Source organism: Methanomethylovorans hollandica DSM 15978 (genome assembly GCF_000328665.1).
Taxonomy (GTDB): Archaea; Halobacteriota; Methanosarcinia; order Methanosarcinales; family Methanosarcinaceae; genus Methanomethylovorans; species Methanomethylovorans hollandica.
On the sequence record NC_019977.1, the window covers coordinates 863,615 to 918,034 of the forward strand.

71 protein-coding genes (2 of these 71 only partly in view) are annotated in these 54,420 nt (G+C 42.6%); 41 read left to right on the plus strand and 30 right to left on the minus strand.

The window, feature by feature from the left end:
• From METHO_RS04125 to ftsY, 9 genes are all read left to right on the plus strand, one after another.
• Positions 1-332 carry the 3' portion of a 30S ribosomal protein S19e gene (locus METHO_RS04125; RefSeq protein WP_015324263.1) on the plus strand. It extends 118 nt beyond the left edge of the window, so 332 of the gene's 450 nt are visible here — the last part of the coding sequence; its start codon lies beyond the left edge, outside the window; the stop codon is at positions 330-332.
• Positions 333-398: 66 nt separating this feature from the next.
• Entirely contained in the window at positions 399-749 is a 351-nt protein-coding gene (locus tag METHO_RS04130; protein WP_015324264.1) for a DNA-binding protein, read from the plus strand.
• Between the two features lie 9 nt (positions 750-758).
• A complete protein-coding gene (locus METHO_RS04135) occupies positions 759-1,355 on the plus strand; it encodes an alpha hydrolase (RefSeq protein ID WP_015324265.1) in 597 nt (198 codons plus the stop codon).
• Positions 1,356-1,494: 139 nt separating this feature from the next.
• Positions 1,495-1,650 (plus strand): 50S ribosomal protein L39e, encoded by a 156-nt coding sequence (locus METHO_RS13260; RefSeq protein WP_015324266.1) that lies wholly within the window; start codon positions 1,495-1,497, stop codon positions 1,648-1,650.
• 15 nt (positions 1,651-1,665) lie between these two features.
• A complete protein-coding gene (locus tag METHO_RS04140) occupies positions 1,666-1,932 on the plus strand; it encodes a 50S ribosomal protein L31e (protein WP_015324267.1) in 267 nt (88 codons plus the stop codon).
• A 42-nt stretch (positions 1,933-1,974) separates the two neighbouring features.
• Positions 1,975-2,640, plus strand: coding sequence for a translation initiation factor IF-6 (locus tag METHO_RS04145; RefSeq protein WP_015324268.1), 666 nt, complete (start codon positions 1,975-1,977; stop codon positions 2,638-2,640).
• Between the two features lie 31 nt (positions 2,641-2,671).
• A complete protein-coding gene (gene rpl18a / locus METHO_RS04150; RefSeq protein WP_015324269.1) occupies positions 2,672-2,848 on the plus strand; it encodes a 50S ribosomal protein L18Ae in 177 nt (58 codons plus the stop codon).
• A 3-nt stretch (positions 2,849-2,851) separates the two neighbouring features.
• Positions 2,852-3,286 carry a prefoldin subunit alpha gene (gene pfdA, locus METHO_RS04155; RefSeq protein ID WP_015324270.1) on the plus strand — a complete coding sequence of 145 codons (435 nt, stop codon included), beginning with the start codon at positions 2,852-2,854 and terminating at the stop codon, positions 3,284-3,286.
• A 33-nt stretch (positions 3,287-3,319) separates the two neighbouring features.
• Positions 3,320-4,483: a signal recognition particle-docking protein FtsY gene (gene ftsY / locus METHO_RS04160; protein ID WP_015324271.1), complete on the plus strand. Its 1,164-nt coding sequence runs from the start codon at positions 3,320-3,322 to the stop codon at positions 4,481-4,483.
• Between the two features lie 43 nt (positions 4,484-4,526).
• On the opposite strand, the gene trpA is transcribed toward ftsY, so the two are convergent.
• From trpA to METHO_RS04180, 4 genes are all read right to left on the minus strand, one after another.
• Positions 4,527-5,306, minus strand: a complete 780-nt coding sequence (trpA, locus tag METHO_RS04165; protein ID WP_015324272.1) for a tryptophan synthase subunit alpha — start codon at positions 5,304-5,306, stop codon at positions 4,527-4,529.
• The gene (trpB, locus tag METHO_RS04170; protein WP_015324273.1) at positions 5,303-6,502 is read right to left on the minus strand and encodes a tryptophan synthase subunit beta; all 1,200 of its coding nucleotides are present in this window, start codon (positions 6,500-6,502) and stop codon (positions 5,303-5,305) included. The genes trpA and trpB overlap by 4 nt, the downstream gene beginning before the upstream one ends.
• 69 nt (positions 6,503-6,571) lie before the next feature.
• Entirely contained in the window at positions 6,572-6,757 is a 186-nt protein-coding gene (locus METHO_RS04175; protein ID WP_015324274.1) for a PspC domain-containing protein, read from the minus strand.
• Positions 6,726-7,550: an indole-3-glycerol-phosphate synthase gene (locus tag METHO_RS04180; RefSeq protein WP_015324275.1), complete on the minus strand. Its 825-nt coding sequence runs from the start codon at positions 7,548-7,550 to the stop codon at positions 6,726-6,728. The genes METHO_RS04175 and METHO_RS04180 overlap by 32 nt, the downstream gene beginning before the upstream one ends.
• A gap of 285 nt (positions 7,551-7,835) precedes the next feature.
• Between METHO_RS04180 and METHO_RS04185 the strand changes: the two genes are divergently transcribed.
• Together METHO_RS04185 and METHO_RS04190 are read left to right on the plus strand one after the other, a co-directional pair.
• Positions 7,836-8,642 (plus strand): archaellin/type IV pilin N-terminal domain-containing protein, encoded by an 807-nt coding sequence (locus METHO_RS04185; RefSeq protein ID WP_015324276.1) that lies wholly within the window; start codon positions 7,836-7,838, stop codon positions 8,640-8,642.
• A gap of 31 nt (positions 8,643-8,673) precedes the next feature.
• Positions 8,674-9,459, plus strand: coding sequence for an archaellin/type IV pilin N-terminal domain-containing protein (locus METHO_RS04190; RefSeq protein WP_015324277.1), 786 nt, complete (start codon positions 8,674-8,676; stop codon positions 9,457-9,459).
• Positions 9,460-9,926: 467 nt separating this feature from the next.
• Here the strand turns inward: METHO_RS04190 and METHO_RS04195 are convergent, their stop codons facing one another.
• On the minus strand, positions 9,927-10,289 hold the full coding sequence (locus METHO_RS04195; RefSeq protein ID WP_015324278.1) for a hypothetical protein: 363 nt from the start codon (positions 10,287-10,289) through the stop codon (positions 9,927-9,929).
• A complete protein-coding gene (locus METHO_RS04200) occupies positions 10,279-11,076 on the minus strand; it encodes a hypothetical protein (RefSeq protein WP_015324279.1) in 798 nt (265 codons plus the stop codon). Before METHO_RS04200 ends, METHO_RS04195 begins: the two co-directional genes overlap by 11 nt.
• Positions 11,077-11,220: 144 nt before the next feature.
• On the opposite strand from METHO_RS04200, the gene METHO_RS04205 reads away from it, so the two are divergent.
• From METHO_RS04205 to METHO_RS04265, 14 genes are all read left to right on the plus strand, one after another.
• Positions 11,221-12,033, plus strand: a complete 813-nt coding sequence (locus tag METHO_RS04205) for an archaellin/type IV pilin N-terminal domain-containing protein (protein WP_015324280.1) — start codon at positions 11,221-11,223, stop codon at positions 12,031-12,033.
• Positions 12,034-12,062: 29 nt separating this feature from the next.
• A complete protein-coding gene (locus tag METHO_RS04210) occupies positions 12,063-12,845 on the plus strand; it encodes an archaellin/type IV pilin N-terminal domain-containing protein (protein WP_015324281.1) in 783 nt (260 codons plus the stop codon).
• A 35-nt stretch (positions 12,846-12,880) separates the two neighbouring features.
• The gene (locus METHO_RS04215; protein ID WP_015324282.1) at positions 12,881-13,588 is read left to right on the plus strand and encodes a hypothetical protein; all 708 of its coding nucleotides are present in this window, start codon (positions 12,881-12,883) and stop codon (positions 13,586-13,588) included.
• 33 nt (positions 13,589-13,621) lie between these two features.
• Positions 13,622-14,569, plus strand: coding sequence for a hypothetical protein (locus METHO_RS04220; RefSeq protein WP_156811029.1), 948 nt, complete (start codon positions 13,622-13,624; stop codon positions 14,567-14,569).
• 21 nt (positions 14,570-14,590) lie between these two features.
• Positions 14,591-16,501: a histone deacetylase family protein gene (locus tag METHO_RS04225; RefSeq protein ID WP_015324284.1), complete on the plus strand. Its 1,911-nt coding sequence runs from the start codon at positions 14,591-14,593 to the stop codon at positions 16,499-16,501.
• Between the two features lie 9 nt (positions 16,502-16,510).
• Positions 16,511-16,642, plus strand: a complete 132-nt coding sequence (locus METHO_RS14230; protein ID WP_015324285.1) for a hypothetical protein — start codon at positions 16,511-16,513, stop codon at positions 16,640-16,642.
• 56 nt (positions 16,643-16,698) lie between these two features.
• On the plus strand, positions 16,699-17,616 hold the full coding sequence (locus tag METHO_RS04230) for a GNAT family N-acetyltransferase (protein ID WP_156811030.1): 918 nt from the start codon (positions 16,699-16,701) through the stop codon (positions 17,614-17,616).
• 139 nt (positions 17,617-17,755) lie between these two features.
• Positions 17,756-18,343, plus strand: coding sequence for a hypothetical protein (locus tag METHO_RS04235; RefSeq protein ID WP_015324287.1), 588 nt, complete (start codon positions 17,756-17,758; stop codon positions 18,341-18,343).
• A 43-nt stretch (positions 18,344-18,386) separates the two neighbouring features.
• Positions 18,387-19,370, plus strand: a complete 984-nt coding sequence (locus tag METHO_RS04240) for a hypothetical protein (RefSeq protein WP_015324288.1) — start codon at positions 18,387-18,389, stop codon at positions 19,368-19,370.
• 9 nt (positions 19,371-19,379) lie between these two features.
• Positions 19,380-19,721 carry a hypothetical protein gene (locus METHO_RS04245; protein ID WP_015324289.1) on the plus strand — a complete coding sequence of 114 codons (342 nt, stop codon included), beginning with the start codon at positions 19,380-19,382 and terminating at the stop codon, positions 19,719-19,721.
• On the plus strand, positions 19,718-20,797 hold the full coding sequence (locus tag METHO_RS04250) for an RAD55 family ATPase (RefSeq protein ID WP_015324290.1): 1,080 nt from the start codon (positions 19,718-19,720) through the stop codon (positions 20,795-20,797). The genes METHO_RS04245 and METHO_RS04250 overlap by 4 nt, the downstream gene beginning before the upstream one ends.
• 20 nt (positions 20,798-20,817) lie before the next feature.
• On the plus strand, positions 20,818-21,588 hold the full coding sequence (locus METHO_RS04255; protein WP_015324291.1) for a hypothetical protein: 771 nt from the start codon (positions 20,818-20,820) through the stop codon (positions 21,586-21,588).
• A gap of 17 nt (positions 21,589-21,605) precedes the next feature.
• Positions 21,606-23,030 carry a hypothetical protein gene (locus METHO_RS04260; protein WP_015324292.1) on the plus strand — a complete coding sequence of 475 codons (1,425 nt, stop codon included), beginning with the start codon at positions 21,606-21,608 and terminating at the stop codon, positions 23,028-23,030.
• Between the two features lie 16 nt (positions 23,031-23,046).
• Positions 23,047-23,913 carry a GNAT family N-acetyltransferase gene (locus tag METHO_RS04265; RefSeq protein WP_015324293.1) on the plus strand — a complete coding sequence of 289 codons (867 nt, stop codon included), beginning with the start codon at positions 23,047-23,049 and terminating at the stop codon, positions 23,911-23,913.
• 10 nt (positions 23,914-23,923) lie between these two features.
• On the opposite strand, the gene METHO_RS14235 is transcribed toward METHO_RS04265, so the two are convergent.
• Positions 23,924-24,055, minus strand: coding sequence for a hypothetical protein (locus METHO_RS14235; protein WP_281162791.1), 132 nt, complete (start codon positions 24,053-24,055; stop codon positions 23,924-23,926).
• A 265-nt stretch (positions 24,056-24,320) separates the two neighbouring features.
• Here METHO_RS14235 and METHO_RS13870 point away from each other — a divergent pair, with 265 nt between their 5' ends.
• Together METHO_RS13870 and METHO_RS13570 are read left to right on the plus strand one after the other, a co-directional pair.
• Positions 24,321-24,464 (plus strand): hypothetical protein, encoded by a 144-nt coding sequence (locus METHO_RS13870; protein ID WP_015324294.1) that lies wholly within the window; start codon positions 24,321-24,323, stop codon positions 24,462-24,464.
• 34 nt (positions 24,465-24,498) lie between these two features.
• Positions 24,499-24,687, plus strand: a complete 189-nt coding sequence (locus tag METHO_RS13570) for a hypothetical protein (RefSeq protein ID WP_156811031.1) — start codon at positions 24,499-24,501, stop codon at positions 24,685-24,687.
• Positions 24,688-24,953: 266 nt separating this feature from the next.
• On the opposite strand, the gene METHO_RS04270 is transcribed toward METHO_RS13570, so the two are convergent.
• From METHO_RS04270 to METHO_RS04295, 6 genes are all read right to left on the minus strand, one after another.
• A complete protein-coding gene (locus tag METHO_RS04270; protein ID WP_015324296.1) occupies positions 24,954-26,126 on the minus strand; it encodes a homocitrate synthase family protein in 1,173 nt (390 codons plus the stop codon).
• Positions 26,127-26,258: 132 nt separating this feature from the next.
• Positions 26,259-27,089 carry an NAD(+)/NADH kinase gene (locus tag METHO_RS04275; RefSeq protein WP_015324297.1) on the minus strand — a complete coding sequence of 277 codons (831 nt, stop codon included), beginning with the start codon at positions 27,087-27,089 and terminating at the stop codon, positions 26,259-26,261.
• A 4-nt stretch (positions 27,090-27,093) separates the two neighbouring features.
• The gene (locus METHO_RS04280) at positions 27,094-27,894 is read right to left on the minus strand and encodes a bifunctional fructose-bisphosphatase/inositol-phosphate phosphatase (RefSeq protein WP_015324298.1); all 801 of its coding nucleotides are present in this window, start codon (positions 27,892-27,894) and stop codon (positions 27,094-27,096) included.
• A gap of 13 nt (positions 27,895-27,907) precedes the next feature.
• On the minus strand, positions 27,908-28,915 hold the full coding sequence (locus METHO_RS04285) for a type II glyceraldehyde-3-phosphate dehydrogenase (RefSeq protein ID WP_015324299.1): 1,008 nt from the start codon (positions 28,913-28,915) through the stop codon (positions 27,908-27,910).
• 158 nt (positions 28,916-29,073) lie between these two features.
• A complete protein-coding gene (locus tag METHO_RS04290) occupies positions 29,074-29,262 on the minus strand; it encodes a CooT family nickel-binding protein (protein WP_015324300.1) in 189 nt (62 codons plus the stop codon).
• Positions 29,263-29,278: 16 nt separating this feature from the next.
• The gene (locus METHO_RS04295; protein ID WP_015324301.1) at positions 29,279-30,154 is read right to left on the minus strand and encodes a damage-control phosphatase ARMT1 family protein; all 876 of its coding nucleotides are present in this window, start codon (positions 30,152-30,154) and stop codon (positions 29,279-29,281) included.
• A 154-nt stretch (positions 30,155-30,308) separates the two neighbouring features.
• Here METHO_RS04295 and METHO_RS04300 point away from each other — a divergent pair, with 154 nt between their 5' ends.
• The 4 genes from METHO_RS04300 (at position 30,309) to METHO_RS04315 (ending at position 33,044) form a co-directional block, all read left to right on the plus strand.
• Positions 30,309-30,836, plus strand: a complete 528-nt coding sequence (locus METHO_RS04300; protein ID WP_015324302.1) for a VIT1/CCC1 transporter family protein — start codon at positions 30,309-30,311, stop codon at positions 30,834-30,836.
• A 76-nt stretch (positions 30,837-30,912) separates the two neighbouring features.
• Entirely contained in the window at positions 30,913-31,866 is a 954-nt protein-coding gene (locus METHO_RS04305) for a calcium/sodium antiporter (protein ID WP_245546331.1), read from the plus strand.
• A gap of 71 nt (positions 31,867-31,937) precedes the next feature.
• Positions 31,938-32,375 carry an MORN repeat protein gene (locus METHO_RS04310; protein WP_015324304.1) on the plus strand — a complete coding sequence of 146 codons (438 nt, stop codon included), beginning with the start codon at positions 31,938-31,940 and terminating at the stop codon, positions 32,373-32,375.
• 372 nt (positions 32,376-32,747) lie between these two features.
• Entirely contained in the window at positions 32,748-33,044 is a 297-nt protein-coding gene (locus METHO_RS04315) for a hypothetical protein (protein WP_048831048.1), read from the plus strand.
• Positions 33,045-33,074: 30 nt separating this feature from the next.
• Here METHO_RS04315 and METHO_RS04320 read toward each other — a convergent pair whose 3' ends face one another.
• The 5 genes from METHO_RS04320 to arsB form a co-directional block, all read right to left on the minus strand.
• Entirely contained in the window at positions 33,075-33,785 is a 711-nt protein-coding gene (locus tag METHO_RS04320) for an aromatic aminobenezylarsenical efflux permease ArsG family transporter (RefSeq protein ID WP_015324305.1), read from the minus strand.
• A 19-nt stretch (positions 33,786-33,804) separates the two neighbouring features.
• Positions 33,805-34,326, minus strand: coding sequence for a permease (locus METHO_RS04325; protein WP_172635183.1), 522 nt, complete (start codon positions 34,324-34,326; stop codon positions 33,805-33,807).
• Positions 34,323-34,808: a permease gene (locus tag METHO_RS04330; RefSeq protein WP_015324307.1), complete on the minus strand. Its 486-nt coding sequence runs from the start codon at positions 34,806-34,808 to the stop codon at positions 34,323-34,325. Before METHO_RS04330 ends, METHO_RS04325 begins: the two co-directional genes overlap by 4 nt.
• Complete coding sequence (locus METHO_RS04335; RefSeq protein WP_015324308.1) at positions 34,805-35,257, minus strand: nitrophenyl compound nitroreductase subunit ArsF family protein; 453 nt, start codon at positions 35,255-35,257, stop codon at positions 34,805-34,807. Before METHO_RS04335 ends, METHO_RS04330 begins: the two co-directional genes overlap by 4 nt.
• Positions 35,258-35,321: 64 nt before the next feature.
• Positions 35,322-36,506 (minus strand): ACR3 family arsenite efflux transporter, encoded by a 1,185-nt coding sequence (gene arsB / locus METHO_RS04340; protein ID WP_015324309.1) that lies wholly within the window; start codon positions 36,504-36,506, stop codon positions 35,322-35,324.
• Positions 36,507-36,873: 367 nt separating this feature from the next.
• Between arsB and METHO_RS04345 the strand changes: the two genes are divergently transcribed.
• Positions 36,874-37,155, plus strand: a complete 282-nt coding sequence (locus METHO_RS04345; protein WP_015324310.1) for an ArsR/SmtB family transcription factor — start codon at positions 36,874-36,876, stop codon at positions 37,153-37,155.
• A gap of 36 nt (positions 37,156-37,191) precedes the next feature.
• Here the strand turns inward: METHO_RS04345 and METHO_RS04350 are convergent, their stop codons facing one another.
• The 3 genes from METHO_RS04350 to corA form a co-directional block, all read right to left on the minus strand.
• Positions 37,192-38,169, minus strand: coding sequence for an arsenic resistance protein (locus METHO_RS04350; protein WP_015324311.1), 978 nt, complete (start codon positions 38,167-38,169; stop codon positions 37,192-37,194).
• A gap of 64 nt (positions 38,170-38,233) precedes the next feature.
• Entirely contained in the window at positions 38,234-38,962 is a 729-nt protein-coding gene (locus tag METHO_RS04355; RefSeq protein WP_015324312.1) for a sulfite exporter TauE/SafE family protein, read from the minus strand.
• A 258-nt stretch (positions 38,963-39,220) separates the two neighbouring features.
• Positions 39,221-40,306 (minus strand): magnesium/cobalt transporter CorA, encoded by a 1,086-nt coding sequence (gene corA, locus METHO_RS04360; RefSeq protein ID WP_015324313.1) that lies wholly within the window; start codon positions 40,304-40,306, stop codon positions 39,221-39,223.
• A 403-nt stretch (positions 40,307-40,709) separates the two neighbouring features.
• Here corA and METHO_RS04365 point away from each other — a divergent pair, with 403 nt between their 5' ends.
• The 3 genes from METHO_RS04365 to METHO_RS04375 all read left to right on the plus strand — a co-directional run bounded on the left by METHO_RS04365 (position 40,710) and on the right by METHO_RS04375 (position 42,652).
• Positions 40,710-41,051 (plus strand): hypothetical protein, encoded by a 342-nt coding sequence (locus tag METHO_RS04365; protein ID WP_048831049.1) that lies wholly within the window; start codon positions 40,710-40,712, stop codon positions 41,049-41,051.
• 254 nt (positions 41,052-41,305) lie between these two features.
• Positions 41,306-41,695, plus strand: a complete 390-nt coding sequence (locus METHO_RS04370; RefSeq protein WP_015324316.1) for an ArsR/SmtB family transcription factor — start codon at positions 41,306-41,308, stop codon at positions 41,693-41,695.
• A gap of 48 nt (positions 41,696-41,743) precedes the next feature.
• Complete coding sequence (locus tag METHO_RS04375; RefSeq protein ID WP_245546332.1) at positions 41,744-42,652, plus strand: permease; 909 nt, start codon at positions 41,744-41,746, stop codon at positions 42,650-42,652.
• A gap of 54 nt (positions 42,653-42,706) precedes the next feature.
• Here the strand turns inward: METHO_RS04375 and METHO_RS04380 are convergent, their stop codons facing one another.
• The 8 genes from METHO_RS04380 to METHO_RS04415 form a co-directional block, all read right to left on the minus strand.
• Complete coding sequence (locus tag METHO_RS04380; RefSeq protein ID WP_015324318.1) at positions 42,707-42,991, minus strand: hypothetical protein; 285 nt, start codon at positions 42,989-42,991, stop codon at positions 42,707-42,709.
• 106 nt (positions 42,992-43,097) lie between these two features.
• A complete protein-coding gene (locus METHO_RS04385; protein ID WP_015324319.1) occupies positions 43,098-43,568 on the minus strand; it encodes a DUF5788 family protein in 471 nt (156 codons plus the stop codon).
• Positions 43,569-43,899: 331 nt separating this feature from the next.
• The gene (locus METHO_RS04390) at positions 43,900-44,487 is read right to left on the minus strand and encodes a hypothetical protein (protein WP_048831228.1); all 588 of its coding nucleotides are present in this window, start codon (positions 44,485-44,487) and stop codon (positions 43,900-43,902) included.
• Between the two features lie 240 nt (positions 44,488-44,727).
• On the minus strand, positions 44,728-45,306 hold the full coding sequence (locus METHO_RS04395) for a tetrahydromethanopterin S-methyltransferase subunit A (protein WP_015324321.1): 579 nt from the start codon (positions 45,304-45,306) through the stop codon (positions 44,728-44,730).
• 37 nt (positions 45,307-45,343) lie between these two features.
• Entirely contained in the window at positions 45,344-45,742 is a 399-nt protein-coding gene (locus tag METHO_RS04400; protein WP_015324322.1) for a putative zinc-binding protein, read from the minus strand.
• A 13-nt stretch (positions 45,743-45,755) separates the two neighbouring features.
• Complete coding sequence (locus tag METHO_RS04405) at positions 45,756-45,989, minus strand: thioredoxin family protein (RefSeq protein ID WP_015324323.1); 234 nt, start codon at positions 45,987-45,989, stop codon at positions 45,756-45,758.
• Between the two features lie 53 nt (positions 45,990-46,042).
• Positions 46,043-46,732: a metallophosphoesterase family protein gene (locus tag METHO_RS04410; protein ID WP_015324324.1), complete on the minus strand. Its 690-nt coding sequence runs from the start codon at positions 46,730-46,732 to the stop codon at positions 46,043-46,045.
• A 20-nt stretch (positions 46,733-46,752) separates the two neighbouring features.
• A complete protein-coding gene (locus METHO_RS04415) occupies positions 46,753-47,793 on the minus strand; it encodes a permease (protein ID WP_015324325.1) in 1,041 nt (346 codons plus the stop codon).
• Between the two features lie 122 nt (positions 47,794-47,915).
• Here METHO_RS04415 and METHO_RS04420 point away from each other — a divergent pair, with 122 nt between their 5' ends.
• Positions 47,916-48,230, plus strand: a complete 315-nt coding sequence (locus METHO_RS04420; protein WP_015324326.1) for a DUF6951 family protein — start codon at positions 47,916-47,918, stop codon at positions 48,228-48,230.
• A 54-nt stretch (positions 48,231-48,284) separates the two neighbouring features.
• Here the strand turns inward: METHO_RS04420 and METHO_RS04425 are convergent, their stop codons facing one another.
• The gene (locus METHO_RS04425; protein ID WP_015324327.1) at positions 48,285-50,255 is read right to left on the minus strand and encodes a hydantoinase/oxoprolinase family protein; all 1,971 of its coding nucleotides are present in this window, start codon (positions 50,253-50,255) and stop codon (positions 48,285-48,287) included.
• A gap of 336 nt (positions 50,256-50,591) precedes the next feature.
• Between METHO_RS04425 and METHO_RS04430 the strand changes: the two genes are divergently transcribed.
• From METHO_RS04430 to METHO_RS04450, 5 genes are all read left to right on the plus strand, one after another.
• Positions 50,592-51,152: a CBS domain-containing protein gene (locus METHO_RS04430; protein WP_015324328.1), complete on the plus strand. Its 561-nt coding sequence runs from the start codon at positions 50,592-50,594 to the stop codon at positions 51,150-51,152.
• Positions 51,153-51,265: 113 nt separating this feature from the next.
• A complete protein-coding gene (locus tag METHO_RS04435; RefSeq protein ID WP_048831231.1) occupies positions 51,266-52,417 on the plus strand; it encodes a pyridoxal-phosphate-dependent aminotransferase family protein in 1,152 nt (383 codons plus the stop codon).
• 12 nt (positions 52,418-52,429) lie between these two features.
• Entirely contained in the window at positions 52,430-52,900 is a 471-nt protein-coding gene (ribC, locus tag METHO_RS04440; RefSeq protein WP_015324330.1) for a riboflavin synthase, read from the plus strand.
• A gap of 54 nt (positions 52,901-52,954) precedes the next feature.
• The gene (gene ribH / locus METHO_RS04445; protein WP_015324331.1) at positions 52,955-53,359 is read left to right on the plus strand and encodes a 6,7-dimethyl-8-ribityllumazine synthase; all 405 of its coding nucleotides are present in this window, start codon (positions 52,955-52,957) and stop codon (positions 53,357-53,359) included.
• 25 nt (positions 53,360-53,384) lie between these two features.
• Positions 53,385-54,420: the 5' portion of a pyridoxal phosphate-dependent aminotransferase gene (locus METHO_RS04450; RefSeq protein ID WP_015324332.1), read on the plus strand. 107 nt of this gene lie beyond the right edge of the window; the window shows 1,036 of its 1,143 coding nt (coding positions 1-1,036); the start codon lies at positions 53,385-53,387; its stop codon lies beyond the right edge, outside the window.

Here is a 54,420-nt window from a genome sequence, read left to right on the forward strand (position 1 = left end):
ACAAGGAGCTTGCCCCTATGAATAATAACTGGTGGTACATTCGTTGTGCCGCTGTGTTAAGAACTATTTATACTGATGGTCCCATCGGCGTAGAAAGACTACGGTCTGTCTACGGAGGTAAAAAAGATATGGGTTCACAACCCCACAGAAAGGCCAAAGGAAGCGGTTCCATTGCTAGAGAGGCTGCACAGCAGCTCGAAGCAGCGGGTTTCGTTCGATCATTGAAGAGCGGACGTGTTGTGTCTCCTGCTGGTCAATCCATGCTGGACAATACCGCATACGAGGTCAAGCAGGCACTCTTAGAGAAGATACCGGGACTTGCAAAATACTAAATTTGCATTTAACCGCAGATAAACTTCCATATTCCTGTAAGTCAACAGTATATCACAGGTGATTCCATGGCAGGTGAACTTGAGGATATCCGCAGAAAGAGGCTTGAACAATTACAGCACCAACAGGCTGCTCAAATGCATCCTGATATTCAGGCTGCTTATCAGCAGGAACAGATGCAGGCTGAAATGGAAGCCAAAAAGCAATCCATTCTTCGGCAGATTCTTACTCCTGAAGCAAGAGAGCGCATGACAACGCTGAAAATGTCCAGGCCCGAGTTGGTAGATCAGCTGGAATCCCAGCTGATAATGCTTGCACAGAATGGGCGCCTGCAGTCACAAATAACAGACGAGAAATTAAAGGCGCTGTTGGCTCAGATGCAACCCAAGAAGCGCAAGACTAGTATAACAAGGGTATGATCAAGGGTCATGAAGGCATCAGTTCTTTTCAGTGGTGGAAAGGACAGTTCTCTGTCGGCTATATTGCTTGAGCCGTTCTTTGAGATCGAATTGGTGACATGCACTTTCGGTGTGTTACAGGTGGGCGAAGTTGCCAGCCAGGCAGCTGAAAAACTTGGCTTTCCTCATCGGATCCTTGAACTTGACAGGCAGGTGCTGGAAGACGCCTATGGTCTTCTCATAAAGGATGGTTTCCCTCGAAGCTCCATTAACCATATCCATTATGCTGCTGTGGAACAGCTTGCTTCCGAAAAGGGTGTTTCAGCAGTTGTCGATGGAGTACGCCGGGATGACCGTGTTCCTGTATTGACCATTGGCCAGTCCCGCAGCATAGAGGACAGGTTAGGTATAAAATACATATGTCCGCTAAAGGGATATGGCAGATCTGCTGTTGATTATCTGGTAAATAAATATCTGATAATAGACGAAGGACAAAGTTCAGAGATGATCAAGGCAGATTATGAAACAGAATTGCGTGAGATCACACGTCAAAGACAAGATGAAAACATTATGAGGAAGCTTTTTCCTTCGCATGTTCAGTCCCATGTCATTGGCCGTAAGAAATAATATATGTAATAAATAATATGTTACAATAAATGGTATGTAGATATCCTTAATTGACATTGATAAAAAGCAATATGCTCAATAGAGCCAAACCTTGATATACATCTTATTCAATTTATGATTCCATAGATAGGTGAGACAAGTGAGCCAGAATACTAAAGGACAAAAACTTAGGCTTGCAAAAGCACACAGGCAGAATCACAGGGTTCCAACTTGGGTGATAATCAAGACCTCCAGAAAGGTTGTAGGTCACCCCAAGAGAAGAAGCTGGAGAAGAAGCGATCTGGATGCGAAGTAAGTAGGTGTGATGATAATGGCAGAAGATGCAGTTAAAGAGCAGATATATACGATCCCCCTGCGTTCAATAAAAGAACTACCCAGGTATAGAAGGGCGGATAAGGCTATGACGCTCATAAGGAATTACCTTACAAAACATATGAAGGTAGAATCTAAACAGGTAAAGTTGCACACGACCATAAATGAGAAGGTATGGGAAAGGGGTATGCAGAAGCCTCCATCCTTTATAAGGGTACGTGCTGCGAAGTTTGAAGATGGAGTAGTAGAGGCAGAACTTGCCTGAGGATACTACCCTCTCCTATTTCAGAAAGCGAAGTATGTTGAAATGACAATTCCTACTCTGGATATAATGGATACTCCTATCATAGGAGTTTTCGCTACTTGTACAGAAGACTTTGCTTTGGTGCCTTGTGGTACAAAGGCAAGTGCTAAGGACATCATAGCTGACAATTTGCATGTCCAGGTAATAGAGGTCATAATGAGTCAGAACAGTGTCATTGGCTCTATGATCAGGGGTAACTCCGCTGGCTTTATTGTTCCCAGAGGCAGCTCTCTTGAGAGCTTGCAGGTTACCGGCCTTCCGATCTCTAGTCTTCCAGATAAGTTAAATGCGCTTGGAAATATTGTCCTTGCTAACGATTCGGCTGCTCTGGTCCACCCAGAGTTGTCTGACCGCTCTATTGAAGTCATTTCACAGACTTTGAAAGTGGACGTCTACAGGGGTACTATCGCAGGTCTGAAAACAGTAGGTATGGCTGGGGCAGCAACAAATAGAGGATTGCTTGTGCATCCCAGGACCACTACACAGGAACTGGCATTCCTTGAAGAGATATTTGAACTGCCTGTGGATGTAGGAACTACCAATTTCGGTACTCCCATGGTAGGTTCAGGTCTGCTCGCAAATTCCAAAGGTTATGTGGCAGGTTCCAAGACCACTGGCTATGAGCTGGGCAGGATAGAGGGCGCTCTGGGCTTTATTGCGAAAGAGTAAGAATATTTTAATTTATATATGGGTGATCAATATGAAGGACTTTGTTGTTAAAGGGAAGTTCAAAGCCGGATGTGAATGGGAAAAATTCACCAAGCAAGTTGTTAGCCAGAATGAAAAGAATGCAGAAGACAAGGTATATTCTATTTTTGGCAGCAAGCATGGCATTAAAAGAATGTTCATAAAAATAGAAAGCATCGCTGAGGCATGATCCATGGCAGAGATGAACGACACGGATCCACGCAGCCTCTTGATGCAACACCGTGAGTATCAGCGCAGAGCAGAGTCTTTACAGCAGCAGCTAAATATGGTGAGCCTGTCTGCACAGGACTGCCAGCGGGCCATCACTACTATTGAGGAGCTGGAAAAAGAAAAAGAAGGCGCCCATACCATGGTCCCAATTGGATCCGGTTCATTCGTCTATGCTAAGCTCGATATGATCGATAAAGTAGTGGTAAATGTTGGAGCTGGCATCAGTATCGAGAAATCCGTTCCTGAAGCAAAGGAAATCCTTCAGAGACGTAAGAGCGAGCTTGATAAGATATTGGAAAAGATGAATACTACCCTGGGGCAATTGGCTCAGGGCATGCAGGCCATCGAAACTCATGTAGCTGCACTGCAGCAGGGTGCTCAGTCAGGCACCCAGTAATTTTTTTTCTGTCATTTCCGCAGAGTTGATCGTATGTTCAATAAACTGAAAGAAAAGCTCAGCGGCTTTACAAAAAGTCTCGGCAAGCAGATCGATGAAAAGGCCATTCCTGTGGAGCCTGCTCAGGAAGAAGAATCTGAAATCGATTTCATTTCTCCCTCCACACCAGAAACAGAGGAGCAGCTTCTGTCTGGTGTTGCAACCGAAATTGTGAACGATGAGGTAGAACCTCAGAAGACTATTGTATCCGATCAGACTACAGATACAAAAGATATAGACGCTAAAGCTTCCAAATCCCCTGAGCAGAAGAAGACAGGTCTTGTAAGCAAGGCAAAGGCCCTGGTCTTTGAGCGTGAGTTCATTCTCGATGAGAAGGATCTTGAAGAACCTCTATGGGATCTCCAGATCGCCTTGCTTGAGAGCGATATTGCTCTTACTGTTGCAGAAGCCATTACAGAAGAAGTGAAATCCGAGCTTGTAGGTTCCCGCAGGAAGATAGGTAAGGATACTACTGATATTGTTGAACAGGCTTTGCGTAATGCTTTGTACAATGTGATGAGCGCAAACATTTTTGACCTGGATGATTATGTCAGAAATGCCCGTAAACCCGTACACATGGTCTTTGTTGGCATCAATGGCACTGGAAAGACCACCAGTATCGCCAAGACAGCGAAACGTTTCAAGGACATGGGATATTCCGTAGTCCTTGCAGCTGGTGACACTTTCAGGGCAGGAGCCATAGATCAGTTGCAGATACACGGCGACAGGGTCGGTGTAAAGGTTATCCGACATCAGGAAGGTGGTGACCCAGCAGCGGTTGTTTACGATGCGATACAATATGCTAAGGCTCATAGGGCAGACATAGTGCTTTCAGATACTGCAGGCCGTATGCACACCAACCTCAATCTCATGGAGCAGCTAAAGAAAGTTTGTAGAGTAAGTACTCCAGATCTTATTATTTTCGTGGACGAGGCCGTAGCAGGCAACGATGCCGTAGAGAGGGCTGCCCAGTTCAATGAAGCGGTGCCCATTAATGGCTCCATTTTAACCAAAACAGACGCAGACGCCAAAGGAGGCGCTGCTATATCCATTGCGTATATCACGGGCAAACCCATTCTGTTCCTGGGCATGGGCCAGGGGTACGACGACCTGCAAAAGTTCGATCCCAAGTGGTTCGTGGATCAGATATTTGAGTAAAAAATTTTATTTTTTATGGTCTTGTAAACGTATGCATTCGCCTTTATTGGCCACTGCATCCGGCCTTCAGTTCCCGGGCCAATTGTTCTAATCTTTCTTCCACGTTGTTCTTAGAAGCGATTATATTCACGAAGGCCGATCCCACTATTACGGCATCGGCACCGGCTGCTATGACCTCTGCAGCCTGCTTGCCATCGGAGATGCCAAAGCCTACTGCTCTGGGAAGTTTTGTGCTCACTTTCTCCAGGATCTCTTTTGTGGACTTTGCCACATCAACACGGGTTCCTGTGACTCCCAGACGGGATACTATATAAATGAATCCCGAACCTTTGCTGAATATCTTTTGCATCCTGTCCTTGTCCGTTACAGGGGTTACCATGAATATCATGTCAACGTCATATGTTTTACAGGCTTTGAGGATGTCATCGGCTTCCTCTATGGGCAGGTCAGGCACTATTATGCCGGTGATGCCTGATGCAGCACAGTCCTTCACGAATTTTTCCACCCCTCTTCTGAAGATGAGGTTATAGTATGTCATACATACTAGTGGAATGTGTTCTTTAATAGATGCTGCAAGAGAGAAATACACATCTGTGTTCATACCGGCTTCCAGGGCCCTGTCAGATGCTGCCTGTATAGTCGGTCCGTCTGCCACAGGGTCCGAGAAAGGCAAGCCCAGTTCCACTATGTCAGCTCCACCCTTTACAAGTGCATGCACATATTCTCTCGTGGCATCTGTACTTGGGTCACCTGCACATAAGTAAGCAATGAGGGCTTTCTCATTCTTTGCTTTCAGTTCCCGGAACTTATCTGCTATCCTCATAATTTCTCATCACCTGCAGTTGCTTTTACCTTTAATACAGTTTCAAGGTCTTTATCCCCTCTTCCTGAAAGGCTCACTACCACCAGGTCCCCAAGTTCACCTGTGTCTGCCATTTTCTTTATGTATGCCAGTGCATGAGATGATTCCAGCGCCGGGATTATACCTTCAAGCCTGCAAAGTTCATGGAATGCATCCAGAGCTTCCTGATCATTCACACTGCCTGGCTGAATTCTGCCTGTCTCTGCCAGGTGCGCAAGTTCAGGTCCCACTCCTGAATAATCCAGTCCGGCAGACACAGATGTAGATTCAAGGATCTGTCCGTACTTGTCCTGCAGGATAAGCGTTCTTGCACCCTGCAAGATCCCCTCCTCACCCGCTCCAAGGGAAGCAGAATGCATTGCAGTCTTCCCCTGCACCTGCATACCGCAACCTCCCGCCTCCACCGGTAAGAGCTTCACATCAGTATCTTCTACAAAGGGGTGGAATATACCCATGGCATTGCTTCCCCCACCTGCGCAGGCAACAATGGAGTCAGGAAGCCTTCCCTCTTTTTCCATGATCTGCTGTTTGACTTCCGTGCCAATCACACTCTGGAAGTCCCTCACGATCATAGGATAAGGATGCGGTCCCACTACAGAGCCTATAAGATAGTGTGTATTTTCCACATTGGTTACCCAATCTCTCAGAGCCTCATTTATCGCATCTTTCAGGGTCATTGATCCGGACCTCACAGGATGCACCTTTGTACCCATAAGTTCCATGCGATACACATTCATTCTCTGCCTTTCCACATCCTTGGCACCCATATATACAACAGTCTCAAATCCCATGTTAGCTCCGGCCATAGCGGTTGCAGTGCCATGCTGCCCGGCTCCCGTCTCAGCAATAAGTCTTTTCTTACCCATGTATTTTGCAAGCAATGCCTGTCCTATCGTATTGTTAAGTTTGTGAGCACCACCGTGTACCAGATCCTCACGTTTGAGATATATCTTTGTACCATATTTTTTACTTAGGTTCCTTGCATGGTACAGAGGTGTGCTTCGACCGGCGAACTCTGTGAGATAGTAGTTAAGCTCCCTGAGAAACTCGGGAGCCTCCTTATATCGCTCGTATTCCTCTTCCAGTTCATTTAATGCCGGCATCAGCACTTCGGGCACGAACTGGCCACCGAACCTCCCATAAGTAGGCTTTTGCATAGTTTACACTCCAGTTATCTGTATTGATCCTAATTTAGTAATAGGCCGTTTTTAATTATCTTGATCGCTTTAATATTCTTCAGGAATTATCAGCCAGGCTATAAAATACGCTGGAATCCCTCCGCCACCCAGGAATATCAGAAATATCCACAGGAGCCTTACCAGAGTCGGGTCGATATTCAGATATGCTCCGATTCCTCCACATACTCCTGCAATGATTCTTTCACTTTTGGACCTGGAAAGTTTTTTGTACATTTTTTGTCTCCACTAGCTCCTTTGTCTTATGGTATATATCATCGCTTTTAATTATAGCGGTCCCTATGAGGAGAGCATCGGCACCAGCCTCTGTTACCGTTCTCACATCTGCGCCTGAATGTATTCCACTTTCGCTGATGATAATGTGGTCAGTGCCATGGTCAATATCGTATTTCCTTACAAGCGGAGCCAGTGCTATGGTGTTGTTAAGGCTCACTTCCATAGTATGGAAATTCCTGTTATTGATGCCTATTAGTTTTGCATTTGTTGCAAGGGCTATGTATAGTTCTTCTTCGCTTTGTGTTTCCACCAGTGGCTCCATGCCCTTTGCAATAGCAAGGTTTACAAATTCTCCGAGTCTTGCTCCAAGTACGCTTGTTATTAATAATATGATGTCACAGGATATTTCCCCAAGCTGTTTTTCATCAATGATGAAGTCCTTCCGGAGCACCGGTATATCCACTTCTCTTCTGACATTTTCTAAGTTAGCAAGCGATCCGTGAAAGAATTTTGGCTCAGTCAGTACCGAAATAGCAACAGCTCCCGCTCTTTCCATTTGCATTGCTATGGCGGCTGCCTTTTCCGGTGGTATATCCATATATTTATGTGAGGGTGATGCAGGCTTCACTTCCGAGATAACTGGTATATGACCTTCTGTTTGTTTTTTCCGTATAGCAGCTAATATATCTCTTTTCTTGTCCTTTTTCATGTCACGTTCATTCTGATCAGGAATCTTTATAGCAGCTGCTCTTTTAGACGTTTCATTAAGGATCTGATTAACAACATCGTGCATTATATCCTCTTTATCTACATTGGTGTATAACTATGTACATGCCATACTTTGTACTTAAAGATTTTGCCAGAGGGTGGTAATAAAATCTATGTCGGGATGGCACTTCTTTTCACGATGAATTTTTGTGGTATTCTTTGGCTTATTTACGAATCTGTTTACGCTTCAATTATTACAAAAGATAAGTCTGGGATGTTTAATTTTTGGATTTGCAACCATATCTTTTTTATATATTAACTAGTAATATAATTTTATTCGTATACTATAGGTGTTGAAAGGAGAACATACATGAAAGCAAACAGAAGAAAAACATTATTTAAAAACACAGGTGCCCAGGTGGGTATAGGCACTCTTATTATCTTTATTGCAATGGTGCTTGTTGCAGCCGTGGCTGCGGCTGTACTCATCCAGACATCGGGTACATTGCAGCAGAAGGCTCAGTCTACAGGTAAGCAGGCCACTCAGGAAGTATCTTCAAACCTGATTGTTAAAAACATTGAGGGTGTACGCGCAAAGAACAGTGCTACTGATATGTCCTCTACCATAGATCTGCTAAAGCTAAAAGTTGGTTTGAATGTAGGAAGTGCCTCAGTAGATGTAAACCAGGTGGTTGTCTCTATTACTGATGGTACCACTGCAAATAACCTCGTTTATGCAGCCAATCAGAAAACATATGCAAACATTGGTGCTTCCGATGGAGCTATGGATGGGTTTAATGTCTCTGATTCAGCCAATAATCTGCAACTCCTTCTTGTAAATACAACTACGGCAAGCACCACGTTCAACAATTGTGATCACTTCTTTACAGTAGACAGGATACGTGATGAAGACGCTTCGTTCTCCCAGTCCAATCCTGTGATGAACACCGGTGATCTTATCAACTTATACCTGGCTACAACCTCTGCCAGCTCAACCGGCTTTAACTATGTAAGTACCATAGATACTTCAGCAGGTCTTAAGAATTCACGCCTTAACCTGGTGCCGAGGACAATTGTTAATATAATTCTTACTCCCGAGTCTGGTGTAGTGACAAATGCTGATTTTGTGACGCCTTCATCATACGGTGTGAAAGAGGCCGTACAGCTTTATCCATAATATCTTCGGGTTTGTTAAAGGAGACGATCTTATGAAATCTAACCGAAAATATAATTTATACAGGAACAGTAGTGCTCAGGTGGGCATTGGTACCCTTATCATCTTCATTGCCATGGTACTTGTAGCCGCAGTGGCAGCTGCTGTGCTCATCCAAACATCTGGTACACTGCAGCAGAAAGCCCAATCCACAGGCAAGGAGGCCACTCAGGAGGTTTCATCCAATCTGATCGTGAAGGGCATAGACGGTATCAGGGCCAAGAATTCTACTGCCGATCTGGCAGGCAATATTTCTCTGCTCAAGTTAAAGGTAGGTCTTAATGTTGGTAGCTCCTCGGTGGATGTCAACCAGGTGGTCATTTCTATCACTGATGGAACTGGTACGAATAACCTGATCTATGCCAACAATCATAAGACATATGGGTATACCATGAAGGATTTTGATGTTTCTGCAACTGCAGCTGACAATCTGCATGATCTGCTTACAGGCACACAGGCTGCACCTGGCGCAAATGCGAAATATTACTTCACTGTGGAAAAGATCCGTGACGAAGATGGGTCTTTCACTCAGGGAAAGCCGGTAATGAATACAGGTGACCTGGCTATCTTTTATGTTTCAACCGTATGTGCAGGAGACACGACCTTTGACAAGATTGGTACAACTACTGTAAGTAAGGCCCAGAAAGATTCAGGGCTGGAAGTAGGACCCAGAGCAACTATAAGTATTGTGCTCACGCCTGAATCAGGTGTAGTGACAAATGCTGATTTCATAACACCTTCTTCCTACGGTACCAAGGAAACGGTTGTTCTGTATCCATAAGGTGAGTATTCTCACCTTTGATCTTTTTTTATTCGGCATTTTCTTCAATATTGGTATTGTGTCTATTTCCTTTCTAAATTGACCTCTTTTTGATCTAAGATCACTTTTTGGTCAACAGCATTTCACTTATCACATCTTCTTGCTTTTCTGGATCTTTTATAACCCCTCGATTCAAAGCAAAGAAGAAAATACAAGCCTCATCTTATTGGTACGGCGAGGTGAGCCACAAAACCCACAAATTGAGCAATTACATGAACAAAAATCTTAACGCAGGTAAAAGAAGCAGTATGCAGTCTTTAGATGTGTATTTTATGAGCCTTAGCAAGCATGGGGTAATTTTTAACTTCACGTGATGAATAAGTAACCTCTCTGATCCATAGTTCTAAATCAATGCTTTTAGGCGGAAGAATAAATGATAGTTGCGGGTCGATATTTTTCCGATCATTGATAAATCACGTGAATATGCTTCAGGGCATTCTTTCGATAATATCTTCCATACGTTTTGTCTTTTTATAGAAATCAGTGGTGTCTTTGAGAAAATTGGCAGCTATGATCCCTTTATCAGTGATGATGTATCCTCCTCTTTTAACCTTCTCGACCAACCCCTCAAGCTGAAAGACCGTTTTCATTTTGCTTCCAATACTTCCTTTATCTGCAAAACGGTCAGTGTACTCTCTTATATCAGCAAACTCAGTGACTTCCCCTTCATTCTTGTTCAGAACAAGCAGAATGAGCCTGTACTGGATGTCTCCTGGACCTTGGTTTATACCAAGGGACTGATAGAAATCAGCAGCTTTTTGTTCCATCTCGACATCTATCTCATAAGTCATTTTCATCCTCCTCTTCTTCTTCATATCTCTCATGCTGGGATTTTTTTATGCCGAGTGTTTTTTGCAAAGTTGAGGGAGGGAAGTAAGCGAGGAATGCCAGCACGGTACCAATGAGAACAAAGATCCTTGCAGCCATTTGCATAACATCCAGGTTTGTTATCATATCCGTAAGCATAAAATCAAAGACAAAGGAGATTGACACCAGGGGAAGGGTAGTCCTATATCTCAGGTGGCGGGGCATGCGCTGGAGGAATATCAACAGCATCATTCCCAGCATCATTGCTATGGGAATGACAAAAAGTCCAACAAGATATATATTAATGGCAATATCACTGTTGATGCTGAACATTGAGGAATATCCGGTGATAGTGGGTCCAATGACACCATTGGAGTAAAGCAACGCCAGATATGTCGCTCCGAAAAGTATGAACAGGAAAGAAATATAACTACTTCTCTTCTGATTACCTGTTATTACATATAGTATAAAGAACACGAGGGGAACAGTGACCGTTGAAAAAGGCACTGCTGCAAGGTTATACATGATCAGGTCAAGGGATGGATGACCTGTAAATGCTGCTGCCATGCGAATGGTAGTAGGCAGATATGTTAAGGCCACCAGTGACCAGAGAATTACAAGAGCCCATAGAGCAGGCTTGCTTTTTTCATTGTGTTTATCCTCACTGCTTGCAAGCACCCATGCAAAAGCAAATGAGGAAACAGTTATTGCAAAGCATATTGTTGCATTAAGTATCAATCCTGCTATCATTTTACATCCCCTGTCAGGCATATTATTATATAATGTTTTTTATATATATATATATCTATTACGCAAGGGGCTATTTGATGCTTTTTGTTGAGATTCCCCTCCAAACTTATATATACTATTATTTTTATATAAAAAAACAACAAATAGTCGTGTAGAGGATTGTACATGAAAGCAAACAAAACACTTACCATGAAGAAAGATACCAATGCTCAGGTAGGCATTGGTACACTGATCATCTTCATCGCAATGGTGCTCGTTGCAGCTGTGGCAGCAGCAGTGCTCATTCAGACATCAGGTACACTGCAGCAGAAGGCACAGTCAACTGGTAAACAGGCAACTCAGGAAGTATCTTCAAATCTCATCGTTAAGAATATTGAAGGTGTGCGTGCAAAGGATAGTGCCGTAGTTCTGTCGTCAACTATCGACCTTTTAAGGCTGAAAGTTGGTCTGAATGTAGGTAGTCAATCTGTGGACGTAAATCAGGTAGTTATCTCTATTACTGACGGTACCACTGCCAACAATCTCGTGTACGCAGCCAATGATAAAACATATGCAACTGTCGGTGCGGCCGATGGGGCAATGGATGGTTTTAGTTCCTCCAGTCCTGCCACGAATCTTCAGAAGTTACTTACAGCCAATACTACAGCAAACAGCAATTTTAACAACTCCGACCATTACTTTACAGTAGATAAGATCCGTGATGAAGACGCCTCTTTCTCCCAGTCTAATCCAGTGATGAACACTGGCGATCTTATAAACGTATACATAGCAACAACTTCATCATCAGCAGCTTCAGCTGGGTATGACTATGTGAGTACCACGGTTACTTCGGGGGTCCTTAAACAATCCGGCCTTAACCTGGTGCCGAGGTCAGTTGTCAATATCATTCTTACTCCGGAGTCTGGTGTAGTGACAAATGCTGATTTCGTGACACCTTCGTCATATGGTGTTAAGGAAACAGTGCAGTTGTATCCATGATCATGCAGTGAGCAAAAAGAGGCAATACAATGGCCAGAGAAAGATCCTCTTTAAGAGATAATACCAGTGCCCAGATAGGCATTGGTACTCTTATCATTTTCATTGCCATGGTACTGATAGCCGCAGTTGCTGCCTCTGTGCTCATACAAACGTCCGGTGTGTTACAACAAATGGCACATGCTACCGGAAAGCAGGCTACCCAGGAAGTTTCATCTAATCTGGTCCTCAAAAGTATAGAAGGTATAAGGGCTAAGAACAGTTCAACCTCCATGGCTCAGAATATCTCTCTCCTTAAAATGAAGGTCGGACTTAATGTTGGCAGTTCTCCTGTCGATCTGAACCAGTTGGTTATTTCAGTCTCAGACGGCACTAATTATAATGATCTTATTTATGGTAACAACGAAAAATTATATGGGATTCTGATGAGCGATTTTTCCAGCAACTCCAGTGCAGATACTAACCTGGAAAAATTGCTTACCTCTACTCAGGCTTCTCCGGGAGACAATGCAGCTTACTTTTTTACTGTGTCCAAGATCCGTGATGAGGACGTATCCTTTTCGCAAGGCTCTCCTATTATGAATACAGGGGATCTCGCGACGATCTATGTGTCAACAGTTTCCGGTGGAGACCTTGGGTATACGACAATTGGTCCTATAGCTACGCACAGTTCTCAGAAGGCTTCAGGTCTGTACATTGGACCAAGAACAACTATAAACCTGGTCTTTACTCCGGAAGCCGGAACAATAACTATTGCAGAGCTCGTTACTCCCTCTTCCTACGGTATCAAAGAAACAATAAAATTATATCCATAAATTAATATTAATTTCTATTTGGAGGTGCTCATATCTTGAAAGGATCAATTTTCTTAATTGCATTACTCCTTCTGGTTTCCCATGCCATGGCAGAAGCAGTCTATGAGAATGATGTACTGCTGGAAAAGAACAGTGTAAGTTTAACTATATTTGAAACATACAATTTAACTGATGCAAGTGAATTCAGAGCATCTCTGGATAGTGATAATGATTCTCAGGTAACGGAACCGGAGGTCTCTTCTTTTAAAGGATCATATCTTGCATCGAGATCTCCACAGTTCATGGAGTATGTAAAGGTGGATGATGGTAATGTGACCTTGTATATGGATTCCGTCACTATGAACCTTTACAACGCCACAGGCAAAGTCACCCAAGATCCTCTTTATGTAAGTACAACCATTAATTACGGTCTTACTCCGCAGCTAGGTGCCGATGACCATTTTATATGGGTCATGGGCCATCCCCTGATAGAAAGAATGCGTATACAGCTTCCCAAGGGTGCAGTTCTTGTTTCCAGCAATGGTCTTGAGAATATGACCACATTGGAAACAGACCCTGTTCTACTGGAAGGTAAGAGTGGAATCCGTAGCTTTATGGCGGATAACAGATCCACCTTTGAATATGCTACAACTGTAGAGTTCCGTGATCCTTATTTGTATGAGCATGGATATGTTCTGCCTTTTCTGTTAGGCGTAGAATTACTTTTGATCATTCTTGTCCTTCATGTGAGAAGAAAGCGTTAAATAATATATTTGCTTTATTATAATATGAGTTTAATGAGATCTCCAAACTTATTCCTCATATTGGTCCTTTTCATTTTTTCCATATGCGGAAGTGGCTGTTCAAGCCAGGATCCTTCAGGAACAGTGAACACTACAGTAATTGAATTTCTGGAAGCTGTTAATGCCGGCAATAAAGATCTTGCTTTCAGTATGTATCAAGGCAAGGATTTTCTGGTCCCTGCCAGCATAGAGATGTCCTTCAAGAACAAGAAATTCTCTCCAGGTGGTCTTCAAGAAGTGGTGATCACTTCAGAGGGGCATACTGACAATGTTGCGGTTGCTACGGCGGAATGTACAGTGGCAAAACTCGATGATGATGGTAACGAGATCGAAAGAACTCTTCTTCCTGTATACTTCAAGCTTCAGGACACAGAAATTGGATGGATCATAATCAGAGTCACTTTCTCTGCTCCCCTTGAACTCTCTGAAGATGGTCTTGTCAGCATTGAGGTTCCAAAGACTCCTATTGATCCTATCACAGAGAACGCTGTACCTATAAGTATATTTTCGGTAATGCTTTTCGGTACTGGTATATATCTCAACCAGAAGGAAAAACAAAAACACAATAATAGTAGCAGGACTGTGGATACCAGCAATGCTGCTTCCATACCCAAGGAATCTCTTGTTCAGTTCATCAGGATCGTTCCTTCACAACAAGTTGTGGCGGGCGGGAAGACAACTATTGGTGTATGGGTAAAGAATTTCTCTCAGCAGCCATACGAGAAATTCGCTGTAAAAGCCAGATTTCCTAATACTGTGGATATCAAAGAGCTCTCTCTTTTCTTTGGTTCCATAGCTGCTGGTCAGACAGTGAAGCAAAGCTGGACATTTGTGCCCAAGATGCAAGGATGGCTTGGGGTGGAAGAGCCCACTATTGTGTTCGAGTATCTGGGTACTAAATATGCCGGAACTTTAGATACGGTATGGGTCCCGGTTCAATAAATACTGATACACGGAGGCATTATGATCAAGGAAGATGGAACTGGCGCTCTGGAAAAAGGATATGATGCAAAGGACGCTATGTCAAAATTTAACAAGCTGATCGCATTACGTTTTAACGATAGCTCAGGAAATATCTTCAAAGATCAGGATGACATCTCTCTTATGTCTGTTGTGGAAGAGGTCATTGCCTCACCAGAAAAAGGAAGTACAGAGGATACTGTAGTTTGTGCTGATCCCAACAATAATGCTGATTCATCTGCAAATGATGCTGTGAGCTATCAACAGGAGCAACGATCATCTGTTGTGACTATGGGAACAGATCATGGGCAGGAATGGTATAATAAACTAAACGAATTGGCTTCCACCAGTTTTGAGGGAGTGTCTTATGAGTCATGTGCAATAAAGCTGGAAGATCCTAAAAATACAAGTACAATTGTTCGTGAGCCAGCTGGACAATCAGTGATCGATCAAAAATTGAATGCAATATTGAAAAAGAACGAAGATGCAATAAAGTCTATTCCGGATAAGGAACAAGAAAGTGCCGTTTTTGTCCAAAATGGGAAAGGAAAAGCAGCATCATTTCCGGATCGAGAAAAACAAACACAAACCTCAGATCAGATCACAAAGGGCATTACCAGGGATGTGGGTGACAAGCCTCTCGTAACCGAGGATATTGTCAGCATTATGGATAAGCTGGATTCAATTGAATCCGAGATGAAGAAGAAAGAGCTTTCACGGGCTGAAACTATGCGCATGCCAGCGGCTGAAAAGCATATTCCTCGGCAGCAAATGAATGGGAATATGAAACAATCTTCCTTTGAGGCTCAGTTCAAAAAAGCTCATGGAGTTAAAAATGATCTGCCTGCAAAAGTGGCTGTGTTGTACTCCGAAGCTCACGTTGCACATTCACCTAAAAACACCAGTGTTCAGGACTTGGAACGCCCCGAGCGTCTTACGAGGGCTATGGATTATCTGCAACGCAGTGGTGTTTTTGGTGAACGATGTGATCTTATCACTGAAAAATATCCTGCTTCAGAAGAAGACCTTTTACTGGTCCATTCAAATGATTATATCAGGTTCGTCAGATCATACTCTGCTTCAGGTGGGGGTTTTCTGGGTGACAGCACTTACATGACTTCCGAGACCTTCGAAGTTGCTCGACTTGCTGTGGGTTCGGCCATAAAGGCCGGCGAACTTGTGCTGTCAGGGCAATACGCCGCAGCCATGGTGATGATACGACCTCCTGGTCACCATGCGAGTGTTGATAAATACAGAGGATTTTGTATTTTTAATAATGTGGCTGTTCTGGCTCGTTATCTGCAGAAGAAAAAAGGTCTGTCCAAAATAATGATCATTGACTGGGACGCCCATGCAGGTGATGGCACCATGGAGATATTCTACAATGATCCCACTGTAATGTTTGTATCCCTGCATCGTGACCCATATGATTTCTATCCACGCAGAGGTTTCAGTTCCCAGATAGGAGAAGGGCCGGGTTTGGGTTACACTGTCAACGTGGAAATACCTGTGGGAGCAGGAGACGAAGAATATGCTTTTGCTTTTGACGAATTGGTGATCCCTCTTTTGCATAACTTCTCACCGGATTTTGTAATATGCAGCTGTGGGTTCGATGCCTATTACAAGGAACAGCACATAAAGCTGAATCTTACTTCTGCTGGCTATCACATGATGACACAGAAGATCATGTCTGCCATAAATGGAAACTTTGTGCTCGTAATGGAAGGTGGTTATCATAAGTTCAATGGCCATCTTACGCATGTGGTCATCAATTCGCTGCTTGACCTCCCGAATCCTATAGACGATATACTTAAAACTACTGAATATGAAAGCAATCAGCAGAATATGATCCTTAAAGAGACAGAGAAAAATATCTCCTATGTTAAGAATAAATTAGCATTCAAGGACCGCTAAAGAGGAAGAATGCGCAGCACAGGTGTGATATTCAATACTAATCATGAGCTCCATGATTATATGCTGAAAGGTGGTTATCATGATGATCTTGGCCTCCCGGCAAAGTTCTTGCAGGTGCATGTTCGGGGAGAAGCTGAATGAACTTAAGAACCTGTGTCATATTACTGGGAATTTTAACATGTAGATTTGGTGTTCATATGATAGAACTTGCTTATTATAATAGTGGATTAAGGTTCTTTAAGCTGAAATATCCATATGAGCTGGATAAGCTGAAAATTGGCAGATTTGATTATTTCAATAAACATCTGGGTATGAACGACTACATGGGTAACTTTAGCAGTTGGCTCAAAAGACAATCAGTGACCCTTATAGTTGGAATAGATAATGTTACCATCGTGGGTTGGGTAATGGCAGAGAGATGGAAGCAAAATGCTAAGGATGGCCATCCTGTCTATGTATTGAGGGCTATCGAGGTTTCTCCGTCTATTGCGCGTACAGGTATTGGTAGAACTCTATTCGTACTAAGCTTCAAAGCCTGTCCCGGACATATGCTGACCAAGCCTGTGAACTCTGTAGCAAAGACTTTTTTTCTTTCCCTGGGTTTCCAGGAACCCGACAGAAATTGTCCAGTTGATCTGAGTAGTTATCCTGGTTATCTTTTTCTTCCTGAAGCTTACGAATTGCAGAGCATTCCCCATGAACTTATAATGATCAAAGGGGGACTTGTGGAGTGCCAGAATGAAACTTCTGTGAAGGATATTCTCCGCCCGGCCTTCACTTTAAATTCTCTTCAGGATGCTGAAGTGACTCCTGAAAAAGAAGATACGCTCATCAGAAGCATTGGTCTGAATAACATAGCCAAAGCTGAACCAAAAGCAGAAACAGATTGCAATTGTGCCGGATACTCCAAACTCTCTTCCATTCCTGTGATCGCAGATGTTGCAGACCAAGCTGATTCTCAGAGCAGAGAGTTCTTAAAAGAACACAAAATGATGACCTCTTGCTGTTGTGGTGAGTATATGACCCATAAATATGTAGTATCAGGTAGCTCCCGGGGTTTTCTTTTTGTATGCACTTCGTGCGGAAAAGAACGATATTTTCTTAAAAATCAATGATATTCTTATTTTTCCATTCATCATCTTCTTTCATGATCTTAAATGGTTGCATTCACCTGCAAACTCATAGAAACTGTTTTATTTGTTTAATTCTATATATTATCTACTTATACTAAAAACAATTAAGGATAGGTAAAACATGGCTCAGGAGCAGGGTATTGCAAAAGTGGATCTTAATTATATCTTCAAAGCTGTCATTATGGGAACTTCTCTCTACTCTGATAACTGGGAGAAAGGAGTACTTTATCTCACTAATCTAAATCTGTGGTTCTCTGAAGGTAAAGGCTGGTTCACTATTCCACTTAAGAACATAACAATGGTGGGTCGGGAGGTTCCTAATACCATACGTATGAAAGCACAGCGTGCCATAGGTACAACCCAAGTACTGATCATCGACTATCTTCAGGCTTCCAGTATAAGTGCTGATTCATATGCATCATCAGTGGCACTATTAGGTGGTAACGAAGTAGTCGTTAACACCTTGAAAGCTTATCTGCAGCCGATGTGTGGAACTCCTCCCAGGGCTCAGTCCCTTTCAGACATTGATAAGAAACTGCTTTACATGCTTTACACAGGTATCAATGATATGCTTAAACTTTCCTTCCTCATAGGAACGGATGCAGAAACCCTTGCCGGGAGTTTCAAAAATCTCAGGGATCAGGGACTCTGTGATACAATGGGAAAACTGACACAAGAAGGTATGACAAGGATCAAAGAGCTGATGTAATGGTCTTGTTTCTGACAATTTTTACTGGCAGGGGGTCTAGGATATGAGTTATATACCCCCAGGATTGCCCCCTTTTATGACCTCACAGGCAGGTGGTCCTCCACCCATGGCTTCAGGTGGCAGTTTTGCTCAGTCTCTTGGTGCTTTTGGTACCATGCTAAAGATACAGGAAACGATCAGCACCAGATTCCCAAAATCCAAGGTACCATGGAAGGATACCCGGATCTTTCTGCGTGCACATACCATTGAATCGATCAGGTCCACTCCTTTGTATGGTTTTATGATGTATTTGTTCAAAGAAGTGGGTCTGGGAGACATGCAACTCGTAGGATATGCGCCAATGCATTATGTGTTCGCAGTTCCTGGCTGTCCTGTTTGTAGCATATATCCTGCTCTTCACGATCAGAAAGTATGCGTAGCTACGACCGATGCCTTACACAGGTTCTTCAAAGAGGATCTAGAGTTGGAATGCATGGTCGAGGAGACAGAATGTGCGAAAGACAGTGGAGCGGTTTGCAAGTTCAAAATATCATTGCAGCCCATTTCTGCTTATCAGATCCTCCTTGATGATAATGACAAATTGATCCTCTCCGGGAAAAGACCTCAGGCTATAGAACAGCCTGAACTTGTCAGCAGGGTAGAGATTCTTACCATCTATAAACTTCTTGATCGAGGCAAACTTTCTGATATCGGTGAAGCTTACATGCAGTTTGCAGGCAGTATGCCGGTAAAAGAAAAAATATTCGATCCACCATGGAAGACAGCCGAGGAGCTCAAATCCATAATTTCTAAACATGGTGCCTTTGGTGCCGCTTTTGGGGAAATGGCTGCTAAAGTTCAGTCTGTACAGCCTTCCGCTACAAAGATGCCTCCAACTCCATCTGTACCGTCTACATCGTCTGTTTTGCCATCATCGTCCGTTCCTCCTGTGCCATCGATCCAGGAGGAGGTATCGAAGATCAAAGATGAAGCAAAGAATGCAGGAAGCTTTGCTGAGCTCATAGCAAAGATGAAAAAACAAAACTGAGGATTCAAAATGGTTCGCGATTCACTAAATCTTAAATGTGACCTGATCTCCCGCTTTACCGGCGAGATGGTACGTGTCATCACCGGCAGTTCTCATTATAGAGGAGAATGCCTGATGGTAGATATACGATCAAATGATATCTTTCTCAAAGATGTCGTACGTAAGGTAGATTCCGGCTGGGCCAAAGTAACTGACCTCATGTTTATAGGTGGGCCTTCCGTTGAGGTCATTTATGTTGAATTGGGTTATCCGTTTGAGTTGAACGAATCGCTGATCCTCTCTGTGGAGAACGGCCAGATAAGTCATAGCTCTGATATGGACGATGATCATGATTTGGAGGGACTGTTATGAGCGAAGAGGTTAGGATCCCTACAGGCATATTGGGCCTGGACAGGGTGATAGAAGGCGGTGTGCGCGATAATACCACATTGCTAGTTGTGGGCTCAAGCGGTACTGGTAAATCTACTTTTGCAATGCAGTATCTTGCTTATGGGCTTGAACATGGGGAGAATGCTCTTTATGTCAGCATGGAAGAACCGGCAGAACAGATCCTCAGGGAAGCCCGTATGCTGGGTTTCAATTTAGATAGATACTATAACAAAGAACTTTTCTTCTTCCACTCCAAGGGAAAGGATTTTGTCAAGCTGGTCGACGAACAGTTGCCAGCTCTTGTGGAGGCTAATAAGGACTATGCTGTAAAGACACGGGTGGTCATTGACCCCCTTACTCCCCTTATCTGGGCCATTCAGGATAAGCAGGAACAGCGAGATATCATCACCAAGCTGTTCTATACATTGAAGCAGCTTGGCCCAGTGCTTATCACGACCGAAGAACATGCATCTCCGGGAGAAACGGTAGGTGAGGATGTGCTCATCCCTATCTATATGTCCGATGGCGCTGTTCATCTTTCCTACAGGCCTATTGGCGGCGCTTTTAACCGGGCTCTTGAGATCATAAAAATGCGTGCTACAAGGCACGGGGAAGAAGTCTACCCGTATATATTTGTCCGTGGAATAGGTGTTGTCGTCAGAACCACTCCTCTTATTTCAGCTGAAGATGCAAATAAATACGATGATCTATTCGACAAAGCGATAAGAACGGCAGGTGATCTCGGTGCTTCTGAAAGCCTGCTTGAACGTATAGAATATGTGAAGAAGAACTGGGCATATTCCTTCTCGCCCAAGGAAACTCTCCAGATATTCTTTGAATCCCAGGGGCTTACCGGTTCCATTCGAAAAGAGGATGTTGAAAGACGGAAACAGGAAGCTCAGCATATTGCCGAGCATGCAAGTGAGCAGTCTGCTTTCCTTGCAGATGTTGAAAAGACACTTGTTGGTCCAGAACAGACATCCTGTTTTACAAAACAGAAATCTGAAGGTCTTATTGATATCGAGGAGCTTAAGGAACTTGAACAGCTTGTGAAATAAGCATATCTGATGTGGTGCCGATGGCAGTGAAAAAAACAAAAGAGGATCTTGAGGACGTATCTCTGCTAAAGTTTGCACTGGTATCCCAGTTGAAGAGGACCTACGAAACAAGCGATGTGGATATATTGCTGTTTGCGGGAGCAGATGGAAAGATATATGCTTCGTATATCCCAGACAGTATTGGCCCTAAGATATTCGAACTGACAAATCTCATTACCAGCAACTTATTGCATATAAATCAGCAACTCTCCATGGGTTTGCAGCAATCAGTGATCGAATATGATTTCGGTACTGTAATTTTCTCATCTGTGGGAAGAGGCGCACTGTTGATCTCATTGTTCACCACCAAAGTGGACCTTTCTCAGAACATGCGAAAAATAGAGATCACAAGGGAAGTCATGCAGCATCTTTTCGAGCAGCGGCCGATGACAAAGGATCAGCTCTCAACATACCCCGCAGATGTTTCCCGGGAACTGAGGGAACTTGCAAAGTGTGTGTTCAATGAAATGTACACACAATCTTCTGAATATAAAAAGAATATGGAGATACTTACAGATATCAAAAAGAAGATAACAGGTGTCATGGGACGCGGAGAGGTTGATCAGGTATTGGCCATGGCCTTTAATGAAATTGCTTCTTCTCCAAAATGGATGACAGAAAAACTCTGGCTCCTTTTACTGGAACTGGTTATTAATGACCAGATACGTCCTCTTCATGGTGATTATATTGCTGATGTTTGTATGGCCGAGTGGATGCCTGATATCAAACGTAAGCTTGAGTCTTTTGTATGAAAAACGGATGTGGAAGTATGGTGAAAGTCACTGATCTGAAAAACAAGCAGGAAGAAAGTTCATGTTGTATCGGTTCACACGATGATACTGGCACTGGGTGCCAGCCTGATAACGGAATGTCAGTTACAGATATTCTGCTCCCATCCCTTTCATCAGTACAGGCAGATGTATCAGAGACAACTGATGGTTGCAATTTCTCTGAAAAGGTTGTTGAAAATACATCTGGAGACAGATCAACGATCATTTATGATGATACAGCTTTTCAGCTTATTCAGCAAAAACTTGCTTATTTTGAAGTCATGTTCTCTGAAGTACAGCTCAAGATCGAAGAGGGCCTTTTGCAGAATTCTGGTTCTTTAAATGCTTTGAAAGATGAGATGTCCTCTCTTGCTTCAAATAAGGAATTAGCTAAATTGAGGAAAGAATTCGATTCATTACACAAAAAACTAAGTAGAGTGGTAAAGGAAGAAGACACCTTCAGCAGTCAGTCCCTAAATGCTTCCAAAATCCCCCCGGATGTGCTCCAGATTACCTATTCAAAAACCTTGAATGATCTTTACAGAGCAATATTGAATATCTATGGTGACAGTGAAGCAGAAGCGATCGTTAATTCTATCAGGGACAAAGTCCGAGGGTTCTGTGCAGGTGTAGATTTTTTCCGGTTCGAAGAGGGTACCTTTGTTGTAAAGGAGCTTTCAGATGCAATACAGTCCAGGCTGGTTTCCACTAAGCAGATACATGGTACTTATATAGAGATATTTAAAAGAATGGCAGAATACGCTCCAAATTATGAATCCCAGGATTTCAGATCGTTTGTGGAAACAGGCAGCAGGGAATATTCAGTTGAGAAAATAGCCGAACATAATCGTCGTCTTAAGGACTTGGAATGTCTTGTAAACAAATACTTGCAGGAGTTAAACAATGTTTCTGAGAACATGGGATTTATGGCACAGTTACAGAACCAGCAGCTTGAGGAGATAAAAGCCAAATCAGAGGATATTATCAATTTAAAGGACCAGATATCAAGCCTTTCGCATGCTGTAAATTTACATACGCGTCTTTTCAAGAAACTCAATAACAATTTGGAAAATATACACTCTCAGCTAGAATTAATAGAGTCTGGTTCTGATAACAAAGTGGTGGCACAGAATGTTCTGTCGATCTCTTCTATAATTTCTCCGGCTGTACCCTCACAGGCCGAGCTTGCAGCTCTGGCTGCATCTTTGAATGATCTGAGGGAACAAACATCACTGATGGTGTCAGAGCTGTATTCACGTGTAGATTCGGTTTTCTCAGACGTGCATGGTACTGAAAGCGTTTCAAAAGAAGTGGCTTTATTACAAGAACAGCTTCAGAAGCTACGTTCAGACATACAGGAAGATGTGATGTATATAGATCTGGGTGACATTGAAGACTTTAATATTAATGAAGATGAAGAATAACTTATGGAGATACTGGATGAGACTTTATCTTCGGGATCGGTCACTTCGCAGAGAAAAGGAAGATACCTGTACTACGGTGCTTGCAAAAAATAGAGAGCGCTCCATTACAACATATACATGGGATAGTATAATGCAGGGAATAGAGAAAATTCATCAGGCCGGAGATATCTCTTATGCTCTTTTCGTATCTTCAGAGGCAGTTGATTATCTTTATATAGAGATAGGAACTGCTGACCAGGAGGGTTTTAGTTATTTCCATCAGAAATTTGGGATGCCCTATAAATTCCTGCTCAAGAAATCCATTGAATCAGGCCATTTCCTGTTCGTGTCCATATCAGGAAAAGATAAACTCATAGGATTTGCAAGATTTGAGAAACTGGAAGAGCACATTGATAAAGAGATCAAGGGCAAAATGAATGTCGTACAACCTTCTTTATTCCTCTTGCGTAGTATGGAGGTTCATTCTTCTTTCCGCAACTGCGGAATTGGCAGGGTCTTATTCTCGACAGCTGTCTATTATCTTCAGGGTAATGTTCTCACAGTTCCAGATAATAAGGAAGCTGCAAACTTCTTCAAAAAAAAGCTTGGTTTCACTGAAATCACAGACACTGTTGGAATTTACAAACAAAAGTATGAAGGGCATTTGATATTGCCATATCCCAAAGCTGTTACTTTATGGCATGAGATAGCAAGCAAATATCCAAGGATCTTATATCCTGAGTTGATAGACCTCTATGAATCATTAAAATTTCGTCATAACATGGGTAAGGCAATACCCTGTAATGATATTTACAGGTTTGAGAACTTGCTTGCGCAGTGTAATGGTATGCTAGCCAATGTAATGGAAAATGATATGCACCGTATGCTCATTGAATTGCGCTGACAGTTTTACATCATAAGGTCAATGTCATGTGACTGGAACAAGTATCATCTGCTGTCAGGTCCGCTGTCATCATAAGTATCGTATTTGAAGCCTCAAAGGCCCGAAGCAAATTCACACAGAAAGCTCTTTTTTCTAAAGGCATAAATTCTCTTCTATCCTCAAAGGATGGAGATTTCAGTCATATTTTTCCCGCAAAGGTTTTTATAATTGATATCATCCACAATTTGTTACCATAATTACTTTGTCTATAATATTTAGTAGTATGTTTGTGTAGTAATTATATTTTACTGTTCTCTCCATCTTTTTATCATTTCGCTCATTCAATTTTCCGTGCAGTGAATACTAAAGTATGGCTTTGCGAAAAGGTTAATAGTGATAGTAGCAGATTAATTCTGAGGTGGCATTGTATGTCAAAATTCCTAAAGAGAAATAACGAAAGAAAAGGCGAAAAGAAAAATGAGGAATTGGAATCAAAATTAATACAAGATAACCTCTCTGAGCTCAAAGAAGAGCTGGTAGAACTTCCAGGCGGTGAAGACTTCGAGGAGTGAGCACATATCTTCTACGGTATCTCTTCGTATATCTGTGGAACCGTCAGAAGAACCGCCAAAAACCATGGTATTTCTAAGCGGAACGAAATACGAAGATGTGCTCAGGGAACTCAGGATCAACCAGGAAACAGTACTTCTGTTTAAGGATGGGGAACTAGTCCCATCAGATGGTGTTGCCAGTCCTGGCAACTTATCCATCATAAAAATAACTTCAAAAGGATAAGTTTGTCCTCTTACAGAGAACAAACCTTCATATTTTTAAAAAAAATGGTTCTCTTCAACATCGTGTGGGTAATTTTAGCACCAATACATCACTGATCTTCTATAGGAGAACAATTCTCTGTATGCTAAATGCCTGTTGATATTAAGAATCGGAATCATATGACAGTACTTATCCTGATAGCCCAGATATGCTCAGTAAATAAGAACACTCATTTATTCCAAATTCCATAGTATTTACCCACTCAATGTTGTGGAGATCCGAAAAAGTCAAGTTCCCTTGACTTCTTTGATCATCTCTTCAAGTCTTGTACTGGAAATGCCATATTTTGTTTCTGCACTGTTCTTTACCTTTTCTATAAGTGTACATAGTGCTTCCTGGCTAAGGTCATAGCCCATACTTCTCACAATGCCTTTTAGTGCTTTTATTCCAGTGTGTTTACCAACTATCAGACGGCGCTGGCCACCGACCATCTCGGGACTGAACAGTTCATAGGTCCTTGGTTCTTCCAGTATGGCACATACATGTATACCAGATTCATGAGAAAATGCATGTTCACCTATGACTGCTTTTGTAACCCCGGGCTTAATACCGGAATATCTTTCCACTTTCTTTGAAAGGCCGGTAAGTTTTCTGGTATCATATCTGTCAATATCATATTGTACCCTGAGGGCTACAAGCACTTCTTCCAGTGAAGCATTACCTGCCCTCTCTCCAATTCCGTTAACAGTTGTATGCAGTTGTTTGGCACCTGCCTCTGCAGCAGCCAGTGTATTGGCCGTAGCCATGCCCATGTCATCATGGCAATGTATGCATACAGGGGTTTTAACAATTTTTTTTATTTCTTTAACAAGGTAATAGGTGGTGCTTGGGTTAAGAATGCCGATAGTATCTGCAATACTCACATAGTCCACCTTGTACTCTTCTGCGGCAAGGAAAGCACGTTTCAGTGTCTCTATATCCGTTCTGCTCCCGTCCTCTGCAGCAAACCGCACTCCAAGGCCATGGTCCTTTGCATACTGTACAGCTTCCATAGCAAGTCCGAACATCTCTTCATAGCTTTTATGGTATTTGTGTTTGAGATGAAGTTCTGACATGGCAATGAAAATACTCACAAAGTCCACATCACATTCAATGGCAGCCTCTACATCGCTCACCCTGGAACGTGCCAGACAACACGTTTTTGCATTGAGACCCATGCTGGCTATCTCTTTTACAATTTCCTTTTCAGTCTGTGAGACAACCGGAAAACCGGATTCTATTATCTCGACTCCGATAGCATCCAGTTCAGATGCAATGTCTGTTTTCTCCTCCCTCGTAAACACCACACCGGGAGTCTGTTCCCCATCGCGCAGTGTCACATCGCAGATCTCTATATCCAAGGTCTTAAGATCAAGGAACTGCATCAATCCATTCAGTGAATAATCTTTTGTTAGCACCATATATCTATCACTTTCAAAAGGGCCTTAAGTTTATATAACTGCAAATGTGTGAAGATGTTAAATATAATTTTCGCAATCAAGCGATAACATTATATTCAAAATGACCGGTATGCCACTACCAACTCAAATAAATCAGGCAAGCTTGTTCTTCACTTTCTCGTAGAAGCCATCGATGGGCATTTTTACAAAACATGCCGGATTTCTGGCCCTTGTAAGCGTTATCACATCATGTTCATGAATATGATATGTGTGCTGCCCGTCCAATACGATCACAGCCTCTTTTTCAGGCATTGTCATTGTAAGTCTTATCTTGCTGCCGCCTGGTACAACCCATGGTCTTGCTGAGAGCTTAAATGGAGCAAGAGGTACTATCAATGTTGCATCCACCCTTGGATCGATTATAGGTCCACCCGCGCTCATCGCGTAGGCCGTTGAACCTGTTGGGGTTGCTATTACAACTCCATCTGCACGCATTTCATCGATCTGGGATTCATCCACACATACACTGAATGACAGTATCTTTGCAGGCCTAGAAGTGATCAGCACCAGTTCGTTAGTAGCACACGGAAGATAATCCTCATTGAGCTGGACAGCAAGTCTGGAGCGCTCCGTGCATGTAAAGCCTTGCAACACATCCGCTATAGCTTCCATAGCTTCCTCAGGTTTGACATCCACCAGAAAACCCAGTGTACCCATGTTGATAGGAAGTAATGGCAGAGGATCATCCATTTTGGAAATGGTCCGAAGTACAGTTCCATCCCCGCCGACCGAAATAATGAGCTCCACACCCTCCTCCCGCATAGTGTCTATTGGAATACACGGATACTTATTTTCCAGATGTTCAGCAGTCCTGGGGGAAAGGAATATATCAACTTCTTCCCTGAAACGGGCAATTATTTTTTCTACCATCTCAAGGGCTTCATGCTTGTCATATCTTGATACGACCCCTATCTTCTTTATCATCTAATTATCTCCTGGTAATATCAAGGATTTGCTGATGCGACCTGCCATTCGTGGCCACCATATATACACGGTTCAAAACATTATCCTGAAGCAGCAGCTTGCTTCCTTTTTCATCACTGACGATACCTCCTGCCTCCTCCAGTATGAGTGTCCCGGCAGCAACATCCGTAAGACGCAAAGAGCCTCGCACATCCACGAACGCATCCAGTTTTCCGCAAGCAACATAGCACAGTTCAAGGGAAACACAGCCAAGGATGCGGATCCTGCGCACTGCCTGACAAAGACTGGTCGTCTCGGTCACATGAGGATGATAACCATATACACTGACACAGAAGTCCATAAGGTCCGATCTAGCTGATGTATATATCCTGTGTCCGTTCAGATACGCCCCTTTGCCGAGCTGCGCACAGTACACATCACCTGTAGCAAAGTCTTTAACATACCCAAAACTGACCCTGGAAAGAGAGGGATTGGCAATAGCTATGGAAATACTGTAGAAAGGGATTCCCATTGCAGCATTATGAGTTCCATCAAGGGGGTCCATGATCAGAGCAATTTCTGGATTGCAACCGACAATCCTTTCTCCACACTCCTCACTAATTATGCGTAACGAGCAACTATCTTTTTCTAATTCCCGGATAATTGCGCTTTCAGATACGTCATCAATGAGTTTTGTGGGAGTACCATCGGCACCAATGTACAGGGTAGTATATGCTTCGGGCGTCCCCACAAGATCCTTGATGGCTTTGTATGAGGCTGCAGAAACCCTTTCGCAGAGTTCCAACAGCTCTCTATCTACCTGCATAAGAAAATGGGTTTCAGATACCCATTGCCTTATTTGTCTTCTCTATGGACCTTGCACCATTGCTCTCAAGTTCCATCATTGCCCGGATAGCATCCACGTTCTCAGGGATCACATCTGATTCCTGGTGGATGCCCTGGAAGAAGTACAGCTCTCCTTCGTCTATTGTGACGGACTGCTCCCATATGCAGTTCTCCCACATGTCCCCGCGTGGGCGTCCCAGGTCTTTTCCAAGCTCCATTATTTCGGCGGTGGAGGTAATTCCCTGACCAATGAACCTTATACGAGATTGGGCAGCCAGCAGATCTGCCACTTCTTCTGCAGTGCACTGCTTGTCCATTTCTATGTTCAGGCTGTGCAGGTGCATAAGGGTGGTAGACAGTACCACAGCCGTAGAGGTGATATTGATGTGAGGAATGACAGATTTCACATCAGGTCCGTGGTGTGAGGGCAGTTTGATAGGACTTGGAACAATAGCATTTATTGGCCCTTTCTTGACATCGTTGGGATCGGCGGCTCTGCGCATAAGTGTCACACGGACCTTCTTTATTCCAAACTCCTGATCCAGCGGATAGATCACCCTGCACAGTCCTGTAGTATTACAGGAGACAACCCTTACAAAATCCCTACCCAGGGCTTCCTCATAATTGGCATCAGCGTTGAAAGAGCAACCTGCAAGCTCGTGCTCCTCTCCTCCCTGCCAGATGGCCTTAACACCCGCTTTTGTATACAGTGCCTTGTTCTCGTCACCAAATCCCCCGGGGGTGCAGTCAACAACTATGTCTGCAGTCTGTATCATGTCCTCAATGGTTCCGGAAGCGTCTACACCGCCTGTTTCCATACCTTTTAACTTGTCTGCAGGGGCATATACCTGATAGCCTTTATCCAGAGCCACAAAAGCCTCGAAGTTGGGCTTTGTCTTGGAGATGCCTACGATTTCCATGTCCTTCTGCATTTGCACAGCGTCTGCAACACGTTTGCCTATTGTTCCATAGCCATTTATAGCAACTTTTACTTTTGACATTGACAATACCTCTTTTCTTTTTATTGCAAGTACATTATATTGACAAAACCTGTTCATCCAAACTTGTATTATTCAATATTTGCATTGAATAAATCATTTGATAATTAAATGTCATTAAATGTAATTATATGTATTTTTACTTATTAACTAAACAATGGTTATTTACTAAGTATAACGATTTCCCCTTTTGAGAAGTCTATCGATCTGATAAAACCCTTTAAGTTTGTCCTGTCTCCAAGTATACCTGTCAGTTCTATGGAATCTCCTTCCACCATCACCTTTGTGACGGATTCCATAACCATCTGCCGGGTACTATCCTTTAGAAGTATTACATTCAATTCGCACATAAAGGTCACCTGATTTTTATTCACACAGTCTTGCCACAGAATGGCCCACATCCACGCCTATGTGTCTTGCCACAGGTTTGCACTTGGCCTTAAGCAGATATGCTATGGGCCCCATTTCATGTTCTGTGAGAGTTTCATAGTTTGCCATTCCTTTGCTGATTATTAAAGATGCATCCCTGAAAGCATCCAGAAGTTCCTGGGGCGCTTGTGACATGTCCACTCCTATTGAACCGGAACCTGTGGTAAGGACCCTGTCAACCTTTTCATCGATCCCCAGCTCTATTATATCCTTCATTGTAACATCAGTAAGTATAGGTTTTCCCCTTACCACCAGAGTTACATGACCCCCCAATTTTTTAATAATATCGAATACCAGAGTATCAAGCAATATCTCGCCACAATTGTCTGCTATATATACTACATTATCCAGCATATCAAACATTCTGGATGTATCATCTATATTCAGTCCCCTTATAAAATGCTGCCTGAAGGTCTCATCGAACAAACTGATGGGAACTTCAAGCCCCATTACTCCGAAATCAAAGAAGTTACCGATCACAGCTGCAAGTACAGCCCGCCTGAACAGTTCATTGTCCGAAGGATCACCATCATAGACCATAGACATTGCAATGGGAAAAACATTTTCAGCGGTCCTGTTGCAGACTTCTTTCATATCTCTGTAAGGATCGCTGTCATTGAGCAGCTCATAGGCCCTCTGATGCATAGAAGTGGATACTGAAGCTGCCGGGACACCTGGGGCATACGTATCATTAAGTACCCGGATGCATTCCTGCATGATCCTGCCTATAAGTATTTCATCGTCAGTGGACAGTTCTGATTCATAGTGGACCCTTGAAAGCAGACAGTATGAGCATTGTGGATCGACTTTCATGATTAGTTCCTGCTTAAAGCGTTTTTATAATCAGATGCATCCAAAATAAGTCTGTTGTCCGGTTAATACCATGCAACTAAAAAGTTCTTTATATTAAAAGGCAGCTGAGGATAATGTTTATTGTAATTTGTAATATTGGCCAAACCTGATAGGAATGAAACTTAAGATCGAACATGGAAGATATATCATACTGGGCAGTATCGATGGGATACTGGCAGTTTTGGGTGTAGTTATAGGAACCTCTCATGTTGCCAGTGACCCTTCCATAATAATCAATGCTGCTTTTGGAGGGGCTGTGGCACTTGCTCTTACCAACGGTGTGGGATCATACCTTGCCGAAAGTGCTGTAGAGTATGGAAAACTTGCAGAACTTGAAAAACCCCTTCTTCGAAGTCTGGCCTGCACTGCTATTGAAAAGCAGACCAAGCAGAAGATATGGAGCGATTCGTTCTTTCACGGCGGTGCCAGTTTCCTGGGATCAATGGTCCCTATAACGCCGTTTTTACTTTTAGATGAACATATGCTTACGGTTTCTATAATTCTGAGCATTGCCGTGCTTTCTATCCTCGGAATGTACTCCGGAAAACTTGCAAAGCAAAGTCTCATCAAACATTCTGCCCGCATGGTGGGTCTTGGAATAATTATTGTTATTGCCGTAACGTCTCTTGGACTTGAACACTAAGTCTATCGGTATACTCTACAACTTTGAGTTCAGCCCCCTCTTTCACCCTTCATTTTAAATCCAATGTGGCTATATCATGTTCAACATGATCGCTATTACAGTATTGCTCTTCATACTCAGCTTGCTTATGATAACCAAGGGAGCTGACTGGTTCGTGGAATCAGCTGTTTCCATTTCTGAAAAAAGCGGCATACCAAAAGTGATAGTCGGAGCAACTATTGTGAGTTTTGCCACAACCTCGCCCGAGTTTGCTGTTTCTGCAACAGCAGCGCTGCTTGGTCATACTGATATGACAGTTGGAAATGCTGTTGGTTCGGTGACGTGTAACATTGGTCTGATCCTGGGATCCGTCCTAGCGGTGAAGGCTGCTTCAGTAGATGTTGAAAGCTTTATACGTAAAGGCTTTTTCATGGCACTTGCAGGCATAACCCTTATTGTGGTCAGCCTGGACCAGCATATTTCAAAGACAGATGGGATCATATTACTGATAATTTTTGTTGGGTTCCTTTATTACAATTACAAGTTGCAGCGTGCCATTTTTGATGGACCTGAAAAAGTGGAAAGGACACCCCTTAGAGAGATGCAAAAGGATATTGCGTATTTTCTTATAGGAGCTATCCTGGTTGTTATCGGAAGCAGGATAATGGTGAATTCGGGAATCGAACTTGCCCGCATAGTGGGGATCCCTGAAATGATCATCAGTCTGACCCTGGTGGCTTTTGGCACATCTTTGCCGGAGTTCATAACCGCTATATCTTCCACCATGAAAGGACATCAGGATCTGTCCATTGGCAATATAATCGGAGCTAATACCATGGACATCACTTTGATACTGGGTGTGTGCGCTCAGATAACCAGTCTTGAAATCCTGGACCAATCACTAAGCTACGATTTCCCGGCTATGCTGGCATTCGTATTCCTGCTACTCATATTCGGTGTGACAAAAAAACGCCTTGAACGCTGGGAGGGAGCTTCCATGGTGCTGCTGTATGGCCTGTACGTTGCCGGATTGATGAGATGGTATGCGTAAAATACAGACGCAGCGTAAAACTACATCGATAAAGTTAAATCCTATTAACCAAGACTCATCTTGGGATCAATATGAATCTAAAATGGCTGATCGTTGCAATACTGTTGATAGCTGTGGCCGCTTCCGGCTGTGGCGATAAAGATACCGAGACCTATGAAACAGAAGACGGACAAAAAGTCCAGGTAACAACAGGGGATGAAGATGGCTGGTGTCCCGTGGGTACTTCATGGAAAACATCTAACCCCACAACAGGAGAGGAAGTTTCCATGGTCTATACCGGCACCAAGGAGATAGATGGCATAAGTATGTGTGTAATGGAGTATAAATCCACCAATCCTGATGATGAGGTTGCCAGAGTAGAATACATATTCTCAGAAGATAGCGAAACATTCAGCTGGAAAAGCTACTATGAGAATGGCACTATTCAGAGCGAAATGACCATGAAAGATGGTAAAATGACCATGGTCGACGAAAACGGTCAGATCACTGAGTACGAATCTAACCAGTGATTTTATTTTTTATTTTTTTCAGATCAGTTGTTTTGGATCCGGTTAGATCGGTTTTAACTATAAAACAGTTGCTATTGTGATCCTTTCATGATCAATGTAAAGAGGCTAACTGAATGGGGTATATTTGAAATCCTGTCTTTATGAACTAGTACCCCCTGCTTCGTATTATCTGGTTTTATGTCGGCATACCTGGTCCTTGATTTTACGGGTGCATCACATTCGCTCAAAGACCGGGGTCAAAAGAGATCTATCAATTTATGCTCCTTCTGGCAATTTCCTGAGTATAAAAGAAAGTTTGATAAAGGAGGATGGTATTTCAATAAATATTGAAGCATCTCGTACTTGAGGCATTACAAACAAAGAGGACTGAAAATGAGAGTTGCACATACAGAAAAGATCCTTCCCTGTATAGCTGATCCCTGGAAGCTGAGGATCATTGCGCAACTGGATGAAGAGCCAGACCTCCCTCTGATAGCCAGATATCTTGATGGCAAGTATTCCGAGAAACTGGGTATGGTGGTCGTAAGAAGCGGCATTGTAGAAATGAACTTTTTTCAGAATGGCCAGATCACAATCAGAATGGTCGACTCGGAAGAAGAGGCTATCAGCTTCGTAAATAAGATACTTGCAATGGCATACCACAAAGCAATGATAGCAGGAGACCTTTGAGGATGGTATGCAATTTGTATCAGTCCTCACTTAAGGAATAAAGATCCTTGAATAGTACAAGCCTACAACTATGAAGATCAATGCTACTACTTTTCTCATAATCTTTTCAACAATCTGAAGCTTATTTACGAATGCCCCTACTCTGGAAACAGAGTATGCCAGCAGCATTGAGAAGAACAACACCGGCAAAGCTGTTGCTATGGCAAAGACCGAGGGTATGATGATCGCATCACCTGCTGCCATTGCTACGGGTATAAGCATTCCAAAGAACAGCACTGCACTGAAAGGACAGAACGAGAGAGCGAAAACAAAGCCCAATAGGAATCCACCCAGATAACCTTTATCTGCGTATTTTTGAACCAGACCACTGATCATACCGCATCCTTTGGAAAACTGGAGCCTGTCGGCTGTTAGCATGAGAACTCCAAGGAGAATAAGGAATGGTCCCAGTAAAATCTCTCCATATTGCTGCAACAATTGAGCAAGATTCTGGCTGCTCAGGCCGATCCAAAGGATCAATGATGCTACCAGCACGTATGCGACCATTCGCCCTAATGTGTAGACTAAGCCAACAGCCAGCGTATGACTGCCCTGATCGATCCTTTTGGAGATATACGCTATAGCTGTAATGTTCGTTGTAAGAGGACAGGGACTTATTGCAGTCATAAGACCAATGAAAAATGCGGCAACCAGTGGAATATCACTGGAACCCATAGACTGCATGAATTCGAGGAGAGTCATTTTTATTTACCTTTGATTTTTATGCCTTTCCATCTTTTACTTCAAAACTGCTTCCAATGAGATATTCCATTAGATACCCCACAAGAATGAATAAGGGTAATGAAATTAATGTTCTTAAAATACTGAATTTGATACCAAGGTATCCGACCTCGATTCCCAGCATGGGAAGCTTCAGTGATGAGAAGGCCCCAAGATAAATGAAGATGTTCCTGACAGATGCACCTTTCTTATGTAAGATATATGCAACAGGAAAGGCTCCGTAAAGCGGACCTGCCTGCAGCATTGCCAGTAAAATTACTAAAAAAATACCTTTTGCTCCGGATTCCCTGCCTATGTGTTTTTCAAGCACTTCTTTCGGAAACCAAACATCAAAGAGTCCGATTATAATGAAAAGGAAAGGAATGAATGAGATCATCTCTATAAAGAACTCTGTAAAATTTGAATCTATGACCTGGCCAGGTTTGAATCCTAGGAGATATGAGACTATGGAAAAGATAACAAACAGGATTACCCACACATAATTCTTTATGTGTTTATTCACATTAACCATCCCACTAAAATACCTATCAATATTGCTGCGATCAAATTCAAAAAATTTCTCAATAACGCTGTTTTCTTGCCAAAATACCTGATCTCAAGCGGCAATGTAACAACTCCCACCATCATCATTGTTGTCATAAAAACAGTAACAACAGCATATGTTGCCCCTTGACTAAGTAACGTAGCGGCCAAGGGATATGAAATAAATCCGGGTATTAGACTAATTGACCCAATAAAAGCAGCTATTGTAAAACCAAGCCATCCTGAATTTGCTCCTAGATATTGCACAATAAAATGCTCTGGGATAAAGAAGAGCACGATGCTGATCAGGATCAATATGTTAAGGAACGGATGAAGAATATTGAAAAGCATTTTGCCGCCTTTCTTTAAACCAAGAATAGTTTTGTCTTTGTCCAGAATATAGGATAAAAGTAAACTTACTCCGGTCAGCGATCCAAAAATAATGCTGTTGTTAAAGGTCATTGATCATTAACCTCGACTAGTTTTTTAGTTATAATTTCGCTCAAATAGGACATGTAAGCGTTCCTATCGTCGATCTTATACCAGACATTCGTGTCCTGCTCAGCAGAAAAACCATCTTCAGTATATGTGCCTATCCACAACGAAGAATATGCAGCTCCATACCTTTGAGATAATTCTTTGTTTTCGGGTAGATCGAAGTTCACATGCTTGAACACAAGCTTGCCAGACTTAAGTTCATCTGAGAAATAAGTATTCACCGTCTCTTCAGCATAAGCTCCCACTGCTTGACAACTATAACATTGGTTTGTTCCATGGAAGTGAATAACTTCAATATGAGGCGATTCCTGCAAAGTTCTATCGACAACTTTCGTAGTCCCACTATCATTATTTCCAACGCATCCTGCTGAAAATAAAGTCAGGACGAGTAACACAAAAAGTAACTTATTCATCTGAACACCATATTAAATATATTTTTGTTGACTTTTTTTAATTAAAAAGAAAAAAAGGTTGGTATCAATTCGCAAACCAACCTTTTGTTCTCAGACAAAATTTTACCAGCATCAACATCACAGGCACCTCAATAAGTACACCTACTACAGTTGCAAGTGCTGCACCTGAGGATAGACCAAACAGGATTGTAGCAGTCGCAATTGCAACCTCAAAATGATTTGATGCGCCGATCATAGCCGAAGGAGCAGCATCTTCGTAGCTCAGATGCAGACCCTTAGAGAGCACATATCCCAACAGGAAGATGAATGTAGTCTGTATGAACAGAGGAATAGCTATCCAAAGAATCGTAAGAGGCTGTGAAATTATAGTTTCACCCTTGAAACTGAACAACAGGATAAGTGTGATCAACAAGGCTATAATGGTCACCGGAGTCAGAAAGTGTACAAAACTTGTGTTGAACCACGCTTCGCCTTTGCTCTTAATGATGAGCTTCCTAGAGATATATCCGGCAGCAAGTGGAAGTGCTACATATATCCCAATGGAAAGAGCCAATGCCTGCCAGGGAACCGGAAGTTTTCCTACTCCAAGCAGAAACCCTCCCAGAGGACCGTAAAAGAAGAGCATTGTAAGAGAGTTAATGGCGACCATCACAAGAGTATGGGCATCATTGCCCTTTGCAAGAAAACCCCAGACAAGTACCATCGCTGTACACGGAGCAATGCCCAAGAGGATACAACCGGCCAGATAACTGCGCCATAGGGGTATCTCAAGCATTTTTACACCATCTGACATCACAACAGTACCTTCACCATAGGTCGCACCTACTGGCAGATCAAGACTAAAGGGCATTTTAACAAGGTCCATAGCCTCCGGTCCTATAAAACCCAGGAAAAGCGTGCCCAGGAAAAAGACTGAAATAGCATACATGGTAAAAGGTTTTATTGCCCAGTTGATGAACAATGTGAGGGCCACAGGTTTGATGTGCTTTCCTGCTTTAAGCACCTCTCCAAAATCTATCTTTACCATTATGGGATACATCATGAAGAACAGACATATGGCTATAGGTATCGAAACTACAGGGGCTTCACCAACATAAATGGATAGGCTGTCCAGATACAAAGCCACACCAGGAGCAAATCTTCCCAGTAGTATACCTGCGATGATACACAGAATGACCCATATAGTAAGGTATCTTTCAAAAACCCCCAGACCTTTGGGTTCTTTAGTAATACAAGCTTCTGTTACCATATCACTAAGTCTCCTTTATTTTATCATGAGAGGATTTCAAATGAAATTGAAACACCTCTCGTATATATAGTTGTGTATTTGTTGTCAACTAGCATTTCCTTTGAACTTTCAAGTCAGTCATTAAGATCAATTCCATTCTCAGCAGAAATCCCTAATGCTGAAGAGAGTGATTATGATAGTTCCCACTGGCTTTGTTCAAAATGAAATGCATTTTCTCCTATGAAATTTAGGTAGTCGCTGAATATAACAGTACAAGTTTAATATCAAGATAAGTTGATGTGAGTGCATATATAGTGTTTATTTCTTATTTAAATCCATGAAATGCTGTCCTTCTGACAAAGAAATAAAAGAAAAATGGGAGCAAAATATGGAACAGGAAGTTGCTATAGATGAAAATGAAATCAAACAAATGTGTAACCTTTTCAAGGTGCTGAGTAGTCCTATCAGATTAAGAATCGCGTATTATCTTTCAAAGCAGGATTATTGCGTTGAGGCACTGGTTCATGCGTTAAATGAGAAGCAAAACCTTGTATCTCATCATTTATCCGTTATGAAACAAAATGGGGCTGTTGATTCTTATAGAAATTCCAGATACACATATTACAGATTAAAACCGGAAGTAAGTCAACTACTGAACAGGAAGAACTGAAAGTTTCTATCTGCCTGCAGGAGTTAATTAATCTACTCAACATACCTCATCCTCGCACACCCATCCTTTTCGGACCCACAACAGTATATGAGCTATGATACCAAGTACTGGCAGTTCTATAAGCGGTCCTATCACAAGTGCCAGTGATATCAAAGGTTCCTGCGGGAAGGCTGTAAGTGCAATAGCCAGGACTATAGGGGAATTACGGGCAAGTGTTGTCAGATTAAGACTGGCCGTATCCTGGTATGAGAAACCAATGTATCTTCCGATCATCTGTCCGACAATGAACACTATTACAAAGAAAATTAAGACCGGAGTAATGAGTTTCAGCAGCATAAGGGGATTTTGGACCAATTGTTCACCCTGGGAAGCAAACATGGAAATGATAGCAAGGTTCAAAAACAGGAATTGTACATATTCAAGTTTCGGAAACACCTTTTTTTCAAGCCAGTATTCTCCTTTTAGTCTGGGAACAAAGGTCTTTGAGACAAGGGAAAAGATAAAAGGAATGAACAGGACAAGGATAACGCTCTCCATAAGCAGGGCCGGGTCAATAGTTGCAATGGACCCTGCAAAGATCAAAAGGTACACTGGTAATAAAACCAACTGGAGAATAAGGTTCATGGGAAGTATGGATGCTGACAGGGGTACGTTACCTCGCGCAATCCCTGTAAAGAGCAAATACCAGTCAGTGCAGGGAGTGACCATGAGCATAATAAAACCTATCCACAGTGCAGGTGTGTCCCTTAAGAACAAAAATCCCAGAGAAAATGCCAGAATTGGATTAAATATGAAATTAATGCTCGCGCTTATGCCTGCAAATCGCCAGTTCTTAAAAGAATTGCCCAGTTGTCTGAGAGGGACCTGTAAAAAGATACCCAGCAACATCACCATAAGAAAAGGAACGATGAAAAGATCAGCATAATCTCTAACGATTGCACTTTGACCAAGGATAAGACCCAAGGCCACTGACATCAATATGAAGAAAGACTGGTATTTTTCTATGGAGCTCATAAAACACCTGATACCATTTAATTCACACCGTTAACAATTGGTTATTCTGTATTTATAGTTATAGTTAGTATCCAAACAACAGCATTTGTAGACCTATTATGCATAACAATGTCCCGACCAACTTATTGAATTTGTCTCTTGGGATATTTACTATTATTTTCATTCCTGCCCACGTTCCAAGAACCATAGAGACACCCATAAAGAAACCGATCGACAAAGCTGGCAATCCTATGCCCAGATATCGTTCATACACTATGGTTTTAGTGAGATGCATCGCTATTGCAGTCATTGCCTCACTTGCTATGTAAGATACCGGGGGCAGATCTAAAGATAAGAACAACGCTGCACCTATTGGTCCTGCACTGCCGACGAGTCCTGAAACAAAACCTGTTATTCCCCCACCTAGGATCATTGTACTATTAGTGGGATGGAATTTCAATATCTTTAAATATTTCAATATCACGAACAGGATAATTGTAAATCCTATTAGGCGGGATATTATTTCTTTTGGCACTTCTACAAATGAATAGGCTCCTAAAACACTCATAGGCACAGCACCTAATATGAACAATAGAACAGGTTTCCATTTAATTTGCCTGAACCCAAAAAAAGCTCTTGAAAGGTTACCTATCAACTGTGCAATTGTCAGAACCGGGACTGCTATCGTTGTTCCTATTGTCTTTGTCAATAGCGGCAATAATAGCAATGCCCCGCCAAACCCTGCTGCACCTGATATTGCAGCGGCTGTGAAACCACCAATAAATAGTATCAACAGGTCAATGGGATCAAGCATTAAAAAGACCTCTTTCATCAATTGAATAGACTGTCATTTAATACCAATCCTCTATTTTGGCTCTATTGAACATCGTGTGGGTAATTGCAGCAACAGCACATTACAATTCCCCATAAAATAACAATTCACTGCATACTAAATATCCGCTGAAATCAGGAATCCACACCATGCGATCTAGTTGTCATGAACACAAAAATCGTTTCTGTAAATCAGAATACTCTATTTCTATAAAATAATAGAAATGAAATGCTTTGACATTTATAACCATTTCTTCTTGCGGAAATAGAAGAACATGGTAATTCCTATTGTTATCATGATTAACCAGAGGAAAGGATATCCCCACTTCCATGAAAGTTCCGGCATATATCGAAAGTTCATGCCATACACGCCCGCAAGAAAGGTCAACGGAATGAATATGGTAGCGATGATGGTAAGCACTTTCATCACTTCATTCATCCTGTTGCTTATGCTGGACAGATATATATCCAGCATTCCGGAAAGCATATCCCTGTATGTTTCAATGGTATCAATCACCTGTATGATGTGGTCATATATATCTTTAATATAGATTTGTGTGGTCCTTGAAATAAGCCCCGATTCTTCCCTTAAAAGCCTGTTCAATACTTCACGCAGGGGCCATGCGGATTTGCGCAAGAATATCATTTCATTTCTCAGAACATGTAACTTTTCAAGGGTATCAGGCCCGGGATCGGCGAGTAGTTCGTCCTCCAGCATTTCTATTAGTTCACCCAGTTTTTCCAGAATGACAAAATAATTATCAACTATGGAATCAATGAGTGCATACGCAAGATAATCAGCTCCCATCTCTCGTATGCGGCCTTTTGAAGCTTTTAACCTCATACGTATGGGATCAAAGGTGTCGCCTCCTGCCTCTTGCAAAGATATTACAAAATTGGGGCCAAGGATAAGGCTTACCTGTTCGGATATGACCTCAGGGCCGGCATCATGTTCACCTTTCCTATCACTGAGATAGAACATCTGCAGAACTATGTAGATATAACCTTCAAAGTCCTCTATCTTTGGGCGCTGGGTGGTATGGAGAATATCTTCAAGAACAAGAGGATGGATACTAAAAGATCTCCCCAGGCGCTCAATGATCGTTACATCATGTACCCCATCTATATTGATCCATGTTACAGTGGGATTGTCCCTGAAAGATAATAGTTCTTCTACATCTGTTATTTCCTTCATCTGGCAATGGTCTTTATCGTAATCAATAACTGTTATTTTTACTGCCTCTGTCCGTTTATCGCCTACATGAACGATAGTTCCGGGAGGCAGGCCGGATTTTTCGGAAGCCCGCTTTACGAATCTGTTTGACATCAGTCACCATTCCTTAAGCCAAAAAGATGGGCCGTTGGGCCCACTAATAATATAATTAAAATAGAATTATTTAATAGTACCCCTATTCTGCTGTAAATTCTCCTGTACTTCTGTATGGTCTTAATCTTTCACAGATAAATACCTGTTTTCAGTGAAACACTTATCATGGATATCAATCAAGATTTCCTCACACCGGCAGCTACATACCTGGTCATTTTCAATATTCTACTGACGTGCAGGACTATAAGATTTTACAGCAAAATAGATACGCTGCCACATATGCTAAATAGCATCTTCACTTCTCAACTTGAAGATGACTGTTGTGTTTTCCATATCAACTATATTTTTAAACCCGTCTGTCCTAACAATACCTATATATCATATTGATTCTCATAGATATGAGATGGGTGTAATCAATTCTGAACCGGGGCATGTTAAAATGAGTAAAATAGGTAAAAGCTTGCTTGGAAAACTCACAGGAAACAATAATAATTGCTGTTGTGGTACTACTTGTATCGTTAGTGTCAAAAATATCTCCGTTGATGGCAAGGATATGGAAATTGCCGGAATGGATGAGGAATTTGGAAAATACATTGCTGCAGATAAAACACCCGAGAATGGGGATGATGAAAAACTGTTTAGTAATCTGTTGAGTATGAATGCGATTCCTGAAAATGAACAGGAAAAGTTCAAAGCTGCAATTCTCAGAGAGTACAGAACATACTGGCAGCAGAATAAGAAGTAGGTCATATCGATATTTGTAGATACAATCGTGTACGTATCAAATACGATTTGTTGTGAGGCTTCAAAAATGGGCATTAAGTGCACAATATGTGGGAAAGAAGAAGATTCGCTACTGAGGACTAATCACAAAGAATTAGGAACCATAAAGCTCTGTGTTGATTGCTGGTCTAAAGAGAATTATAAAAAAAAACTGCTTAATTTAGAAGACTTTTGTGGTTGTTGCAGGTAACTGCAGAGAAAAGGAAGTGAGTCCCTGTGAATATAGCAAAGAGTGAAGTCGAAATCGGAAGATTGAAGCGTTTCATCTCTGACAAGGATCAGTATGATTCAAGGGCACAAAGACTCAGCTCTCTTGTTGAGAGATTAGATGGAGACAGCTTATCTTCTGAAGTAAAAATATTCAAGGCTCTCGCAGACAACAATCGTCTCAAGATAATAAAATTATTGAAAGAAGGAGAACTTTGTGCCTGTGAACTGACAATTGCACTTCCCAATTCTCAATCAACAGTTTCTCATCATCTTTCGGTACTGAAAAGTGCGGGTCTGATCAAAGAAAGAAAAGAAGGGAAGTGGTCATATTTCCGCCTCTCCGATGGCGCTGTGATCGAGCTGCTTAACCAGGCAGATCTGCTTGCTGGAAATTGAACTCCACATATGAGAACATAGGTTTGAAAGAAGGATGATTTTTGAAGGATGATCAATATGTTTTGGGATAATTTTGTTGTAGCGGCTGGTTTTTTCATAGAGATTGCCGTAGAGCTTACTGTCCTATTTATTGGCATAACCTTTCTCGTGGGGCTGATCCAGGAGTATGTGCCGGATGAGACCATAAAAAAGGCCATGGGAGGACGGAACAAAGTTGTAGGCAGTATTCTTGGGGCAGGATTTGGTGCTCTCACTCCTTTTTGCTCTTGCTCAACCATTCCGCTTCTGTTAGGAATGCTCAGGGCCGGTGTGCCTTTCGCCGCTGCAATGGCATTCCTGTTCTCATCACCCTTGCTAAACCCTGTGATAATATCCCTCTTCATTATCCTGATGGGCTGGAAAGTAGCTGCTCTCTACTTTGCTGTCACCTTCACGACTACGATTATTATTGGTCTGTTGCTAGATGGGCTGGGCTTCGCCGGTCAGATCAAAACCGTGGCAGCTGTACGAAACTGCTGTGACTCCCAACAGGGAACGGATGCGAGATCGAGGATAGAGCGCTCTGCGGGATTCGCATTAAGCTTGTTCCGTCAGCTCATGCCTTATCTTCTCCTTGGAGCTGCAATAGGTGCATTTATTCACGGATTCGTGCCCACGGAGATCATCTCCCGCCTGGCTGGACCTGATAACCCCCTGGCAATTCCTGTGGCTGCAATCATTGGTATCCCTATCTACATCCGGGCTGAGACCATGATCCCTATCGGACTTGCGCTCATTGAAAAGGGAATGAGTATAGGAGCAGTCCTGGCATTGATAATCGGCGGTGCAGGAGCCAGCATACCCGAACTGACACTTCTTTCAGCTATATTCAGAAAGAGGCTTCTCGCAGCCTTCGTGGCGACCGTCTTCACAATAGCTGTAACCGCTGGATATTTAGCCAATATACTCGTAATTTGAAAGTTATCAAATACAAGCCAAGAATGATGACAGATAAGGATAACAATCCTGGCATCATTTCCCAGCTACCTTCTGCACCTCTTTGGTTATATCTTTCATCATCTCCCCCACAAGATTTGCTTTATCGCAATGAGACGCTTCTTTCGGTTTACAGTTAAGCAGAACACTCATTAATCTGTCAGCCAGCCTGTAAAATTCCATATCTTCAAGTGTGATCAGAAGCCCGGATAAATTTTCACTGAACTCCCTGCATTTATCATGATTGCAGACTGCCTGTTCATGGAGCTGACAGGCAAACTGAATCTCATTTACGATATCTTCCGGGATATTCTCTGCCATATGGATCGATCCGGTTAAGCACTTATCTTCGCAATCAAAACCCTAAGTAAGAGGTAAACCATATATTTCAAAAAGTCACTCAATATTGCTTTGTTAGTTAAAAAAATTATTTTTTCTCAGCTTCCTTCAAGAAATTCAACCATCTGCGTATCTCTTCTGTCCTTTGTGTTGAAAACATCTCATGAAACTCTTTTTCCCTCTTTTTGGAGACCCCTTCTTTTATCTCTCTAAGATCCATTATTGCACGCAACAACCCGGCAGTCTCATCAGAAAGAGTTTTGGCCTCTTCACGGGTCATTTCTTTAGTTTCCAGCTCAAGTTCATCTACACTTTCTTTTTCCTTAAGTACGGCGATGCATTTTTCTATCTGCTTATTTTCATCATCTGATAATGTTTCCTTATTGATCAAGTCCCATACTCTGTCATGAGGCTTGCATTTTTTCCCATTAATCTCCACAAAATAGGGTATCTTTTCCCCCACCCAGAAAAGACGGGTACGTAATTCGGCAAGAAGCTTCTTTCTTTCGCTTTCAGTGATGAGCAGGCTACTGCCCCCATTATCTGTGCCATCATCCATGATTATACCCTCATATCTAAATGTATTGATGAATATTAGTTTAGGCTCTCTTCAACATCTTGTGGGTAATTGCAGCACCAGTACATCACCAATCCCCCATAAAATAACAATTCACTGTATACTAAATATCTGCTGAAATTAGGAATCCACATCGTGTGACATAGTTGTTATGACCGCCAAAATCAGTTCAGTAAATCAGAATACTCTTTTACTCCAAATCCCTTCCGAATTTACCCACTCAATGTTGTGGAGATCCAGAAAAAGAAGAGTTTTGAGATATGATCCTTCAATAATTTTCATTTTTTAGTTCTAATGCAGGCATCCGGATATTTTAACTGCGCGAGGAATCAAAATCGAATCCCAGCAGGAAAGTACCTGTCCCGTGGGGATATTCAAGTCCCATCTTCCCCTTCAGATATTCATCGCTTGGCGTGGAAGGTGATGCGAGGACTACATTGCATACCTTATCTACACACTCTAATTCCTTACAGGTCTTCGGTGGCATTACAACAACCAACGGGTTGGTCTTGGCATTCATTCCTTTGAGGACACTGGTGTCGTATATGACAATGTTAGCAATCACGAGTTTATCCTTGCATGCCCTCATTTCCTCGAGTTTAGTCTCATCGTCAAGGTCATGGCCTACAACACGCTCGCCGTGCATGAGGATTATATTTGGGCCCTCTGGCCAGTTGAAGTCCATGTTTGTGGTAAAAGCGAAGACTACATTATTTTTAAGGACTGCCTTGACACCTTTGTTGTCACCCCTGCCAAGTCCCATCAGGGTCATCTCATCAGCTTTCTTCTCAAGTTCCCTGACAATCTCCCGATTCTCTTCATTGAGCAAATAGGTAGTTTCTACACCCTCCATATGGACAATAACATTTTTTACATTATCAATGATATTCTCATGTTCCACGTATACTCCTTCCTTGGTACTGTGCAGTTGAAGCCTTACAGCAATCAAAACCCCTCATACAACTATTGTATGAAGTTGTATTTATGCTTTTGAAACGAGTTCAATAGAAAAAGAAAGTGTTTTCAAAGATGCCCATCACTCTTTATACTGAAATCAAGTTCATCTCTTTTGCTTTCAAACTCCTTCCTTACAGCCTGAAGTTCAAATGATAGAGATCATCGTTAATCTGAAATGTTATCCCTATTTTTTCATTTTAGACATCACATTCTGCTGGATAATTTGCTCATATTTTCTCCAGCTATTCTCATCAATTTCCGACATGAGATATTTTGGAGCTTCACTCCTTTCCTTACCCCTATAGGAGTCAATTGCCTCCTGAATTATTTCTTGGTCTGTAGTACCAATAAGATCTATAACCTCTATTTCCCGTATGAACCGGTTGATTGCAGCCAGAGGGATCTCGTCAAGGTAAGGTATTACTCCGTTTGAACCAATTATCTTCTTGTAACCACCTAAAGTAGAAACCCCGTTTTCTACAAGTGCCAGTATGGACTGGCCTGCAAAGTGACTGCTTTCTTTTCCACAGACTATCAGACAGCTTATTTTAGGATTAGAGAGAATATTGACAATTACTTTCTGAATTCCAAAATTCTCTGTAAAACATGTTCCACAGATGGCATAGTTATGCAAGCCCAGCTTTTTATAGTCAGAAGCAAGCGTCACGACCGCAACCGGGGAATCCGGATCCCCTATGACATAATCACCGTCAGTTAAGGGCCAGCCGTTCATATCTATTGACTCTGTTGCAGTTATGGACATCCACCTATATTTGATAGTTATTTTATTCAATTAAGTTTCAATTAACCAAAGCATTTTCTACTTTGGCAATGATATCATTTACCTCAGTTTCTTCCAGATCCAGCTTTCCTTCCTTTTTCATACCAAATTCGGTTATTACTATGCTTTTATCGACTGTGAATCCTGCACGTTCAAGTGTTTTTTTTGCACATACAAGGGCGCAGCCGTCGATGGCAATGATCTCATCGGTTCCCTCAGTGCTTTTTATGATACCAGGGACACCGCCTCCAATCCCGACGGTGCACATCATCTTGCCTTTTCCTTTTTTCGTGAGTTCAACAGCTACTTTATTTGCCATCTGTCCAACATTACATGCGCCAGCGCATGCATACAGTCCGACGATCGCAGCTTCACACGCACATTTTACTCCGTCTGCCATTTTAATTTCTCCTGCCATGATATTGCCTCCTTTATTTAGAGAGCCATTCCTTAACTTTCTCAACTGTCGGGATCTTCCCTGCTATCTTTACATCACCATCGACCACAACGGCAGGAGTGATCATCACACCATAATCAAGTGCAGCGTTCATGTCTTCAACCTTCACGACCTCGGCAACGATGCCAAGTTCAGCAACCGCCTGTTCAACGATCTCTTTTGTTTTCTTACATTTTGCACAACCGGTTCCAAGTATTTCTATTTTCATGTGATCACCTTTCTAAATAATATCTAAGTAATGTACTAATAAAAACCAACTGATTAATACCCTCTTTTCAATATTAAGATCAATTCATCGGTATTTGGCATGTTTGCCCTTATCTTCCCGAAAACGTCCTCCATATCATATTCAACTCTAACGATCTCGGCCTCCAATGTATCTGTATTGAATATTGCACAGCTTGCACGAGTATCTCCATCCCTGGGCTGACCCACTGAACCCGGATTCACCAATGTTACATCTCCTATCTTCCTGATGAATGGAAGATGAGAATGACCTATGAATATAAAGTCTGCTTCAACTTCTTTTATATACTCTTGAATTGTCGCTTCCGGAGTATCCGGCTTGATGTAATCATGAAAGGATAATGGGCTACCGTGTGTGAAGTAGAGCTTTTTCCCTTTCTGGGTCCTTTCAAAACTTTGAGGAAGCTTGCGAAGGAACTCTATCTGCTCATCATTCAAGACATTCCATGTGTATTCTCTCGTTGATTGGGAGAGGTGCTTATATGCATAGCCACAGCCACAATCCATCCTGAAAGCCACTGCACTGTCATGATTTCCCATGATGGTAGTTATCTTTTGTTCCGTCAGCACATCGATGCACTCGCCTGGGGAGGGGCCATAGTCTACGAGGTCCCCCAGACAGATAACTTCATCATGGGGTACAGCCATGACCGCGTCCAGGGCTTCTTTGTTTCCATGGACATCCGAAATGATCAGCAATCTCATAGATCTACCTCTTTTTCTTATCAAAGCATATAATAGTCAAATACAATTCCCGAGATCATTGCCATTATGACTACCAGTCCGATATATGAAAGTCCTTTTTTAACTCCCATGATCCTGCTGATCACTATCATGCTGGGAAGGCTAAGTGCAGGACCTGCCAAGAGCATTGAAAGAGCAGGACCTTTAGCCATGCCGAGCAATGTCAGCGCACTGATAATAGGAACTTCTGTAAGTGTGGAGAAATACATTAGCGCTGCAGTAACAGAAGCGATGAAGTAAGAGAGCAGGTTGTTACCACCCACATATTTGACCACTATCTCGGAGGGAAGCAGCTCTACCAGAATGCCTGCAAAGAATACTCCTACGAGCAAAAGGGGAGCTATCATCTTTACAAGGAACCAGGTCTCCTGCATCCAGCTAGCCCGCTCTTCTGCGGTATACCACTTGAAAGACAGGTACACAGTAGCAGCTATGAGCGGGATCTCCACCAGAGCAAGATATGTCCAGGATTTAATGATCTCAGGGATGACAAGTATTGCAAGCAGCAGCATGAAAAGCTGAACGGTGTGGGCGTGCTCTTCTGAGTTAAAGGTCTTTATGCCATTGTGGCCACCATTGTTCTTCTCATATACTACATGCATTATCAATCCAATGATAACCGACAGAAGAATTGCACCCACTGCCCTGGCTACTCCGATATCATAACCCAGGATCTTTGCAGTATAGACAATAGCCAGGATATTGATAGCAGGTGCAGAGAAAAGAAAAGTGGTGGCTGGTCCTATGCCAGCTCCCCTTTTATAGATGCCGGCGAACAACGGGAGCACAGTACAGCTGCATACTGCAAGGAGACAGCCGGATACTGCAGCGACGGAATAGGAAATATATTTTGGCGTACTTGCACCAAAGTATTTTAGCACCGACTCCTTTGAGAAGAGCGATGCAATAGCACCTGCCAGGAAAAAGGCCGGGATCAGGCAGAGCAGCACATGCAATGCCAGGTATTCCTGGACCGATTGCAGACCAACATTTATTAGGTGTATAAGAGAATCTTGTAGCATATATTTCAAATATATTTGAAGCATTGTATTTAAAGCTTGTTGTTTCAAAAATAATTGAAACACATATATATGAGAACTACCATGAATTAAGTGATCATCAATTCAAAGAATGGAGTATCGGTATGGCAAATGTAACTGTAAATTCGAATATATGTGGTTTTGTGCATAAGATCCATGGAGAAAAAGCTGGTAAAAATATAGTCATAGACATCGAAACTGATTGTGGGAAGATCAAAAAGATGTCGCATATGGAAATACCCATGGACCAGACGCTTGACATCAGGGACAATTATGTTATGATAAAAGCCCAAGAGGCGCAATGCTCTTCAAACTGCCTTGTACCTTGTGGAATATTGCATGTATGCAGAATAGAAATGGGACTTCTGTCTTCATCATTAGCTAAAAAGTCAGGAGATATCAACATTTCCTTTGAATAACTTGATCCTTTAAAAATACAAAGATCAGAACACATGTTTTATCTGAGGAAAAGATCATAGGAAAACTGCCTTGTTATTGTATGTTCCTCTGATAGCCATCATGGGATCTCCAACTCCCACGACTGTAATTCTTGTCTCTATCGGAGGATGAGGCCAGTTGTCAGGAGATGTTGTGTGCTTTGATACATTTATGATCGTATCTTCTTTTATTATACCGCATCGTTTCTCATAGTTAAGTACCTGGGAGTGACCCATTTTCGTAGCATAATCCACAGCATCACTATATCTTTCAAAACGTTCCCTGCCTTCAGAGGAAAATACAAGAAAGTCACTATCCGGATTCATCAAAGAAGCCGGTTTTATCATTATTTCCACCCTTTTTACACTTTTCCCGACAAGTGCCCCGACAGCATTCCCCACACTGGCAAATTGCGGAACCTGCACATCTGCATCGATCAGGGATTTCAATTCATCCACATATGCAGAAACCGGCCCTCCAAGCAATACCACAGGAATATCTGTCTTGAACCTTGCAGGATAGTTACCGCTCAGAACTTCATCGATTGCATTTTGTGGAATAGTAGGTATAAGGAAGGACATTAGATCATGGGCCATATTAAAGGCAAAAAGGTCTTTGACATGTCTGCAGAACTCGTATTTGCCCATGTTCGCATATTTTGACAGGTAAGTAGCTCCTGTTTCCGATGCTTCTTTGTTCCATTGCCCATATTCCCCAAGTACATGGAGCACATCTGTAGGCGTAAAGCCGATGGACTGTACAAGCCTTTTATTTATGAGCGAATCAATCGCTTTATCAACGAGCATCATTTCTCTTGCATCTGCCATATCAGTGAGTTCAACAATGGAAACCGGCTCATCACCTATTGAACTGAGTATCTCCTTTTCCTTTACCTGCAGGCCGGTAGCTTCATACTCAGTTCTGATCACAAACTTGGTCTGCTGATAGTTTTCGCCTGTGTCCTTACGCAAGACCATTTTACTATGTTTCAGTAAATGAAGAAAACCAGGGAAAAGCTCTGCTGCAACACACAGAGGAATAACTCTTCTGGGACCGATATGCACATTTTTATCTTTGACCCACACATGACTATCCCCTCCCAGAGCTGAAGTTTCCATAGTCATGGCTTTTACCCGTGTTTTCCAGCCACCCACCATGCAACCTTCGGAACTGATCTGGGGGATACCACCTTTTATTGATGATACGTCCGTGCTTGTTCCCCCCACATCAATAACTGCACAAGTGTCTACCTTTGCAAGGTAGGAGGCGCCGAGGATGCTTGCAGCCGGTCCTGAAAATATGGTTTCGATGGGCCTCTCCAATGCATCCTCTATATTGTAGACCGAACCATCACACTTGAGCATCAAGAGCCTTCCATCGATCCCTCTCTTCTTGATATCTAAAGCTACACCATTGACAAATTGACATGTGACAGGGATCAGCTGCGCATTGAGAGCTGCAGTTACAGCTCTTTCATAAACTCCCAGTTCCTGTGAAAGCTCGTGCCCACACACGACCGGCAGGTCTGTGATACTATGGATCATGCTCTTTACAGCAAGTTCATGCTCAGGGTTGCGGGTGCCAAAGTAAGCGGATACAGCATAGGCTGAAACCCAGGACCTGGATGCTTCTACATACTCTCTGACAGCTTCAATGTCTAAGGGATACTCTTCTTCACCGTTAGTATCATGGCCCCCTGAAACAAAAATAATACTTTCAGCAGGATATACTTGATCGGTTGCCTGTTCTCCTACTAATATAAGTCCTACAGGCCTGCCGGTGTTTTCAAGAAGCGCATTTGTGGAAAGTGTCGTGGATACTGATACAAGATTAACATCTTTCAGATATTGCTGGTCCAGTGAATCCAGAACATTCGTAATTCCCTGCTGGATGTCAGGGTAAGTGGTAAAAGATTTTTTTGCATCAATGACCGCTCCATCAGACCCTCGTACAATAACAGCATCAGTATAAGTTCCCCCGGCATCAATCCCTAAACCATAATGCATTCTTACCACCTTTTAAATGAGATATTGTTGATCACCTTATTTTTTAGCTGTAACCAGATAAACAAAAAAGGGGAGAGTAAATATCGTTAATCTTTATACTTAAATAGTGTTTCAAAGATATTTAAAACACTTGCTTGAACTCTTGAAAAGGAAATTAGTGCAAAGTAGTTTATGGTACAAACCCTATGACCACTTTTTCTTATAGTCCTTAAATAGTGACATGCGTTCACAAATTTAATGTACTATATAATTTCTTGTGGATGATTGTTCACTGGTATTTAAAAGAAGATATTATATGATTACATATAAATAGCATAATTACTATGAGTAATATTTATGCACCTTCCCACACCAGATAGTATCCGGCAGAAAAGGAACGAACTTGGGCTTACCCAGAGTGAACTGGCAAAACGGGCAGGTGTAAGCCAGCCACTGATAGCACGTATCGAAGCAGGCGATGTTGATCCGCGCCTTTCCGCTCTTAAACGCATTTTTGCCGCTTTCGATGAGAGCGAGAATGAAAGTCAAGTGGTGGCAAGGAATATTATGAACACCATGGTTATATCCATCAGTGCTGAAGAGCCGGTAGATGCCGCCGTTAAGATCATGGAAGAGAACGACATTTCGCAGATCCCTGTGGTGGAGAATGGAGTGCCCATAGGGAGTATATCGGAAGAGACTATCGTTCGATCCATGACTGATAAAAAAGCTATGGAAGTCTCAAAGATGAAGATACGAGACCTCATGGGTGATACTTTCCCTGTTATCTCGCCCGGGACCCATGTAAAAGTGGTGTCCCATCTTCTCGAAACAACACCTGCAGTGATAGTTTTGGAAAGCGGGCAGATAGCAGGTGTTGTCACAAAACACGATCTTATGAAATTATTGCGCGGATGAAGATATCCGCATTCATTATATATAAGGTATACATTAAACAGGTCAAATCTTCAACAAATAGAAAAACATATCTTACAGCAAGATCCTTTTATCCAAGATTTCAGGCGATATATATGAATTTAGAAGATACTTTGCTTATGATGCCGGGGCCTGTGCCCGTTGCACCAAGGGTATTGAGAGCTATGTCAAAACCTATGATCAATCACAGGAGTAATGCATTCTCTGACATATATGATGACTGCAGGCAGATATTAGCCGATGTTTTCAACACCAAGAACGATATTTTTGTACTCAGTGGGTCAGGCACTGCAGCTATGGAAGCTGCTGTGGGCTGCATCACAAACCCTGAAGACCGTATCATTGCTCTTGAGAATGGTAAATTCGGTGAAAGGTTCAAGAACATCGCAAAAAGGTATGGAAAGGTAGAGCCTCTTGCATATGAGTGGGGTGACTCCATAGATCTTGGACAGCTGGAAGAGAAGCTGGAGGAAGGAGCAAAGGCAGTCACATTAGTGCACAATGAAACATCAACGGGAATACTTAACCCTGCAAAAGAAGTAGGGAAACTTGCTAAGGAATACGGTGCACTCTTTATAATGGATGGTGTCACTTCTCTGGGTGGCGACCTTGTCAAGGTCGATGAATGGAATGTGGACATCGCTTTGGTAGGGTCACAGAAATGCCTGGCCACACCTCCGGGGCTGTCTGCCGTATCTGTGAGCAAGAAGGCATTTGAAGCCATGGATGAAATGGAGCGTATGCCTTATTATCTGGATCTTAAGGCCTACAAGAAGAGCAGTGAGAAAACCCTGAGAGAGACCCCCTATACCCCTGCAATACCCCTTTTCTATGCGCTGCAGGAAGCATTGCATATAATAAAAGAAGAGGGTATGGAAGCCAGGATAAAACGTCACTGTACTGAAGCTGCTGCTGTGAGGGCCGCTGTGGAGGCAATGGGAATAGAGATGTTGCCCAACCTCAAAGAACATAGTCATTATTCAAACACTGTAAGTGCAATGAAAGCACCCGAAGGTGTCACAGGCAATGATATCAAGAAGGATATGCAGGCAAGAGGTGTTGTAATCGCCGGTGGTCAGGACAGGCTCAGCGGCAAGATATTCCGCATAGGCAATATGGGCAATGTCCAGCCTAAAGACATCCTGCTTACAGTTGCCGAGCTTGAGATAGTGCTCAAGAAGCGTGGTATTGTTTCCAGCGTAGGGGCCGGTATAGAGGCTGCAAGTGACGTGCTGGATACACTCTGAAAAGTGATATCTATGGCTACAATAGGCATCGTTGATACCACTTTTGCACGCTTTGATATGGGTAGTGCAGCCATTGACGAGGTAAAGAGGCACGTCTCGGTAAAGATAAGAAGAGTTACCGTGCCGGGTATCAAAGATCTGCCTGTGGCAGCTAAAAGGCTTATAGAGGATAGCAAAGACCCTTGTGACCTTATCATTGCCCTGGGTATGCCTGGAAAAATGGAAAAGGACAAAATGTGTGCTAACCAGGCCTCCATGGGCCTTATACAGGCGCAGCTCATGACCAATACCCATATAATAGAGGTGTTCGTTCACGAGGACGAGGCAAAGGATGAAAAAGAACTTGCCTTTCTTATGGAGCAAAGGTCAAGGGAACATGCGGTCAATGCGGTTAAGCTGCTGTTCAAACCTGAATCCCTGATCAGAGAAGCAGGAACTGGTCAAAGGCAGGGTTTTGAAGATGTCGGGCCGGCACGTATGTAAAAAATAATTTCAAAATATCTACATTGTTAAAACACAAGTAAAGGTGAATGTCACATGACCATAAATCTTGGATTTGTCATTGCAGAATTTAACAGGGACCTTACCTATCAGATGGAACTGCTGGGTGAAGAACATGCCAAATTTCTGGGAGCCACAGTTAAGGAAAAAATACTTGTCCCGGGAGTATATGATATGCCACTTGCCATAAAGAAGCTTTGTAAGAGAGAAGACATAGATGCCGTTGTGACCATTGGTTCTGTCATAGAAGGGGCTACTAAGCACGATGAGATAGTGGTCCAGCATGCTGCAAGAAAGATCACTGATCTTTCTCTGGAATATGAAAAGCCGGTCACTCTTGGGATTGCCGGCCCGGGGATGTCAAGGCTTGAGGCCCACGAACGTGTGGACTATGCAAAACGTGCCGTAGAGGCAGCAGTAAAATTAGTACAACGCCTCTGAAGAAAAAATGATCCGAGGGATGCCTATGGTTTCCACAAGACTTGCAAGGATGCAGGAATCTGCCACTATCAAAGCTGCCAACAGGGCCAGCGAGATGCTAAAACAGGGAATAGATGTTATCAATTTTAATCTTGGAGAGCCGGATTTCGATACTCCCGGGCACATATGTGATGCTGCTGCCGATGCTATGTACAGGGGGGAAACACACTATACTCCGGCAGCAGGTATACCTGAACTGAGGGAAGCCATAGCCGAGAAACTGAGAGTCGAAAATGGGCTGGAGGCAAAAACATCGAATGTGCTCGTTACCCCTGGAGCAAAACAGGCCATATTCTCTATAATGATGTCAGTGCTTGGTGATGGTGAGGAGGCAATCCTTTTTGACCCTGCCTGGGTTTCATACGAAGCATGTATCCGTTTTGCAGGAGCGGAACCCGTATGGGTGCCCACGGACCCTGAAAATGGTTTTGAGCCCTATGATATAGGGGAATATATTACAGATAAAACGAAGATGATCGTAGTTAACAGTCCCTGTAATCCCACAGGCGGAGTATACCATAAAAAGATACTAAAATCTATTGCCGATCATGCTATTGACCACGATCTGCTTGTGCTTTCCGATGAGATATATGAAAAGATAACCTATGAAAAGGAACATATAAGCATAGGTGCTATGGATGGGATGCAGGACCGCACCATTACTGTTAATGGTTTTTCCAAGGCTTACGCCATGACAGGCTGGAGACTTGGTTATGTATCTGCAGCACCGGATATATTTAAGGGCCTTCTGAAGATCCAGTCAAATTCAGTAAGTGGCGCCACAACATTTGTCCAATTCGGAGGGGTGGCTGCATTAGAGGGAACCCAGAAGCCTGTATACGACATGGTGAAGGAATTCCATGCTAGAAGAGATATCCTTGTTGACGGCTTGAATTCAATTGGATTTAAGTGCCACAAACCAGATGGTGCTTTTTACGTGTTTGCCGATGTGAGTGAATTCGGGGACGGGGATCAGATAACGGATCAGCTTCTCAATGAAGCACATGTTTCAGTTACCCAGG

Excerpts from the sequence above, each read along its gene's own strand:
- METHO_RS04425 (WP_015324327.1), bottom strand. The coding sequence starts at position 50,255 with ATGCATTATGGTTTAGGGATTGATGCCGGGGGAACTTATACTGATGCT.
- METHO_RS04220 (WP_156811029.1), top strand. The coding sequence starts at position 13,622 with ATGAGATCTCCAAACTTATTCCTCATATTGGTCCTTTTCATTTTTTCC.
- METHO_RS04130 (WP_015324264.1), top strand. The coding sequence starts at position 399 with ATGGCAGGTGAACTTGAGGATATCCGCAGAAAGAGGCTTGAACAATTA.
- METHO_RS04320 (WP_015324305.1), bottom strand. The coding sequence starts at position 33,785 with ATGACTCTCCTCGAATTCATGCAGTCTATGGGTTCCAGTGATATTCCA.
- METHO_RS04145 (WP_015324268.1), top strand. The coding sequence starts at position 1,975 with ATGACAATTCCTACTCTGGATATAATGGATACTCCTATCATAGGAGTT.
- METHO_RS04315 (WP_048831048.1), top strand. The coding sequence starts at position 32,748 with ATGAGAGTTGCACATACAGAAAAGATCCTTCCCTGTATAGCTGATCCC.
- METHO_RS04285 (WP_015324299.1), bottom strand. The coding sequence starts at position 28,915 with ATGTCAAAAGTAAAAGTTGCTATAAATGGCTATGGAACAATAGGCAAA.
- METHO_RS04385 (WP_015324319.1), bottom strand. The coding sequence starts at position 43,568 with ATGGATGATGGCACAGATAATGGGGGCAGTAGCCTGCTCATCACTGAA.
- METHO_RS04135 (WP_015324265.1), top strand. The coding sequence starts at position 759 with ATGAAGGCATCAGTTCTTTTCAGTGGTGGAAAGGACAGTTCTCTGTCG.
- METHO_RS04180 (WP_015324275.1), bottom strand. The coding sequence starts at position 7,550 with ATGCACGATGTTGTTAATCAGATCCTTAATGAAACGTCTAAAAGAGCA.
- trpB (WP_015324273.1), bottom strand. The coding sequence starts at position 6,502 with ATGCAAAAGCCTACTTATGGGAGGTTCGGTGGCCAGTTCGTGCCCGAA.
- METHO_RS04330 (WP_015324307.1), bottom strand. The coding sequence starts at position 34,808 with ATGACCTTTAACAACAGCATTATTTTTGGATCGCTGACCGGAGTAAGT.
- METHO_RS04245 (WP_015324289.1), top strand. The coding sequence starts at position 19,380 with ATGGTTCGCGATTCACTAAATCTTAAATGTGACCTGATCTCCCGCTTT.
- METHO_RS04275 (WP_015324297.1), bottom strand. The coding sequence starts at position 27,089 with ATGATAAAGAAGATAGGGGTCGTATCAAGATATGACAAGCATGAAGCC.
- METHO_RS04355 (WP_015324312.1), bottom strand. The coding sequence starts at position 38,962 with ATGCTTGATCCCATTGACCTGTTGATACTATTTATTGGTGGTTTCACA.
- METHO_RS04195 (WP_015324278.1), bottom strand. The coding sequence starts at position 10,289 with ATGACTTATGAGATAGATGTCGAGATGGAACAAAAAGCTGCTGATTTC.
- METHO_RS04250 (WP_015324290.1), top strand. The coding sequence starts at position 19,718 with ATGAGCGAAGAGGTTAGGATCCCTACAGGCATATTGGGCCTGGACAGG.
- METHO_RS04375 (WP_245546332.1), top strand. The coding sequence starts at position 41,744 with ATGATCAATATGTTTTGGGATAATTTTGTTGTAGCGGCTGGTTTTTTC.
- METHO_RS04405 (WP_015324323.1), bottom strand. The coding sequence starts at position 45,989 with ATGAAAATAGAAATACTTGGAACCGGTTGTGCAAAATGTAAGAAAACA.
- METHO_RS04230 (WP_156811030.1), top strand. The coding sequence starts at position 16,699 with ATGATAGAACTTGCTTATTATAATAGTGGATTAAGGTTCTTTAAGCTG.
- rpl18a (WP_015324269.1), top strand. The coding sequence starts at position 2,672 with ATGAAGGACTTTGTTGTTAAAGGGAAGTTCAAAGCCGGATGTGAATGG.
- ftsY (WP_015324271.1), top strand. The coding sequence starts at position 3,320 with ATGTTCAATAAACTGAAAGAAAAGCTCAGCGGCTTTACAAAAAGTCTC.
- METHO_RS14235 (WP_281162791.1), bottom strand. The coding sequence starts at position 24,055 with ATGCCTTTAGAAAAAAGAGCTTTCTGTGTGAATTTGCTTCGGGCCTTT.
- METHO_RS04140 (WP_015324267.1), top strand. The coding sequence starts at position 1,666 with ATGGCAGAAGATGCAGTTAAAGAGCAGATATATACGATCCCCCTGCGT.
- METHO_RS04260 (WP_015324292.1), top strand. The coding sequence starts at position 21,606 with ATGGTGAAAGTCACTGATCTGAAAAACAAGCAGGAAGAAAGTTCATGT.
- METHO_RS04290 (WP_015324300.1), bottom strand. The coding sequence starts at position 29,262 with ATGTGCGAATTGAATGTAATACTTCTAAAGGATAGTACCCGGCAGATG.
- METHO_RS04225 (WP_015324284.1), top strand. The coding sequence starts at position 14,591 with ATGATCAAGGAAGATGGAACTGGCGCTCTGGAAAAAGGATATGATGCA.
- METHO_RS04380 (WP_015324318.1), bottom strand. The coding sequence starts at position 42,991 with ATGGCAGAGAATATCCCGGAAGATATCGTAAATGAGATTCAGTTTGCC.
- METHO_RS13870 (WP_015324294.1), top strand. The coding sequence starts at position 24,321 with ATGTCAAAATTCCTAAAGAGAAATAACGAAAGAAAAGGCGAAAAGAAA.
- METHO_RS04270 (WP_015324296.1), bottom strand. The coding sequence starts at position 26,126 with ATGGTGCTAACAAAAGATTATTCACTGAATGGATTGATGCAGTTCCTT.
- METHO_RS04430 (WP_015324328.1), top strand. The coding sequence starts at position 50,592 with ATGCACCTTCCCACACCAGATAGTATCCGGCAGAAAAGGAACGAACTT.
- METHO_RS04205 (WP_015324280.1), top strand. The coding sequence starts at position 11,221 with ATGAAAGCAAACAAAACACTTACCATGAAGAAAGATACCAATGCTCAG.
- METHO_RS04185 (WP_015324276.1), top strand. The coding sequence starts at position 7,836 with ATGAAAGCAAACAGAAGAAAAACATTATTTAAAAACACAGGTGCCCAG.
- METHO_RS04420 (WP_015324326.1), top strand. The coding sequence starts at position 47,916 with ATGGCAAATGTAACTGTAAATTCGAATATATGTGGTTTTGTGCATAAG.
- METHO_RS04410 (WP_015324324.1), bottom strand. The coding sequence starts at position 46,732 with ATGAGATTGCTGATCATTTCGGATGTCCATGGAAACAAAGAAGCCCTG.
- METHO_RS04345 (WP_015324310.1), top strand. The coding sequence starts at position 36,874 with ATGGAACAGGAAGTTGCTATAGATGAAAATGAAATCAAACAAATGTGT.
- METHO_RS04175 (WP_015324274.1), bottom strand. The coding sequence starts at position 6,757 with ATGTACAAAAAACTTTCCAGGTCCAAAAGTGAAAGAATCATTGCAGGA.
- METHO_RS04190 (WP_015324277.1), top strand. The coding sequence starts at position 8,674 with ATGAAATCTAACCGAAAATATAATTTATACAGGAACAGTAGTGCTCAG.
- METHO_RS04210 (WP_015324281.1), top strand. The coding sequence starts at position 12,063 with ATGGCCAGAGAAAGATCCTCTTTAAGAGATAATACCAGTGCCCAGATA.
- METHO_RS04255 (WP_015324291.1), top strand. The coding sequence starts at position 20,818 with ATGGCAGTGAAAAAAACAAAAGAGGATCTTGAGGACGTATCTCTGCTA.
- METHO_RS04280 (WP_015324298.1), bottom strand. The coding sequence starts at position 27,894 with ATGCAGGTAGATAGAGAGCTGTTGGAACTCTGCGAAAGGGTTTCTGCA.
- METHO_RS04240 (WP_015324288.1), top strand. The coding sequence starts at position 18,387 with ATGAGTTATATACCCCCAGGATTGCCCCCTTTTATGACCTCACAGGCA.
- METHO_RS04200 (WP_015324279.1), bottom strand. The coding sequence starts at position 11,076 with ATGCCTGACAGGGGATGTAAAATGATAGCAGGATTGATACTTAATGCA.
- corA (WP_015324313.1), bottom strand. The coding sequence starts at position 40,306 with ATGTCAAACAGATTCGTAAAGCGGGCTTCCGAAAAATCCGGCCTGCCT.
- ribC (WP_015324330.1), top strand. The coding sequence starts at position 52,430 with ATGGCTACAATAGGCATCGTTGATACCACTTTTGCACGCTTTGATATG.
- METHO_RS04310 (WP_015324304.1), top strand. The coding sequence starts at position 31,938 with ATGAATCTAAAATGGCTGATCGTTGCAATACTGTTGATAGCTGTGGCC.
- METHO_RS04265 (WP_015324293.1), top strand. The coding sequence starts at position 23,047 with ATGAGACTTTATCTTCGGGATCGGTCACTTCGCAGAGAAAAGGAAGAT.
- METHO_RS04305 (WP_245546331.1), top strand. The coding sequence starts at position 30,913 with ATGTTCAACATGATCGCTATTACAGTATTGCTCTTCATACTCAGCTTG.
- METHO_RS04295 (WP_015324301.1), bottom strand. The coding sequence starts at position 30,154 with ATGAAAGTCGATCCACAATGCTCATACTGTCTGCTTTCAAGGGTCCAC.
- METHO_RS04235 (WP_015324287.1), top strand. The coding sequence starts at position 17,756 with ATGGCTCAGGAGCAGGGTATTGCAAAAGTGGATCTTAATTATATCTTC.
- METHO_RS04365 (WP_048831049.1), top strand. The coding sequence starts at position 40,710 with ATGGGTGTAATCAATTCTGAACCGGGGCATGTTAAAATGAGTAAAATA.
- METHO_RS04300 (WP_015324302.1), top strand. The coding sequence starts at position 30,309 with ATGAAACTTAAGATCGAACATGGAAGATATATCATACTGGGCAGTATC.
- trpA (WP_015324272.1), bottom strand. The coding sequence starts at position 5,306 with ATGAGGATAGCAGATAAGTTCCGGGAACTGAAAGCAAAGAATGAGAAA.
- ribH (WP_015324331.1), top strand. The coding sequence starts at position 52,955 with ATGACCATAAATCTTGGATTTGTCATTGCAGAATTTAACAGGGACCTT.
- METHO_RS04335 (WP_015324308.1), bottom strand. The coding sequence starts at position 35,257 with ATGAATAAGTTACTTTTTGTGTTACTCGTCCTGACTTTATTTTCAGCA.
- METHO_RS14230 (WP_015324285.1), top strand. The coding sequence starts at position 16,511 with ATGCGCAGCACAGGTGTGATATTCAATACTAATCATGAGCTCCATGAT.
- METHO_RS04400 (WP_015324322.1), bottom strand. The coding sequence starts at position 45,742 with ATGGCAGGAGAAATTAAAATGGCAGACGGAGTAAAATGTGCGTGTGAA.
- METHO_RS04350 (WP_015324311.1), bottom strand. The coding sequence starts at position 38,169 with ATGAGCTCCATAGAAAAATACCAGTCTTTCTTCATATTGATGTCAGTG.
- METHO_RS04435 (WP_048831231.1), top strand. The coding sequence starts at position 51,266 with ATGAATTTAGAAGATACTTTGCTTATGATGCCGGGGCCTGTGCCCGTT.
- METHO_RS04415 (WP_015324325.1), bottom strand. The coding sequence starts at position 47,793 with ATGCTACAAGATTCTCTTATACACCTAATAAATGTTGGTCTGCAATCG.
- pfdA (WP_015324270.1), top strand. The coding sequence starts at position 2,852 with ATGGCAGAGATGAACGACACGGATCCACGCAGCCTCTTGATGCAACAC.
- arsB (WP_015324309.1), bottom strand. The coding sequence starts at position 36,506 with ATGGTAACAGAAGCTTGTATTACTAAAGAACCCAAAGGTCTGGGGGTT.
- METHO_RS04395 (WP_015324321.1), bottom strand. The coding sequence starts at position 45,306 with ATGTCCATAACTGCAACAGAGTCAATAGATATGAACGGCTGGCCCTTA.